The organism is Paenibacillus sp. FSL R5-0744 (assembly GCF_037972555.1).
In the GTDB taxonomy this organism is placed as follows: domain Bacteria; phylum Bacillota; class Bacilli; order Paenibacillales; family Paenibacillaceae; genus Paenibacillus_AQ.
This window is the reverse complement of sequence record NZ_CP150228.1, coordinates 57,672-115,342: the sequence shown is the minus strand read 5'-3', so window position 1 is coordinate 115,342 and position 57,671 is coordinate 57,672. Positions and strand designations below refer to the sequence as shown.

Annotated in this window: 53 protein-coding genes, 1 tRNA gene, 3 rRNA genes and 2 riboswitches (2 of these 59 cut by a window edge); of the genes, 8 read left to right on the top strand and 49 right to left on the bottom strand. The window is 45.5% G+C overall.

What is annotated here, in order from left to right; translation table 11 throughout:
* A riboswitch (cyclic di-AMP (ydaO/yuaA leader) is annotated at positions 1–84 on the top strand; it begins 55 nt to the left of the window's first position.
* Between the two features lie 53 nt (positions 85–137).
* The 4 genes from MKY19_RS00545 to MKY19_RS00530 all read left to right on the top strand — a co-directional run bounded on the left by MKY19_RS00545 (position 138) and on the right by MKY19_RS00530 (position 2,789).
* Complete coding sequence (locus MKY19_RS00545) at positions 138–566, top strand: C40 family peptidase (RefSeq protein WP_042193080.1); 429 nt, start codon at positions 138–140, stop codon at positions 564–566.
* Between the two features lie 359 nt (positions 567–925).
* A riboswitch (cyclic di-AMP (ydaO/yuaA leader) is annotated at positions 926–1,067 on the top strand.
* 5 nt (positions 1,068–1,072) lie between these two features.
* Positions 1,073–1,564: a C40 family peptidase gene (locus MKY19_RS00540; protein WP_042183954.1), complete on the top strand. Its 492-nt coding sequence runs from the start codon at positions 1,073–1,075 to the stop codon at positions 1,562–1,564.
* A 255-nt stretch (positions 1,565–1,819) separates the two neighbouring features.
* Positions 1,820–2,305, top strand: a complete 486-nt coding sequence (locus MKY19_RS00535) for a GNAT family N-acetyltransferase (protein ID WP_076301049.1) — start codon at positions 1,820–1,822, stop codon at positions 2,303–2,305.
* Between the two features lie 127 nt (positions 2,306–2,432).
* Entirely contained in the window at positions 2,433–2,789 is a 357-nt protein-coding gene (locus MKY19_RS00530) for a cytochrome c (protein WP_042183950.1), read from the top strand.
* A gap of 91 nt (positions 2,790–2,880) precedes the next feature.
* Here the strand turns inward: MKY19_RS00530 and MKY19_RS00525 are convergent, their stop codons facing one another.
* The gene (locus MKY19_RS00525) at positions 2,881–3,168 is read right to left on the bottom strand and encodes a 4a-hydroxytetrahydrobiopterin dehydratase (RefSeq protein ID WP_042123209.1); all 288 of its coding nucleotides are present in this window, start codon (positions 3,166–3,168) and stop codon (positions 2,881–2,883) included.
* A 228-nt stretch (positions 3,169–3,396) separates the two neighbouring features.
* The gene (locus MKY19_RS00520) at positions 3,397–3,690 is read right to left on the bottom strand and encodes a hypothetical protein (protein WP_042131745.1); all 294 of its coding nucleotides are present in this window, start codon (positions 3,688–3,690) and stop codon (positions 3,397–3,399) included.
* Between the two features lie 206 nt (positions 3,691–3,896).
* Here MKY19_RS00520 and motA point away from each other — a divergent pair, with 206 nt between their 5' ends.
* Together motA and motB are read left to right on the top strand one after the other, a co-directional pair.
* Positions 3,897–4,700, top strand: coding sequence for a flagellar motor stator protein MotA (gene motA / locus MKY19_RS00515; protein WP_076286892.1), 804 nt, complete (start codon positions 3,897–3,899; stop codon positions 4,698–4,700).
* Complete coding sequence (gene motB, locus MKY19_RS00510; RefSeq protein ID WP_042183946.1) at positions 4,684–5,502, top strand: flagellar motor protein MotB; 819 nt, start codon at positions 4,684–4,686, stop codon at positions 5,500–5,502. Before motA ends, motB begins: the two co-directional genes overlap by 17 nt.
* A 99-nt stretch (positions 5,503–5,601) precedes the next feature.
* Here motB and rluF read toward each other — a convergent pair whose 3' ends face one another.
* Together rluF and MKY19_RS00500 are read right to left on the bottom strand one after the other, a co-directional pair.
* Positions 5,602–6,303, bottom strand: a complete 702-nt coding sequence (rluF, locus tag MKY19_RS00505; protein ID WP_076286905.1) for a 23S rRNA pseudouridine(2604) synthase RluF — start codon at positions 6,301–6,303, stop codon at positions 5,602–5,604.
* On the bottom strand, positions 6,293–8,620 hold the full coding sequence (locus MKY19_RS00500; protein WP_339799647.1) for an ATP-binding protein: 2,328 nt from the start codon (positions 8,618–8,620) through the stop codon (positions 6,293–6,295). Before MKY19_RS00500 ends, rluF begins: the two co-directional genes overlap by 11 nt.
* Before the next feature lie 442 nt (positions 8,621–9,062).
* Between MKY19_RS00500 and tadA the strand changes: the two genes are divergently transcribed.
* Positions 9,063–9,536, top strand: coding sequence for a tRNA adenosine(34) deaminase TadA (gene tadA / locus MKY19_RS00495; protein WP_218641875.1), 474 nt, complete (start codon positions 9,063–9,065; stop codon positions 9,534–9,536).
* A 112-nt stretch (positions 9,537–9,648) separates the two neighbouring features.
* Positions 9,649–10,218: a GNAT family protein gene (locus tag MKY19_RS00490; protein ID WP_339799645.1), complete on the top strand. Its 570-nt coding sequence runs from the start codon at positions 9,649–9,651 to the stop codon at positions 10,216–10,218.
* A gap of 108 nt (positions 10,219–10,326) precedes the next feature.
* On the opposite strand, the gene MKY19_RS00485 is transcribed toward MKY19_RS00490, so the two are convergent.
* The 45 genes from MKY19_RS00485 to MKY19_RS00265 form a co-directional block, all read right to left on the bottom strand.
* Positions 10,327–11,418 carry a hypothetical protein gene (locus MKY19_RS00485; protein ID WP_076301053.1) on the bottom strand — a complete coding sequence of 364 codons (1,092 nt, stop codon included), beginning with the start codon at positions 11,416–11,418 and terminating at the stop codon, positions 10,327–10,329.
* Between the two features lie 102 nt (positions 11,419–11,520).
* Positions 11,521–11,673 carry a small acid-soluble spore protein P gene (locus MKY19_RS00480; RefSeq protein ID WP_042183936.1) on the bottom strand — a complete coding sequence of 51 codons (153 nt, stop codon included), beginning with the start codon at positions 11,671–11,673 and terminating at the stop codon, positions 11,521–11,523.
* Positions 11,674–11,685: 12 nt separating this feature from the next.
* Complete coding sequence (locus tag MKY19_RS00475) at positions 11,686–12,027, bottom strand: hypothetical protein (protein ID WP_042183934.1); 342 nt, start codon at positions 12,025–12,027, stop codon at positions 11,686–11,688.
* 173 nt (positions 12,028–12,200) lie between these two features.
* Positions 12,201–12,289: transfer RNA gene (locus tag MKY19_RS00470), tRNA-Ser, on the bottom strand.
* Positions 12,290–12,357: 68 nt separating this feature from the next.
* Positions 12,358–13,644, bottom strand: a complete 1,287-nt coding sequence (gene serS, locus MKY19_RS00465) for a serine--tRNA ligase (RefSeq protein ID WP_076301054.1) — start codon at positions 13,642–13,644, stop codon at positions 12,358–12,360.
* Between the two features lie 73 nt (positions 13,645–13,717).
* Entirely contained in the window at positions 13,718–14,314 is a 597-nt protein-coding gene (gene pdxT / locus MKY19_RS00460; protein ID WP_076286886.1) for a pyridoxal 5'-phosphate synthase glutaminase subunit PdxT, read from the bottom strand.
* A gap of 19 nt (positions 14,315–14,333) precedes the next feature.
* Complete coding sequence (pdxS, locus tag MKY19_RS00455) at positions 14,334–15,215, bottom strand: pyridoxal 5'-phosphate synthase lyase subunit PdxS (RefSeq protein WP_042123186.1); 882 nt, start codon at positions 15,213–15,215, stop codon at positions 14,334–14,336.
* A gap of 111 nt (positions 15,216–15,326) precedes the next feature.
* Positions 15,327–16,673 (bottom strand): D-alanyl-D-alanine carboxypeptidase family protein, encoded by a 1,347-nt coding sequence (locus tag MKY19_RS00450; RefSeq protein WP_042193075.1) that lies wholly within the window; start codon positions 16,671–16,673, stop codon positions 15,327–15,329.
* 161 nt (positions 16,674–16,834) lie between these two features.
* Positions 16,835–18,292 carry an IMP dehydrogenase gene (gene guaB / locus MKY19_RS00445; RefSeq protein ID WP_042183912.1) on the bottom strand — a complete coding sequence of 486 codons (1,458 nt, stop codon included), beginning with the start codon at positions 18,290–18,292 and terminating at the stop codon, positions 16,835–16,837.
* A gap of 529 nt (positions 18,293–18,821) precedes the next feature.
* Positions 18,822–18,938, bottom strand: a 5S ribosomal RNA gene (gene rrf, locus MKY19_RS00440).
* A 74-nt stretch (positions 18,939–19,012) separates the two neighbouring features.
* Positions 19,013–21,941: ribosomal RNA gene (locus tag MKY19_RS00435) — 23S ribosomal RNA — on the bottom strand.
* Positions 21,942–22,154: 213 nt separating this feature from the next.
* Positions 22,155–23,712 (bottom strand): 16S ribosomal RNA (locus MKY19_RS00430).
* The 16S, 23S and 5S rRNA genes sit together here, the layout of an rRNA operon.
* Positions 23,713–24,118: 406 nt before the next feature.
* Complete coding sequence (gene lysS, locus MKY19_RS00425; RefSeq protein ID WP_179085871.1) at positions 24,119–25,639, bottom strand: lysine--tRNA ligase; 1,521 nt, start codon at positions 25,637–25,639, stop codon at positions 24,119–24,121.
* 156 nt (positions 25,640–25,795) lie between these two features.
* Positions 25,796–26,275, bottom strand: coding sequence for a transcription elongation factor GreA (greA, locus tag MKY19_RS00420; RefSeq protein ID WP_042183910.1), 480 nt, complete (start codon positions 26,273–26,275; stop codon positions 25,796–25,798).
* Positions 26,276–26,478: 203 nt separating this feature from the next.
* Positions 26,479–27,495 (bottom strand): tRNA dihydrouridine synthase DusB, encoded by a 1,017-nt coding sequence (dusB, locus tag MKY19_RS00415; protein ID WP_076300985.1) that lies wholly within the window; start codon positions 27,493–27,495, stop codon positions 26,479–26,481.
* Positions 27,496–27,535: 40 nt separating this feature from the next.
* Positions 27,536–27,730 carry a helix-turn-helix transcriptional regulator gene (locus MKY19_RS00410; protein ID WP_234540301.1) on the bottom strand — a complete coding sequence of 65 codons (195 nt, stop codon included), beginning with the start codon at positions 27,728–27,730 and terminating at the stop codon, positions 27,536–27,538.
* Entirely contained in the window at positions 27,697–28,248 is a 552-nt protein-coding gene (gene folK, locus MKY19_RS00405; protein ID WP_339799640.1) for a 2-amino-4-hydroxy-6-hydroxymethyldihydropteridine diphosphokinase, read from the bottom strand. The genes MKY19_RS00410 and folK overlap by 34 nt, the downstream gene beginning before the upstream one ends.
* An 11-nt stretch (positions 28,249–28,259) precedes the next feature.
* Positions 28,260–28,622: a dihydroneopterin aldolase gene (gene folB / locus MKY19_RS00400; RefSeq protein ID WP_042183904.1), complete on the bottom strand. Its 363-nt coding sequence runs from the start codon at positions 28,620–28,622 to the stop codon at positions 28,260–28,262.
* 30 nt (positions 28,623–28,652) lie between these two features.
* Positions 28,653–29,510, bottom strand: a complete 858-nt coding sequence (gene folP, locus MKY19_RS00395; RefSeq protein WP_339799638.1) for a dihydropteroate synthase — start codon at positions 29,508–29,510, stop codon at positions 28,653–28,655.
* The gene (locus tag MKY19_RS00390) at positions 29,507–30,388 is read right to left on the bottom strand and encodes an aminotransferase class IV (protein WP_339799636.1); all 882 of its coding nucleotides are present in this window, start codon (positions 30,386–30,388) and stop codon (positions 29,507–29,509) included. Before MKY19_RS00390 ends, folP begins: the two co-directional genes overlap by 4 nt.
* On the bottom strand, positions 30,385–30,966 hold the full coding sequence (pabA, locus tag MKY19_RS00385) for an aminodeoxychorismate/anthranilate synthase component II (protein ID WP_042123170.1): 582 nt from the start codon (positions 30,964–30,966) through the stop codon (positions 30,385–30,387). Before pabA ends, MKY19_RS00390 begins: the two co-directional genes overlap by 4 nt.
* On the bottom strand, positions 30,963–32,507 hold the full coding sequence (locus MKY19_RS00380; RefSeq protein WP_339804078.1) for an anthranilate synthase component I family protein: 1,545 nt from the start codon (positions 32,505–32,507) through the stop codon (positions 30,963–30,965). The genes pabA and MKY19_RS00380 overlap by 4 nt, the downstream gene beginning before the upstream one ends.
* A gap of 417 nt (positions 32,508–32,924) precedes the next feature.
* Entirely contained in the window at positions 32,925–33,863 is a 939-nt protein-coding gene (cysK, locus tag MKY19_RS00375) for a cysteine synthase A (RefSeq protein ID WP_042123166.1), read from the bottom strand.
* Positions 33,864–34,037: 174 nt separating this feature from the next.
* Positions 34,038–34,982 (bottom strand): peptidylprolyl isomerase, encoded by a 945-nt coding sequence (locus MKY19_RS00370; protein ID WP_339799632.1) that lies wholly within the window; start codon positions 34,980–34,982, stop codon positions 34,038–34,040.
* Between the two features lie 8 nt (positions 34,983–34,990).
* The gene (gene hslO / locus MKY19_RS00365; protein ID WP_339799630.1) at positions 34,991–35,875 is read right to left on the bottom strand and encodes an Hsp33 family molecular chaperone HslO; all 885 of its coding nucleotides are present in this window, start codon (positions 35,873–35,875) and stop codon (positions 34,991–34,993) included.
* Positions 35,876–35,922: 47 nt separating this feature from the next.
* Positions 35,923–36,690 carry a type III pantothenate kinase gene (locus tag MKY19_RS00360; protein WP_042183892.1) on the bottom strand — a complete coding sequence of 256 codons (768 nt, stop codon included), beginning with the start codon at positions 36,688–36,690 and terminating at the stop codon, positions 35,923–35,925.
* Positions 36,687–37,562, bottom strand: coding sequence for a carboxylating nicotinate-nucleotide diphosphorylase (gene nadC, locus MKY19_RS00355; protein WP_042183890.1), 876 nt, complete (start codon positions 37,560–37,562; stop codon positions 36,687–36,689). The genes MKY19_RS00360 and nadC overlap by 4 nt, the downstream gene beginning before the upstream one ends.
* Positions 37,552–39,168 carry an L-aspartate oxidase gene (gene nadB / locus MKY19_RS00350; RefSeq protein WP_042183881.1) on the bottom strand — a complete coding sequence of 539 codons (1,617 nt, stop codon included), beginning with the start codon at positions 39,166–39,168 and terminating at the stop codon, positions 37,552–37,554. Before nadB ends, nadC begins: the two co-directional genes overlap by 11 nt.
* Positions 39,169–39,207: 39 nt before the next feature.
* Positions 39,208–40,146, bottom strand: coding sequence for a quinolinate synthase NadA (gene nadA, locus MKY19_RS00345; RefSeq protein ID WP_042183878.1), 939 nt, complete (start codon positions 40,144–40,146; stop codon positions 39,208–39,210).
* 257 nt (positions 40,147–40,403) lie between these two features.
* Positions 40,404–42,458 carry an ATP-dependent zinc metalloprotease FtsH gene (ftsH, locus tag MKY19_RS00340; protein ID WP_042183872.1) on the bottom strand — a complete coding sequence of 685 codons (2,055 nt, stop codon included), beginning with the start codon at positions 42,456–42,458 and terminating at the stop codon, positions 40,404–40,406.
* Between the two features lie 109 nt (positions 42,459–42,567).
* A complete protein-coding gene (gene hpt / locus MKY19_RS00335; RefSeq protein WP_042183870.1) occupies positions 42,568–43,107 on the bottom strand; it encodes a hypoxanthine phosphoribosyltransferase in 540 nt (179 codons plus the stop codon).
* Between the two features lie 46 nt (positions 43,108–43,153).
* Complete coding sequence (gene tilS / locus MKY19_RS00330) at positions 43,154–44,596, bottom strand: tRNA lysidine(34) synthetase TilS (protein ID WP_339799626.1); 1,443 nt, start codon at positions 44,594–44,596, stop codon at positions 43,154–43,156.
* A 36-nt stretch (positions 44,597–44,632) separates the two neighbouring features.
* Positions 44,633–45,571, bottom strand: coding sequence for a serine/threonine protein kinase (locus MKY19_RS00325; RefSeq protein WP_339799624.1), 939 nt, complete (start codon positions 45,569–45,571; stop codon positions 44,633–44,635).
* On the bottom strand, positions 45,561–46,307 hold the full coding sequence (locus MKY19_RS00320) for a VWA domain-containing protein (RefSeq protein ID WP_042183866.1): 747 nt from the start codon (positions 46,305–46,307) through the stop codon (positions 45,561–45,563). Before MKY19_RS00320 ends, MKY19_RS00325 begins: the two co-directional genes overlap by 11 nt.
* Positions 46,308–46,845: 538 nt before the next feature.
* Complete coding sequence (gene spoIIE, locus MKY19_RS00315) at positions 46,846–49,353, bottom strand: stage II sporulation protein E (protein WP_076300975.1); 2,508 nt, start codon at positions 49,351–49,353, stop codon at positions 46,846–46,848.
* A gap of 343 nt (positions 49,354–49,696) precedes the next feature.
* Complete coding sequence (locus tag MKY19_RS00310; RefSeq protein WP_036678766.1) at positions 49,697–50,197, bottom strand: S1 domain-containing RNA-binding protein; 501 nt, start codon at positions 50,195–50,197, stop codon at positions 49,697–49,699.
* 124 nt (positions 50,198–50,321) lie between these two features.
* On the bottom strand, positions 50,322–50,657 hold the full coding sequence (locus tag MKY19_RS00305) for a septum formation initiator family protein (RefSeq protein WP_042183861.1): 336 nt from the start codon (positions 50,655–50,657) through the stop codon (positions 50,322–50,324).
* Between the two features lie 23 nt (positions 50,658–50,680).
* Entirely contained in the window at positions 50,681–51,244 is a 564-nt protein-coding gene (yabQ, locus tag MKY19_RS00300) for a spore cortex biosynthesis protein YabQ (RefSeq protein ID WP_076286874.1), read from the bottom strand.
* Complete coding sequence (gene yabP / locus MKY19_RS00295; protein ID WP_042123140.1) at positions 51,241–51,525, bottom strand: sporulation protein YabP; 285 nt, start codon at positions 51,523–51,525, stop codon at positions 51,241–51,243. Before yabP ends, yabQ begins: the two co-directional genes overlap by 4 nt.
* A 144-nt stretch (positions 51,526–51,669) precedes the next feature.
* The gene (locus tag MKY19_RS00290; RefSeq protein WP_042183857.1) at positions 51,670–51,948 is read right to left on the bottom strand and encodes an RNA-binding S4 domain-containing protein; all 279 of its coding nucleotides are present in this window, start codon (positions 51,946–51,948) and stop codon (positions 51,670–51,672) included.
* Positions 51,948–52,220 (bottom strand): HU family DNA-binding protein, encoded by a 273-nt coding sequence (locus MKY19_RS00285; RefSeq protein ID WP_036678778.1) that lies wholly within the window; start codon positions 52,218–52,220, stop codon positions 51,948–51,950. Before MKY19_RS00285 ends, MKY19_RS00290 begins: the two co-directional genes overlap by 1 nt.
* A 287-nt stretch (positions 52,221–52,507) precedes the next feature.
* Complete coding sequence (gene mazG / locus MKY19_RS00280) at positions 52,508–54,007, bottom strand: nucleoside triphosphate pyrophosphohydrolase (RefSeq protein WP_339799620.1); 1,500 nt, start codon at positions 54,005–54,007, stop codon at positions 52,508–52,510.
* A gap of 66 nt (positions 54,008–54,073) precedes the next feature.
* Positions 54,074–55,756: a polysaccharide biosynthesis protein gene (locus tag MKY19_RS00275; protein ID WP_339799618.1), complete on the bottom strand. Its 1,683-nt coding sequence runs from the start codon at positions 55,754–55,756 to the stop codon at positions 54,074–54,076.
* A gap of 148 nt (positions 55,757–55,904) precedes the next feature.
* Positions 55,905–56,447, bottom strand: coding sequence for a stage V sporulation protein T (gene spoVT, locus MKY19_RS00270; protein WP_042123132.1), 543 nt, complete (start codon positions 56,445–56,447; stop codon positions 55,905–55,907).
* Positions 56,448–56,702: 255 nt separating this feature from the next.
* Positions 56,703–57,671, bottom strand: the 3' portion of a protein-coding gene (locus MKY19_RS00265) for a peptidylprolyl isomerase (RefSeq protein WP_042183851.1). 75 nt of this gene lie beyond the right edge of the window; only the last 969 of its 1,044 coding nucleotides appear in the window; its start codon lies off the right edge, out of view; it ends in the stop codon at positions 56,703–56,705.

The window sequence follows — 57,671 nt, the reverse complement described above, 5'->3', positions numbered from 1 at the left end:
GAATTGATCTCGCTTTGCAGTGATCATAGGGGAACCTTCTACCGAATCCTTAAGCTAACCTCACAGGCATTGGAAGGGGTACAATTTTTTTGAAGAATTTAAGAAAAGCATGCGTCGCTGCGGCGCTAGGACTTGTGATGGCGTTCTCTATTGGTGGAGGAAGTGCCTTTGCAGATTCTAAGATGGACAGTGTTATTTCAAAGACAATTGGAGTTGCCTATAAAACCGGAGGCACTAGCACTGCCGGGTTTGACTGTTCTGGATTTACTACGTATGTATTCAAGAAGGTGGGTCTTTCTTTGCCCCGTACTTCAAAAGCTCAATATAATGTCGGAACTCCTGTAGCCAAAAGTAAATTACGTTCAGGTGACCTAGTTTTCTTTAACACATTGGGCAACGGCGTATCCCATGTCGGCATTTATGTTGGAAACGGAAAATTCGCACAATCATCATCTTCATATGGCGTGACCATCACTTCACTTAGCCAGTCCTACTGGGCCAATCGCTACGTTGGTGCTAAAAGAGTAATGAGTACTTCCTCATATCAAGCTATAGCCTACGATTAATACTTCCCCACAACTATAACCTCACAATTACATTATATAGACCTGGGTTTGATTATTGACTTAATCGAATCCAGGTTTTCTTTTGCCTTATTATATTCTTTACACCTCTAGAACGGACTTTAAACACTTTTATTTGATAAAAATTTCAATAAATATAAAAATTAGTTTAATATTATCGCTTACATATGCATTTTGTCTTTAAAAAAACGAATTTTTCTGCATGATTATGTTAAAAACGATTGCCAAGCGGCACTCTGTTTGTTACAATAACTGCAGTAAGATTTTAGTAACATTTTTGTAATCATTAAGTTGTTATTTACAAAGGTTTTGTCATGTATTGATTACAAGCTATTCCTAATCAACAGTATCAGCCGAGTTTCCTAACTATTAGGAAAACGGGGGAACCAACTTTGGGTGAATTGACCTCCATTTTTAGAGGGGTCATAGGGGACCTTCAACCGAACCCTTAAGCTAACCTCGTAGGCATCCGGAAGGGGTATAAACTTTTGAAGAAGAAGCTAGCAGCAGCAGTACTTAGCTTTTCCATTATTTTCACCATCGGAGCAGGAAGCGCTTTCGCGGATTCCAAAATGGATAAAGTGATCGACAAGACCATCGGAACTAAGTACGTATCCGGCGGCATCTCCACAAATGGATTTGATTGCTCCGGATTTACAATGTATGTATTTGATAAAATTGGTATAAACCTACCACACCAATCAGGTTCCCAGTATCAAATGGGTACTGCTATCTCCCAAGATGATTTAAGATCTGGAGATCTTGTATTCTTCAATACAAGTGGTAAGGGTGTCTCCCATGTCGGTATTTATGTCGGTGAAGGCAAGTTTGCACACGCATCTTCCTCACGCGGTGTAACGATTAGCTCCCTGAGTGATAGCTACTACGTGAAACGCTACATCGGTGCTAAACGAATTATGAGCACGGATGCTTATCATTCTGTTGCTTCTGAGACAGAAGATAATGATGATGTTCAATAAGTAAATCGTACATAGGCTCTTTTCCAAGATGTTGATTCTTGGGGAAGAGCTTGTTTTTTGTCTTATTTAGTATTTACCCCTCTCAGAATTTGTAAAACAATAATCCTCATAAATTTCTGAGTCGACCATGCCTCTTTTTGTATATAATTAGTTACAAGCATAAACGCCTTCGATGTCCTTATAAGGACCATAAGTATTTTAAGCTACAAATATAAGACATTTAAAGTTCCCCCGTGAAAGGAGGTCCTTGACCTTATGATAAATCCCTCTGTTACTTTTCATGTAGCGCCTATGGAGACCAGTCACGCGGAAGAGGTTTGCAACTGGGATTACACTGCCCCTTATAATATTTACGGCTGGATGCCGTGGGAGCAAATGCAGGCTCTTGGAATCGAGTTCGGTGACCCGCAGCTACGGAATGAGCAATATGTCTCCATACTAAATGGGCAAGGGATTTTGTGTGGATTCGCGCAGTTGTTTCCAATGGAAGGTGTTGTTCGCTTGGGGATTGGTATGCGCCCTGATCTATGCGGTCAAGGTCTAGGGAAAATATTCATGGATGCAATCGTGCAAGCAGCCTTAATTCGTTATCCTGAGCGTGAGATTGATCTAGAGGTATTGACCTGGAACCAGCGGGCGATCCGAACTTACCAAAAGTGTGGATTTACGATTACCGATACGTATGAGCGCCTAACCCCCACAGGAAACAAACCTTTTTATTGCATGGTCTATGATAAATAATATTAAATTCCATATTTTTCAATGATTTGATGGCATTATCGTTCATTTTTTTGTCACAAACCCTATGATAACGCTTCACCTTGAGCTATAATGTAGGGAGCAGCTTACATAGAAGGGACGAACTGGGATGCAGAAATGGATCATGAGCGGTTTGTTTTTTGCCGCCTGTGCCTTTGCGGTAGTACTTATGTTTACACTTCCAGGTAAAGAAGAGGTAGCTGAACAGAATAAACCGACGATGCCGGAAGTCCAATTGGATGCGGCAAAGGCCGAAGCAACCGTGAAAGCCAGCTGTATCACCTGTCACGGCGATCAGCTTCAAGGTGGAGTTGGACCCAGTCTTCAAAATGAAGGCGGTCAGCATGATGCTGAAGAAATCTACAGTATCGTCACTAAAGGACGCGGTCAAATGCCTTCCTTTAAAGAAAAGCTAGCCCCTGAGGAGATTGCAAACGTCGCCCTCTGGCTCTCAGAGAAAAAGTAACAGTAACTACTACCTAAGCAACTAAAAACGCCCGTGCCAGAAGATAGTTCACTATCTGCGCACGGGCGTTTATTTATGAGTTTGGGTGACACTAACGATTTTTCTCAAAGGCTTCATTAAATTCATGTGCCTCTCGAATATCTAGAGCTGTAATACCGTCTTCCTCATTTGATTTCAGTCGTAAAGTCACTGTCTTATAATCAATCGTAATATGTGGATGGTGATCAAAGGCTTCTGAAATGGTGGCTACTTCATCAACGAAAGCAATACCCTTCATATATTGGCTGAACATATATTTTCGCACCATGGTATTCTCTTCCAGCTTCCAACCTTCCAGCTTGCTGATCTGCTCACGCAGTTCTTCTTCCGTAAATAACAATTCGTTTCCTCCCTTACTAAAAATTGCAGTAAAATCCGCAGGTCCCTTTACTCGTCATATTCGTTAAACAAAACATCCCTTAGCTTCTGAGGTCCAAGGGATGTGCCAGGATAAAGGCAATATTTTCGATTAAATGTATTCAAGAATCCCAGCGATTATAACTCGGCTACACCAATTTTAACACGGGCTACTAACTACGGGCAAATTACGCCCCGCCGCCCCCTCTTCTTAAATCAAAACAACAGAGGCTAAATCCTCTTCTCCGACTAAAATATTAATGCGGTGCGTGTCCTTATCGTAGATGATAACGCCGCTCCCCACCTCAATCATAGGTTCATTACCCAGCGCGAAGAAAAGATCCTCAGCCAGTGCCTCCCATACCTCCATCTTGGATTCCTGCGGCAATTCTTGCCACTCTTCTGGATCCATTTCAAAAAATAAGTACCCATCGGAAATTCTTCCGACAGCCTCAGTCAAATCCGTTAGGATTTCACCGTAATCTCTACCATGCTTTACGCCCACATGTATCACTCCGTTTTCTCCACAGATGAATAATTACTTACCTTATCCATTATAGCCGAAAAAATGACTTCACAAAAAACGGAATGATGTCGATAAATAAGAATATACGTTATTCGGTTTCGAACAGAGTGCCTTGCCGCTGTTTCAAGGATGATATACGCGGCTTTGTCGGAACACATCTTATAATCTCATGGACGAGGTGCATAATGGAAATTTCAACAATACTTGGTTTAATTTTTGGTCTAGTTGCAGTTATTTGGGGTATGATCCTCAAGCACGCTCCTCTTCACGCTTTAGCCACACCTGCTGCTTACGTTATTATCTTAGTGGGTACGGCAGCTTCCATCTTTATGGCCTTTCCGTTCTCGGAGGTCAAGAAGATTCCAAGTCTGTTTAAAATGATTTTTGTCAAAAAGAAATTAATCAGTAAATCCGAATTAATTACTATGTTCATGGAGTGGGCTTCTATTACACGGCGTGAAGGTCTGCTGGCTCTTGAGTCGAAAGTCGATGAAATAGAAGATAACTTCCTCAGAAATGGCATGCGGATGATTATTGATGGAAATGATCAGGATTTTGTCCGCGATGTTCTCATGGAGGACATCCACGCCACAGAGGATAGACATAAAGCAGGCGCACTCATTTTCTCACAAGCAGGTATGTATGCTCCTACACTTGGCGTACTCGGGGCCGTTATCGGACTTATCGCCGCTCTGGCTGATATGAGTGATATGAACAAATTGGCTGCAGCAATCGGGGCTGCCTTCATCGCAACACTACTCGGTATCTTTACAGGTTACGTATTATGGCATCCTATTGCCAATAAGCTGAAACGACTTTCCAAACGTGAAATTGAAGTTCGAATGATGATGGTCGAAGGTCTTTTGTCCATACAATCCGGTGTATCCACTATTGCCATCAATCAGAAGCTTGCTGTCTTCCTGACACCTTCGGAACGAGCTAAGTTAAATGATGAGAAGGAGAGTGGATCGGGTGAGCAAAAAGACTAGACGACACGAAGAGCATGAAGAACACGCCGATGAATCGTGGCTACTGCCTTATTCTGATCTTATGACCCTTCTGGTAGCCTTGTTCATCGTAATGTATTCTATGAGTGCAACGGATGCCAAAAAATTCGAAGAGATGAGTCAAGCCTTCAGTTCTGCTCTTAATGGCGGTACAGGTGTTCTTGAAGAGCGGGCGGCAATGCCATCTAAGAGTCAAGAGGATTTAGGAAAAAATGATCAAATGGATAAATCAGTAACCAAGAAAAATGAACAAACAGAAATGGCTAAGCTGCGGCAAAAGGAACAAGAGGATTTAGAGAAGCTTAAGAAGCAGTTTGATCAATATATCAGCAAGAACGGCCTTACCGATCTACTCAGCACTAAGCTCAATCAATCCCAGCTTATGATTACGATAAGTGATAACGCGTTGTTCGCATCCGGACAGGCAGTAGTTAAAGATGATTCTCGGCAATTAGCAAAGTCCATCTCAACCATGCTGCAGCAATTCCCGGATTATGATGTAGTCGTGCAAGGACATACCGATAATATCCCTATCTCTAATAGCGACTATTCTTCCAACTGGGACCTGAGCGCCGATCGCGCCCTTCAGTTCATGAAGATCTTGCTAACAAATACGAACCTGAATCCACGGAAATTTAGTGCGATTGGATACGGGGAATACCACCCCATTTCTGAAAATACAACAGCTGTTGGACGAAGTAAGAACCGCCGGGTTGAAGTATCCATTATTCGTAAATATCAAGAAACCAAAGAGTTCTCAGGTATTGCTCCTTCCGATGAATAATGGTTATCCTATTACAAACATAAAGAGCTGTCCCAAGGTCTTAGACCGATGGAACAGCTCTTTTTTTATACATTGTATTCAAATCTAGGCTTTTCTAAGTTATAGAAGTTCGTAGTTCAGTGTAGCTCCAAGTTCTTGCTTCTCTTCAGCAGACAGCTCACGCCATTCTCCTGTTTGTAATGCCCCTAGACGAATATTCATAATCCGAATGCGTTGAAGCTTTCTAACCTCGTAGCCAAAAGCGCTGCACATACGGCGGATCTGACGATTCTTACCCTCCGTCAAAATAATACGGAATACACGCTCTGTAATACGAGTGACCTCACAAGGTAGCGTCTTCTCACCTAATATCTTTACGCCGCTGGACATGCCGGTAATAAATGATGGCGTAATCGGTCTGTCTACAGTAACAACATACTCTTTTTCATGCCGACCTTCGGACCGTAAAATCTTGTTAACGATGTCCCCATCGTTGGTAAGCAAAATCAATCCTTCTGAATCCTTATCGAGTCGCCCAATCGGGAAGATTCGCTCATGATGACCTACAAAGTCAACAATATTCCCCTTAATATGCTGCTCTGTAGTTGAAGTGATACCCACTGGCTTGTTTAACGCAATGTAAACCGTCTGGCTTGATGTTTCAAGCGCAACACCATCTATTCTCACATCATCGCCTGGAACGGCCTGACTGCCAAGCACAGCAGGTTGTCCGTTGATCGTAACTCTACCACCTTCCACCAGCTTATCTGCTTCACGGCGTGAACAGTACCCTGTCTCACTGATGAATTTATTAATTCTCACGTTGTCCTTCACTCCGTTCATCCTTAATATTAAGCCAAGGGCTATCCGTACCAGCTGCAGGCAGCTTGATCATAACAGTTGTCCCTTGACCCACTTCACTTTGTATTTCCAAATGACCCTTATGAGCCTGAATAATACGTTGGCTAATCATTAGCCCTAAGCCTGTTCCCGACTCCTTATTGGTGAAGAAGGGCTCACCCAGCTTAGGCAGCATATCCTTAGGAATTCCTTCGCCTTGATCTGAAATAAGAATGAAGACCGAATCCAAGGTATTTCTTAACTCCATTGAAATCACACCACCATCAGGCATAGCTTCAATAGCATTTTTGACGATGTTAATAAACACCTGCTTTAGCTGGTTCACTTCACAATGTACGGTGGATGGATATTCAGAGAATGTCGCACTAAACTGAATCCCAAACAAATGAGCTTGACTGTCTAATAGAGAAACCACATCACCAAGGATATCCCGCACATCTTTTTCCTGGAAATGAACAGCTTGAGGCTTAGCCAAAATCAAAAATTCACTTACGATCAGATTAATCCGCTCGAGCTCGGACAACATCAGTTCAATATGGAGGGGAACCAAAATCTGCTTTTCTTGTTGAAGCTGCAGAAATCCTTTTAGCGTCGTAAGAGGATTACGAATCTCATGAGCTACTCCCGCGGCTAATTGGCCAACTGTAGTCAGCTTCTCAGAGCGTCTAAGCAGTTCCTCCATTCGGTTACGTTCTGTCATATCACGTGAGACGTGAATAAAGGAATGTGGGTACCCGTCTTCATCACGAATCACTGAGGTACTAACACTAACTTCAACAATTGTTCCATCACGTTTAAGTCTTACGGTTTCAATTGGTGGTAGAACCGCACCACTCTTTAACGCATCAAGCCGTTCTTCCTCCTGCTTAAGCGCTGTCGCAGGCACAAGGTAAGGCTTATTCCCTAGCACCTCTTTGGCACTCCATCCATACAGCTCTTCGAAGGCTCTGTTCGTACTAGTAATTCGGCCGTCCATATCGATGGTATGTATCGCATCAGAGGTTCCATTAATAACCGATTCCAAATGCTCCTTAACTGCTCGGTTCTCTTCCAGTGTCTGTTTGAGTCGATTAGTGCGCTGCATGAGATGAGCCGTCATAGCGTTGATTCGTATTGCCAGTTGCCCTAATTCATCCCGGCTAGTTACCTTAAGTGGAGGCTCGAATTTCCCTTTAGCTACATCGTTCACTTTGGCAAGTATCGCCTGAATAGGACGAGTAACAAATCCAGACAGTATGTAACTGCATAACAAGAATAATGTAAGTAATAACAGTGAAGTTGTCAGATTATTAATTAATTGTTCATGAACCACAGATGAAATCACGGAGTAATCCAAAACGACTCCAATCACATAAGCTTTCAGTCCAGGAGATTGGATAGGGATGAAGCTTTTGAGCACTCTTTTTCCAAGCACTTTCGTCTCCAGTGTAACCGGCTTCTGCTTCTCCTGAGCCAATAGAATCGCTGTTCTATCCTGCTCCACATTACCATAAGTATAGGTGCCGTACTTAATGGGACGGTTACCAAGATTCTTATTCAATGTGTCAGTTCCGTCAGCCTTCATACTTGCTGAACCAAATGTTACTGGGTTAAATCCTGTGAGTTCTAAGATCCCTGGATTAGCTTCTTTAGTCTGCGCTGCAATTTGATCGGGATTGGTAATCTTGACATAGTCGCTGGCTGCAGTATTGAGAATAACAGGATTTATGATGTAGTTGCTCTCTTCATCATGGTAATATCCCCACTTTTCAATGAAATCGAGATTGTAGGTTGAATAATCAAAAGGGCCTGACCAAAAATGGTCCATGGCCTGCCCCTGACCCACGGATACCTCCTGATTATCGAACAACTCCAAAAAGGCCAGATACCAGTACCCCCAGTCCTTTGTGGACACCCCAATATCACTAGGCACCGAAGACCTCGCTATTACAATATCGTTATCAGTCTTTACCAGAATTGAAATATTAGACACGCCCACCTTGGAAGTTAGGGCCTTAAGTTCTTCATTCGTCACATTCCTATAGTCGGGGTCCAGCTCTTCGGAGGCAAAGATTGCCGCCATCCTTAAATTATGCGCAATTTGATATTCTACATAGTTAGAGCTATAGTTACTTTGTTCTACAGAAACGGCCATTTGCATAGCGGTTAGTTGCATATTATTAATGCTTTCATTCCGTAGATTATTTTGGGCGGCATAAAGGTTAAATGTCAGGTTCAGTGCTAAAATTAGCAACACCGCCCCAAAAATAATAGCAGATAGTTTTGTCTTTATGGACAAACTGTTTGTTCACCTCTTATCCACTGGTAAATCCTTGCGGGGCCTACAATAAACATCATACCTTTTGCCCTCACATTTGAAAAGACATTTCAATGAAGCGTTCCAATTCAAGAAATATTGAAATTCAAAAGGTCTTTCTCTACAATATACAAGTATAAATGCCTTCGGCGTCCTTATACCGACGGGAAGCGTTTAAATGCGAAATATAAGGATAAAGTATAGCGTGAAACTTATACTTTTTTATATTTTAAGAAACCATCCACAGCTTATGCACATATAAACATTTTATTATAAAACGATGTGTACAAAAATGTGCATAAGTAGGCGGTTATCCACAGAGTTATGCACATTTTGTTAAGAACGAATATTTGTTCGTTGTACAATGGATATAAAGGAAGGGAAGATGATCTTGAATATTAAAGCAGGTGAATCGCTAGATGATATGCGAGCGGTTCATGAACACTGGATGAGGCAGGCGATAGCAGAAGCCCGCAAGGCTGAAGCATTAGGGGAGGTTCCCATTGGGGCGGTCATCGTACGGCATGGTGAAATTATCGGACGTGGATACAATTTAAGAGAAACTACAATGGATTCTACAGCTCACGCAGAAATGGTTGCCATTCGTGAGGCCAGCAATGTCATGAACTCATGGCGACTGCTGGATTGCCAGCTGTATGTTACTTTAGAGCCTTGTCCTATGTGTGCGGGAGCGATTGTACAATCAAGAGTACCCCTCACTGTATATGGCACTCCTGATCCTAAGGCTGGATGTGCTGGGACCCTCATGAATTTGCTTGAAGAACCGCGTTTTAACCATCGCACCGAAGTGATTCAGGGGATTTTACAAGAAGAATGTGCAGACCTACTGACCTCATTCTTTCGTCGTTTACGTCAAAAACCATCGAAACAAGCATAAACGCCTTCGGCGTCCTTATAAGGACGGTAAGCGTTTAAGCGAGAAATATAAAACATAAAGTATAGGTGCTAAACTTATACTTTCTTATATTTAAAAAAAGGAGAGACCTGAAATGACCCTTACTTTATATCATACCTCACATGGTATCTATATTTCTCCTCTAGAGCTAAAGGATACAGAGAAATTACTGGAGCTGCGTTTGAATAATCGGTTAACACATGAACCATTTGAACCAAAACGCGATGAGCAATTCTACAATTTGGAGAGTCAACAACGGATCATCAATCAGCGTCTGGTGGATGCTCAGGAGGACAAAGCCTATATGTTCGGTGTCTATCTGCTTGATGGACAACTAATAGGTCAAATCACGCTATCTAATGTCTCAAGAGGTGTAGCTCAGTATGCTGATTTAGGCTATTTAATGGATCATCGGATGCAGGCAAAAGGTTACATGACTGCTGCGGTCGGATTAGTTCTCGGCTACGCTTTTCGAGCCTTAGGTCTTCATAGGATTCAAGCAGCCATCTTATTGCATAACGAGGCTTCTCGGAGGGTGCTGGAGAAGAGCGGATTTAAACCTGAAGGTATCGCACGCCGGTATCTCAAAATAAACGGCCAGTGGCAGGATCATCAAACCTATGCAATATTAGCCGAAGATATGCTGCCGGATGAACACAAATAACTTTCTGCTGACTCGTTCAGGATTAAAAATCTTATTTTTCTAATAAAAAAAGACCCGCATGGGCGTATATCATACGCAACATGCGGGTCTTTCTCTCGTAACTTCTTATTAATAAGTCCCCAAGCTACCGAATTGCTCCTCTAGTTGATCCATTGTAATTACATCATCGCCCTGAGGAATGCCAATCTTGAACTCTGGCTTCTCGTTAATCTTGCCATATTGACCTGTTCCGTTTACAGAGAAGGCTACGTTCGTGCCATCTTCCGGATCATTTACTTTAATGTCCATCAATAAATCCTGATACACAGGGAATCCGTCTTTATTGATCGCTGTATTGTAGTGGAACTGATTAATTGTAAGATACTTATCAAGATCCGCCAAACTCTTATCGAATTCAGTTCTAGTTTCACTTGATGTGATCTCTTCTTTAGCCTTAGCCAGATCAGCATCATTAATCTGCAGCATATCCTTGTATTCTTCCTTGCTCACAATATCAATGATTTTAGGCAGGGCATTATTCACAAAGATGGTGATTGCTTCTTTAACATTATCGTTTGTCACTTGGAACTGAACGACTTGTTTAGCTTCAACACCTTCTGGTAAATTTGCTTCCTTTGGACTAAGCTCTTTGAAATACTTTCCTTCATCATATTCAGCTAGTACAGTGTCCATCACTTCATTAGAGAACTTTTGCATTTTCTGCGTATCCAGAGAGCTTGGATTAAACTCAGCACCCTCTTGCTCTGCCAACGCCTTCAGATCCACCTCTACAAACTTGTTAACGATTGTCTCCGGAATCGGGAAGAACGGAATCGATGGAATCTTAACATACAACTTCTCAGTGGTCATCACCATAGGGACATTGAAGCTCATGCTCATATCGCCCTTGAGATTCAGAACCATAGTTAGCTCTGTCTGCATTGGATCAGCCTGATAAACCCCGTCGACGGTAATATCAGCATTCTTGAGCATGCTGAGTACCTGTGTGGTCATTGCAGCAGATTCAGCATCAGCAGTCTCGATGGTTAGATCATTGATCGAGAATTTACTCTTCATCTCATATGAAGACATCGTAGTCGCTTTTGACGCGGCTGATTTTAAGGCCTCTTTTGGCGCCTCCTGTTTACTTGCACATCCTGGCAGAATTACTGCTGCTGTAAGCAACAGTGCCGCGGCCGATAAACCCCATTTTTTGTTCATTATTTTTCTCCTCTCCCATGTAAAAAAAATCTCCCCCACTTATCATAAACTATTTGTAAAAATCAAGAAACACTTCTTTATAATTCTTATTGTTTTTATTTGTTATCCTTGCGGATTATGATGGTCTACATGATTAGCCTGCTTCACCTTTTTAGAGCCAGAAAGTGGTTCTGGTGCAGAAGAATTATGCTCCTTTCTACGCTGGCCATCGTTGGGCTGTGCCCCGGGAACTGGAATACTTTTTGGCTTTGACATTGTTCATTCCTCCTAAGGATTAGTTATATTCTGTAGAGCCTGAGCACATTCGTGAATTTGCCGTGAATACTGCTGTGCTAATAGCTGTACTGCATCACTATGCTCATCAATATGAATTCCACTCTGCTCCACATCAAGCAGATCAACAGCGACCTCCCTGCTATCTACATACCTGCAACGAAAATCAAGTGAGTATCCTTGACGTCCTGCTGCATTAAAATGAATAAGCAGACTATTCGGATCACCATCATCCGCTAGTACATTGAAACTGTCCCCATCCTCCATTAACGCAGGCAGGCGTTCTTGCCAGGCCGAGACAAGATTATGCTGATCTACTTCCAATTGTCTGTCCATAATTATGATCATCCTCCTTCTCTAATACATTGCGGAGAAATCAATCTTTTTATTCTCAATGGAACTAGGTTCATCAAACAATAACTAAAACTGTACCAGTTCAAGCACAACAAAAAAACCGCCTCCAAAGGAGACGGTTTCTATCTGCTTATTTCTTAAAGTTCATAAAGGAATGGCGGAGAGGATGGGATTCGAACCCATGTGGGCTTGCACCCTAACGGTTTTCAAGACCGCCCCGTTATGACCGCTTCGGTACCTCTCCAAATGCATATAAATTTCACATGCATTAGTAATTGTACCATATGGTGCGAATAAAAAGCAACTATTTTCTTAAATAGTTTTAGGTTGGATCGATTTTACATTGCGCATATACGGTTGTAGACATTCTGGAATCAGAACACTACCATCCTCTTGCTGATAATTCTCAAGAATTGCTGCAACAGTACGCCCAACAGCCAAAGCAGATCCGTTCAGTGTATGAACAAATTCAGGTTTGGATTTCGGATCTTTACGGAAACGAATATTTGCCCGACGCGCTTGGAAGTCCTCCGTATTCGAGCAAGAAGAGATCTCACGGTACATTCCACTCTCAGGCAGCCATACTTCCAAATCGTACGTCTTAGCCGATGTGAAGCCCATATCAGCTGTACATAGCCCAAGTACGCGATAAGGCAATCCAAGAAGCTGCAGCACACGCTCAGCATCTGCTGTCATTTTTTCTAACTCCTCATAAGAGGATTCAGGAGTAGTAAGCTTCACCAGCTCTACCTTGTTGAATTGATGCTGACGGATCAGACCGCGAGTATCACGGCCAGCTGAACCCGCCTCAGAACGGAAACAAGAGCTGTAAGCTACATGATACTTAGGTAGATCTGCTGCTGTCAAAATCTCTTCGCGATAGTAGTTGGTTACAGGTACTTCCGCTGTAGGAATCAAATAGTATTCAGTATCACGTAACTTAAACAGATCTTCCTCAAACTTAGGAAGTTGCCCCGTTCCGTACAAACTGTCTTTATTCACAATGTATGGCGGCAGCATTTCTTCATAGTTATGCTCACCACTGTGCAGATCCATCATAAAGTTAATAAGCGCCCGCTCTAAACGTGCTCCCAGTCCTTTATAAAAAACAAACCGAGATCCCGTAACCTTCGCTGCAGCTTCAAAATCAATAATATCGAGCTGCTGCGCAAGCTCCCAATGTGATTTCGGAGTAAATCCGAATTCCTTTGGCTCCGACCAGCGACGCAATTCTACGTTATCATCCTCAGATTTACCAACTGGAACTGAATCATGAGGAATATTCGGAATACTCATAGTAAGTTCAGCAATCTGAACTTCCAATTCACGCACTTCGTCATCAAGCTCTTTAATTCGGTCAGATACCGTACGCATTTCTGCAATTAGGTCATCTGCTGGCTCACCATTCTTCTTCTTCTTCGCTACTTCACCAGAAACCGTATTACGACGGTTCTTAAGACCTTCTGTTTCTTGCAGTAATTCACGTCTGCGTAGATCAAGTTGTGGAAAATCAGCAATTAAATCCAGTGATTTACCCCGTTTCTCTAAGGCTTGTTCAACTCGAGCGTAATCACTGCGTAATACTTTTACGTCTAACACAAAGTTTCCCTCCTGAAAACAGCCTAAACTCTTTCAAATTGCTGCTTACAGCTTTGAAAGAGTCAGGATGTTCTTATATGCGATTCTGTTGTTGCACTTGCCTAGTAGCCTCTACCATATCAGCAAAATATTGATGCAGTCTGAAATCATCGGTCAATTCTGGATGAAAAGAAGACACCAGCAGGTTACCCTCCCGTGCAGTTACAATCTCATCATTATAGACTGTAAGCACTTCTACACCGGGGCCTACCTCGTTGATAAGCGGTGCACGTATAAAAACAGCACGAACCGGCTCATCAATTCCTTTAACCTCCAGATCACATTCAAAGCTTTCCCGTTGACGACCGAATGCATTCCGAGCCACCGTAATATCCATTAGCTCCAAATGCCCTGGTTCGCCGCCGGCAATTTGTTTGGCCAGAACAATCATACCCGCGCATGTTCCAAAAATCGGCTTGCCCTGATTGGAGAAATCACGTATGGCTTCGATGAAGCCATATTTTCGCATCAGTTTACCGATCGTTGTACTCTCACCACCAGGAATAATTAGGCCATCAACCTCCTCAAGCTGCTCTACTCGCTTGATAGGTACGCCCACTGCTCCGGTCTTCTCTATACTAACAATATGCTCCGTAACTGCGCCTTGAAGCGCCAGCACTCCTATTTTCATCCGGGCAACCTTCTCTCTATTAACGGCCACGCTCCGACATACGTTCAGCCGGGGTTAGAGTTGCAATATCAATCCCCTTCATTGGTGCGCCAAGGTTCTTAGATACTTCTGCAATCAGTTTGTAATCAGTATAGTGTGTAGTGGCTTCAACGATCGCACGGGCAAATTTCTCAGGGTTGTCCGATTTAAAAATACCTGAGCCTACAAACACACCATCCGCACCTAGATGCATCATCAGGGCAGCATCGGCAGGAGTTGCTACACCGCCAGCAGCAAAGTTAACAACCGGCAGCTTACCAAGCTCATGCACTTCAAGCAGTAGCTCGTAAGGAACTCCCAGGTTCTTAGCTTCATTATATAGCTCATCCTTGGACAAATTAGTTACTTTGCGGATTTGACTATTGATAAAGCGCATATGACGCACTGCTTCAACAATGTTGCCTGTTCCTGGTTCACCTTTCGTACGGATCATGGATGCACCTTCGTTAATACGTCTCAAGGCTTCACCCAAGTCTTTAGCTCCACATACGAACGGAACAGTGAACTCACGTTTATTAATATGGAAGACTTCATCAGCAGGAGTAAGAACTTCACTCTCATCCAAATAGTCAACACCCAAGGATTCCAGAACCTTTGCTTCTACGTAATGGCCAATACGAGCCTTAGCCATAACAGGGATACTTACCACTTTGATAACTTCTTCTACAATTGTAGGATCGGCCATCCGTGCTACACCGCCAGCTGCGCGAATATCAGAAGGCACGCGTTCCAATGCCATAACAGCTACTGCACCCGCAGCCTCAGCAATTTTTGCTTGTTCTGCATTCATGACGTCCATAATGACGCCGCCTTTTTGCATTTCTGCCATGCCTCTTTTAACTCGCGATGTTCCAGTTTCCATGTCCTAGCCCCCCGAATGATCTATCTTAATCTAACTTGTAATTTTACCCCAATGAAGGGAAATATACAATCCACTTACTCGGATTTAACGCAATTTTCGATGCTAAATTCATTAGAACAAGTTCTTGATCCCTGTAAATAAATCGCCGAAGAAATCTCCAATGGCTCTAAGGAATAAACTGAACCAACCGGCTTTCTCCGCTTCTTCAGCAGTAATCAGATTAACTGTCTTCTGCTGAACATCAGACATGCCTTCAACTTGGTAGGAATAAGTAACCTTACCCACTTTAGCAGATTGTTCTATAGGAGCAACTAAGGTTGCTGGATCATTTATTTCAACAGTTGTTTTAATTTGAGGGGAGGTTGTTCCCTTAGGGACGATAAACGAAACAGCTTCATCCGTAACTACAGACACCTTTTTATTTTTCCCTTTAAGAACTGGCACGGTTTCGTTGCCGGCTATCACTGCTTTAGGGGCCACAACCTGTTTGATTTCAAAATTATTAAATCCGAAATCAAGTACTTTCTTCGTCTCTGTAAAACGGTGTGGCTCTGTATTAGCCCCCATTACTACACTTATCAGACGCATGCCATCACGTACAGCTGTACCTGCAAAACAATATTTTGCTCTAGCGGTATGGCCTGTTTTCAAACCATCCAATCCCTCATAAGCATAAGCCTTAAAATTCTGGATACTCTTGTTAGCTTCCAACATCCAGTTAAAGTTAATCATTGGTGCGGTATCACGTTCACGGAACTTATACGACTGAACCGTTGTAAATCTATTAAAATCAGGATGATCAGTAACGATATATTTGGCAAGAATAGCAGCATCCATCGCTGACATTACGTTTTCTTTCTTATCAGTTGAGCGGAACTTCTTAGGCATGTCAGCTTTGTCTAATCCAGTAGAATTAACAAAATAGGCAGTTTTCATCCCCATCTTCTGGGCAGTCTGATTCATTAGCTCTACGAATTCCAATTCTGATCCGGAAACTAGTTCTGCCAAAGCTACTGTAGCATCATTTGCAGATCCGACAGCCATTGCTATATACAGCTCTTCAACCGTATGCTCGTCATTTTCCGCTAGAAAAATACGTGATCCAACCTGTTTAGACGCATTTTCTCCTACTATGACTTTTTGATCCCATGAAAGCTGTCCAGTCTTCACCGCTTCTGCTACAAGATACTCTGTCATCATCTTAGTCATACTAGCTGGAGGCAAAGCCTCATCTGCATTCATAGATAGAAGAATTTCACCTGTTGTTGGTTCTATTAGAACCGCTGATTTCAAATTTAGACCCAGTGATTCCACAGAAGGGATCTTTACTGCTTTCTGAGTTGTCTTAGTTGCAGTACCAGCCTGTATTGTCGTAGTCGTACCTTCCTCAGCGAATGCCGGAAGCGGAGTGGAAACTAACATATTTAAAAGTAGACCTACTGTGACTGTCTTAATCATAAATTGCTTACCGTTAAATTTCTGTTTGTGCTTCAATGATTACTACTCTCCTTTAAACCTCATATCAATAGCTTGTTCTATTCTAACACAGGGGTACACGCAAAAAAAGACAGACAGGACGAAATAGTCCTGTCTGTCCAAAAAATAGTCTTTCTAGTCCATTACACGGAATAGTTTGGCGCTTCTTTCGTAATTTGCACATCATGTGGATGGCTTTCGCGAAGTCCGGCACTTGTGATGCGAATGAAAGAAGTGTCATTCCGAAGTTCTTCGAGTGACTTGGTTCCACAGTAGCCCATACCCGAACGCAATCCGCCAATCAATTGATGAACGGTATCCGAAAGAGGCCCTTTAAAAGCGATACGACCCTCAATTCCTTCAGGAACAAGCTTCTTATCGTCATCCTGGAAATAACGATCCTTACTACCTTGTTTCATGGCACTCATACTGCCCATACCACGATATACTTTAAATTTACGGCCTTGATAAAGCTCTGATTCTCCTGGGCTTTCTTCTGTACCCGCAAACATACTTCCCATCATTACTGCATGAGCACCAGCGGCAATAGCCTTCGTGATTTCACCGGAGTACTTGATTCCACCGTCAGCGATGATAGGAACTCCGTACTCACGAGCAACCGTTGCACAATCATAAATGGCTGTAACCTGCGGAACACCGATACCAGCGATAACTCGTGTTGTACAGATAGATCCAGGTCCAATACCTACTTTAACTACAGAAGCTCCAGCTTCAATAAGTTCACGGGTTGCTTCACCTGTAGCCACGTTACCAGCAACAATCGTAAGATCAGGATACAACTCACGAATTTGGCGAACCGCTTCAATAATATTAATGTGGTGACCATGTGCAGAATCGACGACGATCAAATCCACACCTGATTTCACTAACGCTGCAGTACGCTCGAATGTATCTTTAGAGATACCAACAGCTGCTCCAACCAGTAAGCGACCCTGTGCATCTTTCGCTCCGTTAGGGAACTGAATCGCCTTCTCGATATCTTTAATTGTGATTAGGCCCTTAAGAACGTTATTCTCGTCCACCAGCGGCAATTTCTCAATTTTATGACGTTGTAAGATGCCTTCTGCTTCTTGAAGTGTCGTGCCTACAGCAGCAGTCACGAGATTCTCATGTGTCATAACTTCTTTGATTGGAATATTAAAGTCATGAATAAAACGTAAATCTCTATTAGTTAGAATACCGACCAGTTTGTTGTCATTGTCTACAATCGGTACTCCGGAAATACGATATTTACCCATCAGCAGTTCAGCATCGGATACCAGATGTTCTGCTGAAAGAGAGAATGGGTTAGTAATAACTCCGCTCTCGGAACGCTTTACACGATCCACTTCTTCCGCTTGCTGCTCTACAGGCATATTCTTGTGAATAATCCCGATACCACCCTCACGAGCAATAGCAATGGCCATAGCCGCTTCTGTGACTGTGTCCATACCTGCACTCATAAGCGGGATGTTCAACTTCACATTCTTACTTAGAACTGTAGTCAAATCTACTTCCTTCGGCAGTACCTCAGATTTACGCGGAACCAGCAGCACATCATCAAAAGTCAGACCTTCTTTACCAAACTTATCTTTCCACACCTGGGTCATTCCTCCTCGGTTGTTTTAAATTATACCCGCCTACAAACTTTACAAGCTAAAACGCCTTTGCCGTCCTTTTAAGGATGGTAAGCATTTATGCGAGAATTATAAGGATAAAGTATAGCGTGAAACTCATACCTTCTTATAATTTAAAAGAAGAACCTTCGACTTTAAGTCCATTCACGACAGACAACTCTGTACATCTGGAAGTTGAACAAGTTCATATCTTCAATTTAGGTTTGAGATGCTTATCCAAAAATATATTATTGCCATCTTAGCAAAGGGCATTTGGACTGTCAAGAACATTACATCATCAGAGTAGGTATTCAAAAAACGACTCACGCGTAAGCGAATTATTGGACTATTGTCCGCGCAGAGTGGACATTTAGTGGTGAAATTATACAATCCACCATACCCATCACCAATGCTTACACCTATCTCTAATGTAGTATCTCAAAATAAACCCTAATGAATTCTTCAATAATACAACAAAAAGACCACTGTCGATTACTCAACAGTGGTCTTGCGTGCTTGGCAACGTCCTACTCTCCCAGGACCCTTCGGTCCAAGTACCATCGGCGCTGGAGGGCTTAACGGTCGTGTTCGGGATGGGTACGCGTGGAACCCCTCCGCTATCGCCACCAAACGGGCATTTACAGCGTAAATGCTCAGACTTAATCGCCTGAAAACTGAATCCGAATTGAATTTGCGTTTTAAGTATAGGATAAGCCCTCGACCGATTAGTATTGGTCAGCTCCATGCATTACTGCACTTCCACCTCCAACCTATCTACCTCGTCGTCTTCAAGGGGTCTTACTAATTGGGAAATCTCATCTTGAGGGGGGCTTCACGCTTAGATGCTTTCAGCGCTTATCCCGTCCGTACGTAGCTACCCAGCCATGCTTCTGGCGAAACAACTGGTGCACCAGCGGTACGTCCATCCCGGTCCTCTCGTACTAAGGACAGCTCCTCTCAAATTTCCTGCGCCCACGACAGATAGGGACCGAACTGTCTCACGACGTTCTGAACCCAGCTCGCGTACCGCTTTAATGGGCGAACAGCCCAACCCTTGGGACCTACTTCAGCCCCAGGATGCGATGAGCCGACATCGAGGTGCCAAACCTCCCCGTCGATGTGGACTCTTGGGGGAGATAAGCCTGTTATCCCCAGGGTAGCTTTTATCCGTTGAGCGATGGCCCTTCCATGCGGTACCACCGGATCACTAAGTCCGACTTTCGTCCCTGCTCGACTTGTAGGTCTCGCAGTCAAGCTCCCTTATGCCTTTGCACTCTTCGAATGATTTCCAACCATTCTGAGGGAACCTTGGAACGCCTCCGTTACTCTTTAGGAGGCGACCGCCCCAGTCAAACTGCCCGCCTGACACGGTCCCCGTACCCGATTAGGGTACTAGGTTAGAACCTAGATACGATCAGGGTGGTATCCCAACGGCGCCTCCACCGAAGCTTGCGCTCCGATTTCTACGGCTCCCACCTATCCTGTACAGATCGTACCCAAATTCAATATCAAGCTGCAGTAAAGCTCCATGGGGTCTTTCCGTCTTGTCGCGGGTAACCTGCATCTTCACAGGTATTAAAATTTCACCGGATCTCTCGTTGAGACAGCGCCCAAGTCGTTACGCCATTCGTGCGGGTCAGAATTTACCTGACAAGGAATTTCGCTACCTTAGGACCGTTATAGTTACGGCCGCCGTTTACTGGGGCTTCGGTTCATAGCTTCGGGTTACCCCTAACCACTCCCCTTAACCTTCCAGCACCGGGCAGGCGTCAGCCCGTATACTTCGCCTTGCGGCTTCGCACAGACCTGTGTTTTTGCTAAACAGTCGCTTGGGCCTTTTCACTGCGGCCCCCTCGTGCTATTCACACTACCGGGGCACCCCTTCTCCCGAAGTTACGGGGTCATTTTGCCGAGTTCCTTAACGAGAGTTCTTCCGCGCGCCTTAGAATTCTCTTCTCGCCTACCTGTGTCGGTTTGCGGTACGGGCACCTTCTCCTGGCTAGAGGCTTTTCTTGGCAGTGTGAGATCATGACCTTCGCTACTGTAATTTTCGCTCCCCATCACAGCCCAGCCTTAACGATGTGCGGATTTGCCTACACATCAGCCTCACTGCTTAGACGGACATATCCATCAGTCCGCGTCACTACCCTCCTGCGTCACCCCATCGCTCATAGCGGATTACGGTGGTACAGTAATTTCAAACTGTTGTCCTTCGACTACGCCTTTCGGCCTCGCCTTAGGTCCCGACTTACCCTGAGCGGACGAGCCTTCCTCAGGAAACCTTGGGCTTTCGGCGGATCAGATTCTCACTGATCTTTTCGTTACTCATACCGGCATTCTCACTTGTATGCTGTCCAGCGCTCCTTACGGTACACCTTCAACCCACATACAACGCTCCCCTACCCCAGATACATACGTATCTAGCCATAGCTTCGGTGGTGTGTTTAGCCCCGTTACATTTTCGGCGCAGAGTCACTCGACCAGTGAGCTATTACGCACTCTTTCAATGGTGGCTGCTTCTAAGCCAACATCCTGGTTGTCTGTGCAACTCCACATCCTTTCCCACTTAACACACACTTGGGGACCTTAGCTGATGGTCTGGGCTGTTTCCCTTTTGACAATGGATCTTAGCACTCACTGTCTGACTCCCGGCAATAAGTATATGGCATTCGGAGTTTGACTGAGCTTGGTAATCCTTGCGGACCCCGCACCCAATCAGTGCTCTACCTCCACTACTCTTATACCGAGGCTAGCCCTAAAGCTATTTCGGGGAGAACCAGCTATCTCCGAGTTCGATTGGAATTTCTCCGCTACCCCCACCTCATCCCCGCATTTTTCAACATGCGTGGGTTCGGGCCTCCAGTGCGTGTTACCGCACCTTCACCCTGGACAGGGGTAGATCACACGGTTTCGGGTCTACGTCCACATACTAAGTCGCCCTATTCAGACTCGCTTTCGCTGCGGCTCCGTCTTCTCGACTTAACCTTGCATGTTAAACGTAACTCGCCGGTTCATTCTACAAAAGGCACGCCATCACCCATAAATAGGGCTCTGACTTTTTGTAAGCACACGGTTTCAGGTTCTATTTCACTCCCCTTCCGGGGTGCTTTTCACCTTTCCCTCACGGTACTGTTTCACTATCGGTCGCCAGGTAGTATTTAGCCTTAGCAGATGGTCCTGCTGGATTCATACGGGGTTTCACGTGCCCCGCACTACTCGGGATCCGTCTCGGAGAGAACACAGTTTAGGTTACAGGGCTTTTACCTCTATCGCGGGCCTTTCCAGACCTCTTCACCTACCATATTCCTTTGTAACTCCATGTGAGACGTCCCACAACCCCTAAGAGCAAGCTCTTAGGTTTAGGCTGTTCCGCGTTCGCTCGCCGCTACTGACGGAATCACTATTGTTTTCTCTTCCTCAGGGTACTTAGATGTTTCAGTTCCCCTGGTCTGCCTCTACATCTCCTATGTGTTCAGAGATGAGTAACTGCGAATTACCACAGCTGGGTTTCCCCATTCGGACACCCCCGGATCAAAGCTTGCTTACAGCTCCCCGAGGCAGTTTCGTTGTTCGCCACGTCCTTCGTCGGCTCCTGGCGCCTAGGCATCCTCCGTGTGCTCTTATTAGCTTAACCTTGATTTTTCCTAAGAAAAATCTCACTAATAACATTTACTTGTTTGCACAAGTTGCTAAAAGATGTTCTAAAACGCAAATTCGTTTCGGTATCCAGTTTTCAAGGATCAAGTCTTACTTGAGAGCTTAAACTCTCAAAACTGAGCAACGAGTGAGTTGTGGAAGCTTAGCTTCCGATTTGAATGTCTTCATTGCAGAAGACGATTCTCCATAGAAAGGAGGTGATCCAGCCGCACCTTCCGATACGGCTACCTTGTTACGACTTCACCCCAATCATCTACCCCACCTTCGGCGGCTGGCTCCCTTGCGGGTTACCCCACCGACTTCGGGTGTTGTAAACTCTCGTGGTGTGACGGGCGGTGTGTACAAGACCCGGGAACGTATTCACCGCGGCATGCTGATCCGCGATTACTAGCAATTCCGACTTCATGCAGGCGAGTTGCAGCCTGCAATCCGAACTGAGACCGGCTTTGATGGGATTGGCTTCACCTCGCGGTTTCGCTTCCCGTTGTACCGGCCATTGTAGTACGTGTGTAGCCCAGGTCATAAGGGGCATGATGATTTGACGTCATCCCCACCTTCCTCCGGTTTGTCACCGGCAGTCACTCTAGAGTGCCCAGCCTTACCTGCTGGCAACTAAAGTTAAGGGTTGCGCTCGTTGCGGGACTTAACCCAACATCTCACGACACGAGCTGACGACAACCATGCACCACCTGTCTCCTCTGTCCCGAAGGCCGCCACTATCTCTAGTGGATTCAGAGGGATGTCAAGACCTGGTAAGGTTCTTCGCGTTGCTTCGAATTAAACCACATACTCCACTGCTTGTGCGGGTCCCCGTCAATTCCTTTGAGTTTCAGTCTTGCGACCGTACTCCCCAGGCGGAGTGCTTACTGTGTTAACTTCGGCACCAAGGGTATCGAAACCCCTAACACCTAGCACTCATCGTTTACGGCGTGGACTACCAGGGTATCTAATCCTGTTTGCTCCCCACGCTTTCGCGCCTCAGCGTCAGTTACAGCCCAGAAAGTCGCCTTCGCCACTGGTGTTCCTCCACATATCTACGCATTTCACCGCTACACGTGGAATTCCACTTTCCTCTTCTGTACTCAAGTCACCCAGTTTCCAGTGCGACCTCAGGTTGAGCCCAAGGTTTAAACACCAGACTTAAATGACCGCCTGCGCGCGCTTTACGCCCAATAATTCCGGACAACGCTTGCCCCCTACGTATTACCGCGGCTGCTGGCACGTAGTTAGCCGGGGCTTTCTTCTCAGGTACCGTCACTCCGATAGCAGTTACTCTACCGGACGTTCTTCCCTGGCAACAGAGCTTTACGATCCGAAAACCTTCATCACTCACGCGGCGTTGCTCCGTCAGACTTTCGTCCATTGCGGAAGATTCCCTACTGCTGCCTCCCGTAGGAGTCTGGGCCGTGTCTCAGTCCCAGTGTGGCCGTTCACCCTCTCAGGTCGGCTACGCATCGTCGCCTTGGTGGGCCGTTACCCCACCAACTAGCTAATGCGCCGCAGGCCCATCCCTCAGTGACAGATTGCTCCGTCTTTCATTCTTCCTTCAGGAGAAAAAAGAAATTATCCGGTATTAGCTACCGTTTCCGGTAGTTATCCCAGTCTAAGGGGCAGGTTGCCTACGTGTTACTCACCCGTCCGCCGCTAAGTCATTTTGAAAGCAAGCTTTCAAAATGACTCCGCTCGACTTGCATGTATTAGGCACGCCGCCAGCGTTCGTCCTGAGCCAGGATCAAACTCTCCAATTAGTATTGAAAAGAGCGATATGCTCATTTTGAAACATCTGACGAGAAAATTAATTCTCTAATTTTGGATATCACTTTCGTGATTTCCTACTCACTCGTTGTTCAGTTTTCAAAGATCAAGTTCTCGTTGTCGCCGTTTAATGTCTCAGCAGCAACTCTTATACTATATCATGTTCAGCCGTTTAATGTCAAGCTCTTTTTTTACTTCTTTTTCGAGCTCGGCATGTGTGTTTCTCGGCCAGAAATAGAATATATCATGTATAGAGATTCATTGCAACACTTTTTTTCAAACAAATTAGTATTAAGCTATATATCCTCATAACGATACCAGAATCTTTACCTTCTGATCAACAGTAGCCAAGGAGAACCGCCGCTAGACAGCTCCCCTGTGCTCATTGTTGTATAAATACTATTCGTTTGTACGGTTACGCATATGCGGGAATAGCAGTACGTCACGAATAGATGCAGAATTGGTAAGCAACATGATCAAACGGTCTACACCGATTCCCAGTCCACCTGTAGGAGGCATACCATATTCCAAAGCACGGATAAAGTCATCGTCCATTTCATGAGCTTCGTCATTACCTTGCTCTTTCTCCTGGATTTGTGCTTCAAAGCGTTGACGCTGGTCGATCGGATCATTCAATTCACTAAATGCATTCGCATGTTCACGACCCACAATAAACAATTCAAAACGATCGGTGAAGCGTGGATCCTCATCGTTTTTCTTCGCCAGTGGTGAGATTTCAACCGGATGTCCCATTACAAAGGTAGGCTGAATCAGAGTTTCCTCCACAAATTGCTCGAAGAAAGCATTAAGGATATGACCGAAAGACATATGCTTCTCTACAGGTACACGATGCTCTTTTGCCAGAGCCTGTGCTTCCTCATCTGTCATATGAACACTGAAATCAACACCGGTTACTTCTTTAACGGCATCAACCATAGTTACACGACGCCATCCTGGTGACAGATCTACCGGCTTGCCTTGATAGTCGACCTGTTGAGTTCCTAATACCTCTTGGGCAATATGAGCGATCATATTCTCCGTAAGGTTCATGATGTCCTTGTAATCAGCATAAGCTTCATACAGCTCAATCATAGTAAACTCAGGATTGTGACGAGTCGAAATTCCTTCATTACGGTATACACGACCGATTTCGTATACTTTTTCCAGTCCACCAACAATAAGACGTTTCAAATGAAGCTCAATAGCAATACGCATATAAAGCTGCATTTCAAGCGTGTTGTGGTAAGTAATGAACGGACGCGCTGCAGCTCCACCGGCAATCGCATGAAGTGTAGGTGTCTCAACTTCAAGATAGCCAAGTGAATCCAAATAACGACGCATAGATTGAATGATTCTTGAACGAGCAATAAAGGTCTGTTGAACTTCCGGATTAATAATCAAATCAACATAGCGCTGACGGTAACGCAGCTCTACATCTTTAAGACCATGATATTTCTCAGGAAGCGGCAACAAGGACTTGGACAAGACTTCGAGATTATGCACTTTGATGGAGGTCTCGCCTGTTTTGGTTTTGAATACTGTTCCGCGAACGCCGATGATGTCTCCTAGATCGAGAACATTGAACGCTGCGTATTGCGTTTCAGGAATGCTGTCTTGACGAACATAAAGCTGAATTCTTCCACTGAGATCTTGGATATGCGCAAAACTGGCTTTACCCATAACACGTTTTGCCATAATGCGACCCGCTATGCTGACTTCAACAGATAGCTCGTCCAATTCTTCTTTAGAAAGTCCATCATACTTCGATACTAGGTCGCCAGCGTTAGCTGTACGCTCATACTTTTTGCCGAAAGGATCGATACCAAGTCCTCTTAGCTCGTCCAATTTGGCACGGCGGATTTGCAAAAGCTCACTAAGTTCGTTCTCTGCATTCTCCACATTATTCATTTCCTCGGTCATGCTATTCATCCCCTTGCAGATATAAATCCCTTATATTTTGAAAAAAAGCTTCCCTAAGGAAGCTTTCCCAAACAATGTTCCCTTATCTGCCTGCATACAAGAAAACTACTTATACATTCGGCAGCACATCTATTTACAGACTATAAGATCTGTACACTACTTCATTCTGATATCGAGAATTTTATATTGAATAACGCCTGCAGGTGTATTAACGTCAACAATCGTGCCTATTTTCTTGCCGATGATGGCTTTGCCTACTGGACTTTCGTTGGAGATCTTATTATTCAGTGGATCGGACTCCGCTGTACCTACGATCGTGTATTCCATAGTGTCACCATATTCCAAATCTTCAACACTTACAGTAACACCGATACTTACCACATCAGTAACGATCTCGTCGCTATTAATGATGCGCGCGTTGCGAAGCATCTTCTCCAAGGTGATAACGCGTCCTTCGATAAAAGCCTGCTCATTCTTCGCGTCTTCATACTCCGAGTTCTCACTGATATCTCCGTAGCCAATCGCTACCTTAATCCGTTCAGCAACCTCGCGGCGTTTCACAGATTTGAGGAATTCCAGCTCATCTTCCAGACGCTTTAGCCCGTCCGGCGTAAGGATGACTTCTTTATCGCTCATCTCAACCGATTCTCCTGTCGTATACATTTATTGAAAACACCATACTATATGCTAATCTAGGAGGATAAGAACCCTCCCTGCTGCATTGCTCTTACTGTAACGGCGATTTTATACTGTGAAATTATATTGGAACCGCTACAAAATGTCAATGACACCACATATAAAGTGGGATGTGTTCAAAAAGCGTAAGGAAAACAACGCGTTTATACTGCGGAAGCAGACATTTCATTACCCTTATTCTCTTCTTCATGCTTTAGCTGAACGACAAAATCATTCAAAATCTTCACCATTCCATCACGTTCTGTCTCTAACATGAGCACATCCTTCACTCGTGCAGCAGACTTCAGGCCTTTTAAATACCAAGCCATATGCTTACGCATCTCCCGAACGGCTACTGCTTCTCCCTTAAGTGCAACCAGCCGATCCATATGAAGAATGGCAACCTTAATCTTCTCATCCAATCCAGGTTCAGGCATCAGTTCCCCGGTGCTTAAATACTGAATCGTACGATACAGCATCCATGGGTTACCTAGCGCACCACGCCCGATCATCACGCCATCACAACCGGTCTGATCAAGCATAGCCCGAGCATCTTCAGGTGTATTCACATCACCATTGCCAATAACCGGAATGGAGACCGCTTCTTTTGCCATCTTGATATAATTCCAATCCGCGCGCCCCGTGTAGAGTTGCTCTCGTGTTCGTCCATGTACACTGACAGCCTTGCCACCGGCACGTTCTACTGCACGTGCATTATCTTCGACAAAAATATGCTCGCTATCCCAGCCAATCCGCATTTTCACGGTTACGGGTTTATCGACAACATCGACAACTGCAGAGACCATTTCATAGATTTTATCGGGATTCAAAAGCCAGCGGGCTCCCGCATCACATTTAGTTACTTTAGGCACTGGGCATCCCATATTGATATCGATAATATCAGCATTGGTTTCTTTATCAACCACTTTAGCTGCTTGCACCAGTGATTCTCTATCCCCGCCAAAAATCTGCAAACTAAGCGGTTTCTCCCGTTCATCCACGAACAACATTTCGCGAGTACGAGTATTTCCGTGAATAATAGCCTTGTCGCTCACCATTTCCGCACAGACTAAACCTGTTCCAAACTCTTTAGCGATTAGACGAAAGGCCGGATTGCACACCCCAGCCATAGGTGCCAGAACAACTTGATTTTTCATCTCAATGTCGCCAATCTTCAGCATTCGTATCACTTCCATTATTCCTATTTGAATTGCTTAAAAATTATGAGTCAGGGTTTACCAATTCTTCAGTTGTAACCCCTAGGACATTCGCAATTTTATCTAAAATTTGATCTTCCAAACGTCTATTGCCCCTCTCGACTGCGCCAAGCACAGCCAAGGAAATTCCAGTGAGATCCGCAAGTTCCTGTTGAGTATAGCCTTTTAGCTTGCGGAATGCCCTGACCCTCCGTCCCATACGCTTGTTGTCCACAACCGAATTCCTTCCTTCCCGTCTATGTCTTGAAGCGCTGCTGTAATCAACTTGCGGAGTCCGGAAGACTGTTCATTCTGTGGAACGATATCACTGAGCGGAAGCATTACAAATGCACGCTCAAACATACGCGGATGCGGTAACGTTAAATGCGGAGTATCAAGTGTCTGGCCCTCTACCCACAATAAATCTAGATCTACCGTTCTCGGTCCATAGCGAATATCCCGGATACGACCCAGTTGCGTTTCGATCCCCAGCATTACTTCCAGCAAGGTCTCTGGCGCAAGCGTCGTGCGCAAAGCTGCTGCCATATTAAGAAACTGCGGCTGATCTAAATAACCTACTGGCTCTGTCTCGTAGACTTTGGAGCAGCGAACTACCGATATTTCATCATGATTATTCAGTCTGTTCAAAGCCTCTGACAGCGTGCCCTCACGGTCGCCCAAATTAGCCCCTAAAGCAATATAAGCCTCTGATTCTTCAGAGGTGGAATGTATTTTCATGGACTTTGTTCTCACTTTCTAGTTCTGCGCAGCTCCACAGTCACTCCCTGAAAATGAATGTCGAATGGCGGATGCGGTTTAGTTACCTTTACCGTTACTGCATTGATAACAGTATAAGTGTCCAGTACGGAGGATGCAATATACTCTGCCAGAGCTTCAATTAACTTAAAGGACTTTATTTCGACAATGTTTTTGACCAGTTCATGCACTTCAGCATAGTTTACGGTTTGGTTCAAATCATCGTTCTGGCCCGCTCCCTGTAGATCGAGTTCCAGCTCCAAATCAATGTAAAAACGTTGGCCCAGCTTACGCTCTTCTTCAAACACACCATGATATCCGTAATATTCCATTCGATGCAGTGTCATTTTATCCATCTTTAAACCCGCCCTTTTTATAAAATATCTTTATTCACGCACCAATGGAGGTGCAGCATACAACATCGCATCACACATCTTGACCGTTCGTTTTATTAGGGATACATCATGCACTCGTACGATCTGGCAGCCCTGAGCAATACCAAAGGCTACTGTAGCTGCGGTACCTTCCACAACATCATCAGCGGGCAAATCAAGTACGGTCCGGATGAATTTTTTGCGTGAAGTCGCCAGTAACAGTGGATAGCCAAACTCAGTCAACCCGTCCAAAAGCATCATCGCCTGCAAATTTTCATTAAAATCCTTCGCAAAGCCGATCCCTGGATCCAAGATGATATTGGCTGGCTTCACTCCTGCGGCTAAAGCAAGATCAATACTTTCCTTAAGGTCTGCCGACATATCCGCACTTAGATTCGTATAATCACGGTCCTGCCGGTTATGCATCAAAATAATGGGACAGTCTGCAGCTGCTGCCACTACCGCCATTTCCGGATCAGCCTTACAGCCCCATATATCATTAATGATATGGGCACCAGCAGCAATAGCTTGGCGTGCCACTTCAGCTTTGTACGTATCTATAGATAACGGAATATGCGGTGCCGCTCGATGAATACTCTCGATGACAGGCAATACACGAGCTAATTCCTCTTCAAGCCCCACTGGTTTATGACCAGGACGGGTAGATTCTCCACCAATATCTATAATATCAGCACCGTCTGCGGCCATTTGTAGCGCATGCTCTACTGCTTTGTCCGGATCATCCCAAAGTCCTCCATCTGAAAAAGAATCCGGGGTTACATTCAGGATGCCCATAATCAGCGTTCGATTTCCCAATTCCAAATCAGTAATTCCACAGCGGTATGTCCGCTTGAATATGGCTGGTCTCATTTCGGTATTCCCATCCTTTCTCTATAGAATGAAATCAAATCCGAAGTCATTCTGCCGCAAAGGCCATCGCCTACGGTAAATTTTTTATCTTTTTCCCAAAGCGTTGTGACCGGGACAATTTCTTGTACGGAATTAGTAAGAAATACTTCGTCGGCTATTTTCAACTGCTCCCAATAATATGCGCCCTCTTCTACCCTAATTCCAGCACTGCGAGCCAGCTCCATTACCATTTCCCGGGTAATTCCCGGTAGAATCCCAGCTGAGATATCTGGAGTGTGGAGAATATTGTTTTTTATAAAAAAGATGTTGCTGACAATGCCCTCTGCTATGACCTCTTGTGCAGTTAACATCAATCCTTCAGCACCATTCGCCGCAGAGGCATAACCCCTAAGCTCACGCTTGGCTAAAATATTATTCATATAATGCAGAGACTTGAATCGCACTGCTCCCTCCGGAGTGTTACGCCGTAAGGACAACAGTTGCAGGTCTTTGCCTTCGCTATATATCTTTTCGGATACTTTCGGCAGCGCTTTGATGTACAGCAAATGATTGGGTTCGCAATAGTCGCCCGCAGGTAACCCGAGAATATCCTCACCAGCGGTCACGGTATAGCGTATATAAGCTTCTTTTAATTCATTTTTGTCCATAACACGCTGGATCCACTCCTGCAGCTGTTCAACATCCTGCGCAAATGGAATACCAAGCTCCTTGCACCCCTCTGCCATACGCTTCAAATGACGCTCCAGCAGAAAAGGCACTCCCCCATACGTCCGAAAGGTCTCGAACAATCCTATACCGTATAAAAAACCGTGATCCAGGGCGGAAACCACGGCTTGTCTTGCATCTATGACACCATTGTTAAATCCTATATATTTCATGCCGTTTCTCCGGCTCTCCGTTTCAAGAAATTACGCAGCATCGTATGACCATGATCCGTAATAATCGATTCCGGATGGAATTGCACACCTTCGATAGGGTATTCTTTATGGCGCAGTGCCATAATCTCCCCTTCTTCGGTCTCCGCTGTAATCTCCAGACAATCCGGCAGACTCTCGCGCTCTACAATCAAAGAATGATATCTTGTTGCCGTAAAAGGAGACTCCAGACCTTCAAAAACCGACGTGCCCTTATGATGAATCGGGGATGTTTTTCCATGCATCAAACGCTCTGCACGAATAACATTTCCACCAAATGCTTGGCCTATCGCCTGATGCCCAAGGCATACGCCGAAGATCGGAATAATACCTTTGAAATGATGTAACAATTCCAAACTGATCCCCGCTTCATTAGGTGTACATGGTCCTGGAGAAATTAAAATATGATCGGGAGCCATTTTTTCAATCTCTTCAATGGTAATTTCATCGTTGCGGTGTACTTTAACCTCTTCCCCAAGTTCACCCAAATACTGTACGAGGTTATACGTAAAGGAATCATAATTATCGATGACCAAGATCACAGTGTTTCTCCCCCTTCGGCGCCGCTGGTAGTTTGGGATTCCTGCTGTAACTCACTACAGAGTACTGCCTTCACTACCGCTTTGGCTTTATTATGGCATTCACGGTATTCACGGTAGGGATCAGAGTCGATCACGATGCCCGCACCTGTCTGAATATATCCGACTTCATCCTTTACAGCCAGTGTTCTAATAATAATATTTAATTCCATATTTCCGTTATAGTCAATAAAGCCCATGGATCCTGTGTACGGCCCACGCCGAACCGGCTCCAGCTCTTCAATGATTTCCATTGTTCTTACTTTGGGCGCGCCTGTAATCGTTCCCCCTGGGAACAATGCTGCGATTACAGCATAAGCATCCTTATCCGGTGCGACCTGGCCCTCTACCTGCGAAACGAGATGCATCACATGAGAGTAGCGCTCCACCGTCATCAGCTCAGGCACGCTGACGGATCCATATGCAGCGACACGCCCGATGTCGTTGCGCTCCAGATCGACAAGCATAATATGCTCGGCGATCTCTTTTTCGCTCCCGCGAAGCTCCGCCTCCATGGCGGCATCCTCCGCGGGAGTCAGGCCTCGGCGCCGGGTGCCGGCGATTGGCCGTGCGCTCACTTTGTCCCCGTGCAGCTTGACGAGCAGCTCCGGTGAAGCGCTGGATAGCGCGAAGCCGGGCGACCGCAAGAGCCCCATGTACGGGGACGGATTGAGCTTGCGCAGCCATTCGTAAACATCCTCCGGCGAGGACTTCAGCTGCGCCTCCTGGCGCAGCGAGAGGTTCACTTGAAATACATCGCCTTGGCGGATGTATTCCTGAACGTCCAGCACGGCCTGCTGGAACTTCTCAGGCGAGAAGGCCGAGGTCATACCCGGCCACTCTCCTGAGGAATCTGTGAGGGCCTCAATGCTACCGTTGAACTCTTCGTTCAACCCCGAAGCAGTGGATACCAACTGCCACTGCTCTACCATTCGTCCAGCCTGTTCTATAGCACCGAGATAAAGGTTCTGCAAATCCTCCATCCCACATTCTGCTGGAACCGGGACGTGAACAGCACAATAAAGCACATGCTCTTCGTGATCATAAATCCATACCTCATCCATCCTCATAAAGAGATAATCAGGAAAACCGGGATCATCTTGTGCGAGAGACGGTAAACGCTCCAATGAGCGAACCACATCGTACCCTATAAATCCAATACATCCACCGGTAAATGGAGGAATGCCCTGAACGTTTAGACTTGGCGAGGTGAAACCTGACATCCATTGCTGTAGCAGCTCTAGCGGCTGACCTAGCAGCGTTGTTGTCTCATGTGAACCCTCATCGGCTGTATGACCCAATGATTCGGGAGAAAGGCTAAACACCTCAGCGCCTTCTCCCTTGCCTTTTAATATTGATACAGGATTTAAACCTAAGTACGTATAGCGGCCACCCTTGCCACTCTCCAACACTACGGAGTATTCGGAAGCTAGTTCCCAGGCCTTCTTCCAGGATGCGGGCAATTCCCCCGAGCACTTGGGTGATTTTATAATCAAGGGGAACATGCTCCAGTCTTCAGCTGCCCATTGTTCCCACTCATTCCATGTCGTTATGATTTCCAAAGCCATCCTCCTAAAAGTTTTATGGAGCCATTACATCATAGACATCACTTCGCAATAAAACTTACTTCGTAAGCATTTGCTTAGTTTTATCTAGCAATTACTTATTATTAATCATCAGTAGTATATTGCCTGTCAGTATACTGTACTTAAGGCATTATTGAAAAGCCCCCAGCTATAGGAAATTAATATGGCTTTTGAGTCTTCGGTAAAAACCTTAGCATTTTTCAAAAATATAAAATTAACACGTCTAGGGTGTAGTATATCCACAGAACCTTTTGCCCATATAATCAACGAAAAGAGTCTCCATCACCACCAGAAAAGTGGTATGAAGACTCTTATAAATTACGTTATTGCAAACAATTACGCTTCGAAATTGTAAAGTGGTGTACTCAGGTAACGTTCACCATTACTTGGGATGATGACAACTACCTTCTTGCCAGGACCGAGGTCTTTAGCAACCTTAAGTGCTGCAAATACTGCTGCACCGGAAGAAATGCCAGACAAGACGCCTTCTTCTTTAGCTACACGGCGTGCAGTTTCGAATGCTTCATCGTTCTCAACATGGATGATCTCATCATAAATGTCCTGGTTCAGGATTTCAGGAATGAAGTTTGCTCCGATACCCTGAATTTTGTGAGGGCCTGGTTTGCCTCCTGCCAAGATTGGAGAAGCAGCAGGCTCCACAGCATAGATCTTCACGTCAGGATATTTGCTCTTCAGCACTTCACCTGCACCCGTGATCGTTCCACCTGTTCCGATACCTGCAATAAAAGCATCCAGTGGGCCTCCGATGGACTCAATAGCTTCAACGATTTCAGGTCCAGTGGTCTCACGGTGGATCTTCACGTTCGCTTTATTCTTGAATTGCTCCGATGGGAAATAGCTTGGGTTCTCTTTCAGAATTTCTTCCGCTTTCTTAACCGCACCATTCATGCCTTCCGATCCTGGAGTCAGAACCAATTCTGCTCCGTATGCACGAAGTAGATTACGGCGTTCCAAGCTCATGGTTTCCGGCATTACGATAACTGCCTTATAACCTTTAGCCGCAGCCACAAGTGCCAAGCCAATACCAGTGTTACCACTGGTTGCTTCTACAATTGTACCTCCAGGTTTCAGTAGACCTTCACGTTCAGCTTCTTCAACGATGCTGATTGCGATACGGTCTTTTACGCTTGATCCCGGATTCTGATATTCCAATTTCAAATAAATATCTGCGGAGCCTTCCTGTGCCAGACGATTCAAACGAACGAGCGGAGTACCTCCGATCAATTCTGTTACGTTGTTAACGACTTTAGCCATGAGCAAAAACCTCCTTAGAATGATAAATGCGATATAAGAACGTAAATTGTGACTTTACTCTTCTGTATGTGTGTCCCTATTATGCAATAATAACTGCTATAAAGGGGTATAGATATTGGACCACCGTTAGTTATTTCCGACTAAAACGGTAGGTTTTACGTTAATATCATATTATCAATCTTGCAGGCTGTTGTCAATATTTATTGCCACATCATATTTCGTGCGCAAATCACTCTCCACTTGTTGTAAAGGGGGTGCTTGCTCCAACGCCAGCTCTTGACGTATCAGCGCTCGAATTTCCTTTTGATCAGGAATATTTTGTGTGTGAATACTCTCTAGTCGAATGATAGCGAAGTCGTCCTCCGCCTGAATCGGCCCCGCTATATCACCCTCATCCAAACTAGCAGCGGTCTTAAGCAGTCCCTCAGGCCAAAAAGGATCGTCTTCCTCTACTTTGCCCAAACGGCCTCCTTGCAGCCGACTCTCTGCATCAATGGAAACTTCCCTAGCTAAATCAGCAAAATTCTCGCCCTGCTCCAAGCGATCCATTACTTGCTCGCCTTCGTCATAAGATGAAACCTTAATCATGGAGAGTTCCAATTCCCTTTTGGGAGTGAAACGCTCCGTGTTTTGGTCTAAATAAGTATCGATATCAGCTTCCTTAATCGTAATACCATCAGTGGCTATTGCTTGTAAGGTCAGACGATAAGCCGTTTCTGCGAACACTTCCTGACGAGATAACCCCAGCTGAGACTGCATTTGTGCATAATACTGTTCTTCCGATCCGTATCCAACCATAGTTCGTGCAAGTTCTTGCTCAACCTCATCGTCGGTCACGGTAATCCCCAGAGCCTTTGCTTCCTTCTTCACAACAATATGATTGATCATTCCAACCAGCACTTCGTGGCCATGCTTTTTTTTGAGCTCATCCATCCACTGCTTATCTGTTATCGGTAATCCGCCTGCAGTCGCTGCATCCGGTGTTTCGTTTTCTGTTGTATCCCCTTTTAGAAGAGCCATGGCGCGTAAGCTCCAGAACAATAGGCCCCCGAGCATTAAAGTTGCGACAGCCAGAATAACAACCGTATTGCGAAGTGCACGTTCCTGTCTCGTCATCATCCCATGCCCTACGATTTCGCTTGTTCTAAAATGACCTGTAATTCGTCCTTATTAAAAACATAAGCCTCGTTGCAAAAATGACATACAACTTCAGCCTGCTCATCTTCTGCAATTAATCTCTCCAGTTCATCTTGCCCTAAGCTAACCAATGTCTGCTCTACCCGCTCACGCGAACATTGACAAGCAAAGTTAATATCCAGTTCATCCATAACTAAGGCATCCGGCAAAAGAAAACGCAGCATTTCTTCTGGCTCAAGACCCTGATCAAGAAGTGTTGTCACGGAAGGCATAGCCCCTAGAGCTTTTTCGATCTCCGTAATCTCCGCATCCGTCAGTCCTGGAAGAAGCTGCACGATAAACCCTCCGGCTACAATCACTGACTCATCGGTATCCACTAATACACCTAAGCCAACTGCAGCTGGGGTTTGTTCAGAAACAGCGAAATAATAAGTGAAATCTTCCGCAAGTTCTCCGGAGATGATAGGAATACTACCTCGATAAGGTTCCTTCAAACCTAAATCCTTTATAATATCAATGAACCCTTCAGTTCCTACGGCTCCAGCAACATCCAATTTACCCATACTATTGCTAGGTAAGTGAATGTGAGGATGGTGTACATAACCGCACACTTCTCCCAACGCATTGGACTCCGCAACGATTTGCCCGATCGGTCCATCCCCTTTGACCATGATACATAGCTTCTCTCTTCCTTTAAGCATAGCGCCCATCATGGCTGCAGCGGTAACTGTACGTCCAAGTGCGGCTGTAGCCGTTGGATACGTATCATGTCTGCGACGCAATTCCTCGACCAATTCTGTTGTGCGGACAGCAAACGCTCTCACTTTACCATTCATAGCCGTTCCACGGATAAGTCGATCCTTCTTTTTTTCCATTGGGTGCATAGCCCTCCTATCTCTTCGCCCTTTAGGCTTCTTTATCTTTATTGGTTACGGTCATAAATAATTCGTAATCCTTCTAGTGTTAACATAGGATTTACTTCGTCGATACAATCCGTCTCCCCCGCAATTAGCGAAGCGAGGCCTCCAGTAGAAATAACCTTCAGTTCCGGAGCGTTCATCTCGATTTTGATACGCTTTACAATCCCCTCGACTTGGCCTGCATACCCAAAAATAATACCAGCCTGCATAGCGTGAACTGTATTACGTCCGATAACCTTTTTAGGCTTCTCCAACTCAATTCGTGGCAGTTTCGACGCCCGCTGGTATAAGGCCTCTGTAGAAATAACAAGACCCGGAACAATCGCTCCTCCAAGATAATTAGCCCCTGCATCGATACAGTCGAAGGTCGTAGCCGTACCAAAATCAACAACAACAAGCGGACATTTATATTGTTCAATCGCAGCCACAGCATTAACAATCCGGTCTGCGCCAATCTCACGCGGATTCTCATAGCGAAGATTAAGTCCCGTTTTTATCCCTGGTCCTACGAGTAACGGATCTTTGCCTATATACTTTATACACATATCCACGATAGTCTTAACCAGAGGTGGAACTACCGAGGATATAATTACACCTTCCACATCTTTGACAGAGATCCCTGACATCTGAAAAAGATTGTGTATCAGCACTCCATATTCGTCCACGGTGGATTGGCGCGCAGTACTTAGCCGAAAATGATGTAACAATTCGCGCTTTCTGTATACACCGAGAACAATATTGGTATTACCGACATCGACAGCAAGCATCATGATGAGGACCCTTCCTTCTTGGCATTAAGGTCTAGACTAATATCCAGACTGGAAAAGGAGTACGTAAGGCGTCCTACAGAAATCACATCCACACCTGTTTCTGCGATCCCACGAACCGTTTCTAACGATACATTGCCGGAGGCCTCTGTCTTGACATGTGGAGCTTTAGCTTTAATCCTAGCCACCGCTTGCTTCATCATCTCGTTAGACATATTATCAAGCATAATAATATCAGCACCTGCTGCCAGCGCCTCTTCGACTTGCTCTAAGTTCTCAGTCTCTACTTCAATGCTCATCGTATGTGGAATGTTCTTCCGCGCACGACCTACTGCCTGCCTAATACCACCTGCACCTTTGATATGATTGTCCTTGATCATAACCGCATCATATAGACCAAAACGATGATTAAAGCCTCCACCAACACGAACTGCATATTTTTCCAGCATACGATGTCCTGGTGTAGTCTTACGTGTATCTACTAGACGAGTCGGTAATCCATCGAGCACCTGTACGAAAGATGACGTACGTGATGCTACACCGGAAAGACGCTGCATCAAGTTGAGTGCAAGCCGTTCACCCGTAAGAATTGCATGTGTGCTTCCCTCTACCTCAATAATTACAGTCCCTTTTGTCACTGCTTGACCTTCTTCTACAAGGGCTGTAAAGCTAAGCGTAGGATCAACAATTTCAAAAACCAACTCTGCAATCGGGATACCACAAATTACGCCATCTTCTTTAGCATGAATAATCCCTTTAGATTCATGGCCAACAGGTATTGTCATTTGTGTTGTTACATCACCGGAACCAACATCTTCCCGCAGCCAAGCCTTAATGGATTGTACTAGTTCTTCATTGTAACCATTAAACATCATCGCTTAATTCCTCCACTATTCCCAGATCGCGAATTTGAAGCAGGTGCTTGCGCCACTGATCATCACTTCGCTGCGGGTAATCCTCACGGTAATGTGCCCCGCGACTCTCTTCCCGTGCTAGAGCAGACTCTGTCACGAGCAAACAGCAGGTCAGCATATTAGCGAACTCGTATTCCTCGCGTTTAGTCAATACGGATCCAAAGATGGGTAGCTGCCGTTTCAATTCTTCTATTCCCTTAGACAAGGTCTCTTCATTACGTCGTAATCCAGCATATCGAACCATTACCTTTTGTAGCTTCAAACGGCGTTCCACAATAGCTTGAGTTGGCGAATCAACACGCCCTTCGTTGCTACTAACTGATGTTACATCACATCCAAGCGGAGATAATTGGCGAATCCGCTCAATAATACGATGTCCAAAAACAACTGCTTCCGATAATGAATTGCTTGCTAATCGATTAGCCCCATGTACGCCTGTGGAAGAAACCTCCCCGCAAGCAAACAAGCGAGGAATCGTACTCTCCCCATTCAGATCGGTCTTAATGCCCCCCATCATATAATGCGCAGCTGGAGCCACTGGAATCCAATCACTTGTAATATCCAGTCCATAGCCCATACAGGTCTCATGTATTGTAGGGAAACGATGCTTCACCATTTCTGGGGATTCATGCGTAATATCCAAATAGACAAACGTTGACTTTGTAAGCTCCATTTCACTTACAATAGCCCGAGCTACAATATCTCGTGGGGCTAGCTCAAGCAACTCATGATATCGTTTCATGAACCGCTCTCCATTAATATTGCGCAATACTGCTCCTTCCCCACGAACTGCTTCGGAGATTAGGAATCTAGGAGCTCCAGGATAACTCAATGCTGTAGGATGAAATTGAATAAATTCCATATCTCGTATATGAGCCCCGGCACGATAAGCAATGGCTACCCCGTCGCCTGTAGCTACTTCAGGGTTGGTAGTGTATCTAAATAATTGTCCTGCACCGCCAGAGCACAAAATAGTCGCATCCCCTTGCAGGAATAACCGTCCGCCGCCGGGACGCTGCAACAATGCGCCTACACATTCTCCACCTTCAGTGATGAGATCAATGACATAATGATCATCCCACACCTCAATGTTCTCATGTTCAGCTACCTGTTCAGCCAAGGCACGAACGATCTCATACCCTGTAGCATCTCCATTAGCATGCAAAATACGACGGTGACTATGCGCTCCTTCCTGCGTCAAAGCCAGTACCCCATCTTCCTTATCAAAAAGAGTACCTAAACGAATTAGCTCATGAACTCTATCTGGTCCTTCATTAACAAGTGCATCGACAGCTGTGGATGAGCACAGACCTGCTCCCGCCATTAATGTATCCTGCCGGTGGTAAGCAGGGGAATCGTCCTCAGCGATTACAGCTGCGATCCCCCCCTGTGCATAGCGAGTATTACTCTCCATTACTGATTTCTTTGTGATCATAATGACACGCCGATCTTCACTAGCTTTAATAGCTGTGAACAATCCGGCAATCCCTGAACCGATAACAATACAATCTGTCTTTACTTTAGGAATATCCCGAAGATCAAAATCAACCAAATATTGTGGAATCATGACCGCGTTTCACCTGTTTCAACGAAAGAGTAGCGCATACTACCGGACTTGTAGCATGCGCTCTAGGGAAGTTCTGGCTTTGTCGGCGACAGCAGGCGGTACATAGATTTGTGGCTTCATCGTCTCCAGGCATTTCACCAGTTTTTTTAGATTGTTAACTTTCATATTAGGACAAACAAGAAATTTTGTAGCAAAATGGAATTCTTTATCCGGACTATCTTTACGAAGCTGATACCCTGTACCATCCTCAGTTCCAACGATAAATTGCTTACGGTCAGATTTCCGGCAATACTCGAGAATGGATGTAGTACTACCTACATAATCACCCATGGCCACTACTTCCGGACGACATTCTGGATGAACTACAAATTCTGCTTCTGGGTATTTCGCTCTCATTTCTACTACATCTTTAACAGTCAACATATCATGAGTGTTGCAATAGCCTTCCCAGATAATCAGTTTTTTGCCGGTCTGATCTTGTACGTATTGACCAAGATTCTTATCGGGTACCCAGATAATTTCTTCAGCATCGAGGGATTCGATTACTTTCACGGCATTGGCAGAGGTACAACAGATATCAGTTTCCGCTTTAATCTCTGCAGACGAGTTGATATAAGTCACCACTTTAGCATTTGGATGTTGCGCTTTAAGCTTACGCAAACCGTCTACATTGACCATATCAGCCATTGGGCAGCCTGCACGTTCATCAGGAATAAGGACGGTTTTGTTTGGAGCCAGAATTTTAGCACTTTCCCCCATGAAATGAACACCGCAGAATACAATAACCTCTGCATCAGTCTCTGCAGCCTTCTGAGCGAGTAAAAAAGAGTCTCCCCGGAAATCGGCAACCTCCTGAATTTCATCACGTTGATAATAATGAGCTAAAATGATTGCGTTTCTTTCCTTCTTAAGCTGTTCAAGACGTATACGAAGTTCTCGATTCTGTTCCTGCTTACGCTCAAGTGCCAGAGCTTCCACCGATTGTTCTCCCCCTTAAATCTTCGCGGCTTTACGCCGGTGCGATGTTATCAAATGGCATGAGCCATCATCCGAAAAAATGAATAAGCTGATGTTAATAGTAAGTAATATTAATCACTAATGTACACAACGTTCCAGCCCCTGTCAATGTGACTAGACAGGCTTCCAAGCATGAAATTACCTAAAAATTAAAATAAAAAATCCGGAGACAATTACGCTCTCCGGATTAATTTACATCTTATGAATAGTGATCCTGCTTAGGTAAGGCTAGTTCCGCCGCCTTTATTGTCATCATCAGATCCGTCATTACCCTCAGATTCAGGTTTGTTCGGGATTTCCTTTGATAGGTTCGGAGGCGTGGAATCAGTATCTTCAGACTTGCCTTGAATGCGGACACGCACATCACCGATATTATCAATGACAGGTTCGCCAACTTCAAGCGCAACGCCTTCGCCACCCTCAGCCTTACCATCTTCAGAAAGGAATCCTTGTTCAATCAGCTCTTTAATCTGATCAAGCTCAAGTGTTTCCTTCTCAAGTAACGTATTGGCAATCAGGTGCATTTCTTTAGAGTATTTGAGCAACAGTTCTTTACAACGTTCGTAGCTCGAAGTAATAAAGTTCTGCATTTCTTGATCAATCTCATAAGCGATGGAATCACTATAATTCTGTTCATGCCCAATATCACGACCCAAGAATACTTGGCCTTGAGACGAGCCGAACTGCATAGGTCCAAGCTTATCGCTCATACCGTACTCCATGATCATGGCACGCACGATGCGCGTAGCCTGTTGGAAGTCACTGTATGCGCCCGTACCGATCTCACCAATAAACAATTCTTCGGCAACACGTCCACCAAGTAATCCAGTAACCTTATCCAAAAGCTCCTGCTTGGTAACGATCATCCGATCTTCCTTCGGAAGCATAATAACATATCCGCCGGCACGTCCGCGTGGGATAATTGTAACTTTATGCACCATATCAGCATGCTCAAGGAAATAACCAGCTATAGTATGGCCTGCTTCATGGTAAGCAACAATGCGTTTCTCACGGTCACTGATAACCCGACTACGTTTCTCAGTACCCACGATAACACGGTCAATGGCTTCATCCACTTCAATCATGGAAATATCTTTGCGGTTACGACGTGCAGCTAGCAATGCTGCTTCATTTAGCAGATTCTCTAGATCAGCACCCGTGAATCCAGTTGTGCGTTTAGCGACAACATCCAGTCTTACATCTTTCGTAAGCGGCTTGTTACGAGCGTGAACCTTAAGTACAGCTTCACGGCCTTTTACGTCAGGGCGGTCAACCGTAATTTGACGGTCAAAACGTCCTGGACGAAGTAATGCAGGATCAAGTATATCAGCGCGGTTAGTTGCCGCAACAATAATAATGCCTTCGTTACCACCGAATCCATCCATCTCAACCAGCAATTGGTTAAGTGTTTGCTCGCGCTCGTCATGTCCGCCGCCGAGTCCGGCGCCGCGTTGACGACCCACAGCATCAATTTCATCAATGAAGATAATACATGGCGCGTTCTTCTTAGCGTTCTCGAACAAATCACGTACCCGAGAAGCACCGACACCCACGAACATTTCTACAAAATCGGAACCGGAAATACTAAAGAAAGGAACACCGGCTTCACCTGCTACTGCACGTGCAAGCAATGTTTTACCTGTTCCCGGAGGGCCTACAAGCAGTACGCCTTTAGGGATACGTGCACCGACAGCTGCAAATTTGCGCGGATCTTTCAGGAACTCAACGACTTCGACAAGCTCTTGCTTCTCTTCGTCCGCCCCTGCAACATCCTCGAAGCTGATTTTCTTCTTCTCTTCATTATATAACCGAGCCTTGCTCTTGCCGAAATTCATGACTTTACCGCCGCCACCTTGCGCCTGGTTAAACAGGAAGAAGAACAAGATGAACATAATGACTAGCGGGATAATAGAAGAAAGGAATGTCAGCCAAATGCTGGTACCTTCCATTTTCTTCTGAGTTAATTCAATCCCATTAACATCACTGGCTTGAATCAGTTCATTAATAGCAGCATCTGTTGGAGGAATATATGTGGAGAAGCTTTTCGATTTAGTATCGGCAGGCAACTCTCTATATTCGCCTGTAACTAAAAAGGCATTACCCTCAAACTGAACCGTCAAATCCTTCACATTGTTGCTCTTGATCTCCTGCCGTAACTCGTCGTATCTAGGGAAATCGGCGGCTTCATTTCCATTGCTCACAAACTGGACAATACCCACCACGACTAAAAATAAAATCAAATAAAAACCAGAATTCCGGATGAACCGATTCATCCCCTACCTCCTCTCGCAACACTCAAGTTATTGTACCATAGCCTCTTGGGACACCTCAAATAAAGGAAGCCAAGGGTGCCCGATCCGTATGATCAAGGCAATCAATAGTTCAATTGGAATAAATCTCAGGCTTCAGTACTCCAACATATGGGAGGTTCCGATACCGCTCGGCATAATCCAATCCGTAGCCTACTACAAATTCGTCTGGCAACACGAAGCCTGTATAGCTGGCTTCTAGATTAACCGTACGACCTGAGGGCTTATCAAACAAGGTAACCACATTGATAGAAGCAGCATTGCGGTTGCGGAGTAGCTCAATCAAATAGCTGAGCGTAAGGCCACTGTCAATAATATCTTCAACGATCAAGATATCGCGGCCTTCTACCGATACATCTAAATCCTTAATAATTTTGACAACACCAGAGGACTTGGTGGATGCTCCATAGCTAGATACTGCCATGAAATCCATCTCAACAGGTACTGTAATGGCTTTAACCAGATCTGCCATAAATATAAACGCGCCTTTTAGTACACAAATGACTAAAGGGGTACGTCCTGCGTATTCTTCGCTCAGTGTTCGACCGAGCTCCTTAATTTTCTGCTGAAGTTCCTCTTCGGTGATCAAGACTTCTTGAATATCATTTTGCAACTTGCGAAACCTCCTAAGTTATACTATGAAAGACTTACATCGACCATTACGTTTCTTCACGGTCATCCAGCTCTGCTAGAGACAATAGAAGTACCGAGGTCGTTTGCCGCCCTACTGCGGCATGCATCGAGCGTCTTACGCCCGGAATCCAGACAATATTGCCCAAACCATCACAAACGAGGGGGATCATTGAGCGTTCAGCAGCAGGTATTTTATCATCAATATAAATATCTTTTACCTTTTTGCTTCCGTTTAATCCCATGACTCTTATGGTATCTCCAGGCAATCGGGAACGTATCGTTAGTGGAAAGACCAGTTCATCACGGTCAAACCAAGCCGACATCTTCCCATAATCCTCCCCCTGTACAAAAAAGTTTTCTCTCTCCAGCACCGCCATCGACATCACCTTACCTATTTCCTCCAGCTTAAGCTCGGAATCCGGTAAAAACAGACGATATGTATAGCTTGCCTGTTGCTGCGCGGGCTTGGACGAGAACAAGATGATATCATATTGCCGCACACAAGTCAGGCCTCCACCTAAATCCAAACTCCAGGTGGTGGGATAGCTCTGCAGCGTTCCCCGACGTACAGATTCAATCTTGGAGAAATCAAGGGCAGATAGATCCGCCGACAGATAATTTAATATTAGTTTAATCAAACGCCGTTGTAAAGCGGAGGGTATGGCCGCAAATGAAGCTCTGTTAAAGGTATATTTCCCTTCCCCTTCCGAAACCAGCTCCTCAAAGCATTTTACCGCAGATGCCTCCATATATTCATCCTCAGCTCCTGCAATTTCCGCAAGCTGCACAAGTGACTGTCTCACTCTGCCGTTATATCTTTCCAGAAAAGGAAGAACTTCCAATCGAACAGCATTCCGCTTGTATTTCGTCAGCAGATTAGTTGCATCCTCGGCATAGGTGAAACCTTCATTCTGACATAACCCAAGAAGAGCCGTTTTGTTAATACGTAGGAATGGACGAATGAGTTCCACCTTTTTTTCTGTTCTTTTCCACTTGATACCGGACAGCCCCGATAAACCGCTTCCTCGCAATAGACGCATAATCACCGTTTCTGCCTGATCATCCGCATGATGAGCCAGAGCAACAGAGCGCGCCCCATAACGGTGTGCGGTATCAATCAGAAATTCGTATCGCTTCTCGCGTGCTGTCCCCTCAGGGCCGAGTCCACTCTCTTTAGCCAAAGAGGGAATATCGAATTCTGCCAACTCAAAGGGCAGTCCCAATTGTTCAGCCATACCATGTACTAGCTCTGCCTCTTCCTTAGACTCCGCTCTAAATCCGTGATTCACATGAGCGCATATTAAGGTAAGTGGCATAACGTTTAAAGCTATTTCATGCAAAACATGCAAAAGAGCCACAGAATCCGGGCCGCCGGAAACTGCGACTACAATGGTGTCATGGGGCGCCCACAGCTCGTGCTCGGCTGCTGACTCCAATACTGACTCCACCAGTCCATTCATTTGCTCCATATGCGGCCCCCCTTCTCTCTAACTATATGTATAAGTTCAAAACCGAAATACCCAATAAATTGTAAAGGCAAGCACAAACAAGGATACCCCAAAAGCATTTTTGAGCCAGCGAGGTGTGTCCATACTATCAGGACGCTTTCTACGCGAATTGTAAATATGGCTTCGCCAGAGCTCTGTAGCATCAGCGGAACCGGAGAAACCTCCTTTTAACGCCAAACAAATCCAAGAGGATAGTTTCTTGTCGGGTAGATTTCTAGCCAGCTTAAACAGCTCATCTACACTTCTTGTCTGCGGCAGCTGTAGCGCAGCTTTCTTGAGCCCCTCTTCATTCAAAAGACGGAGGCACAGTACAGCAAAAGCGAATAGATCATAACCCTCATCACTCGTGCGGCTGCCTGCATTCCAAAAACCACGGTCATGCCATTCGGTAAACTGCTTCACACTGCGACCAATAGGACTTGTGCCCCCAAAGTCGATCAGCTCCACTTCGCCGTACTTTGATACCATGACGTTCTCCGGCTTCAAATCCCCGAACACAAAACCGCATTCATGCAGCGTGCGCAGCTTATCAAGCAGACCAAGACCTACCAGGCCTAACCAGTCGGGACCGTTTTTCGATAAAAAATGATGCAGAGGTTTGCCTTCAACATACCTCATTACATAGAAGGGGACATTATCCCCATTCGCAAAATCATCCGCTTCCAAAAAATAAGAAGACAATGGATTCTCACGACGAGCACGATGCTCATTCCGCTTTCGCCGTGATTGCAGCGAGGTTAGTACATTGATCTCCGATTGAAGTTCAAGTGTATCGTATCCGATTTTTAGCGCGTACCTTTCCCGTCTGCCTTCTCTTTGCACAAGATATACGGTTCCGTTCGCGCCCCTTCCCAGCATCCGCTCAACGACATAACGGTTACCCCGCCATTTGCCGTTAATTAAGGTACCAGTAGGATAGGACGGATTAGACGACATACCCACCAATCATCCCTTCTCTTTCGTCGTGGTCATCACTTAGTCGGCGTCCACGATGTTCATCCAGTGTATCATAACGATAATGTTCAAGCACCTTGAAAATAGCTGGACCCGTCGGTGTCGCGCCTCTCATGTGTAATTTAGAGAATAACGTACGAATACCTGACATGTCATGGGTCCAATCTAGATCAAGCTTGGCATCTTCGCTGCTGTTATTTCCAGGATAATGGAACACAGCAATCTCACTCTTACCTTCCCGTGCTTCCAAACTGAGCGCCAAATCGCGGATAGCATCTTCCACAGCACCCAGTTTAGGTTTCATACTAGCACTGGCATCGATAAGAAGTGCAATGCGCAACGGTGTTGTTTCTGTCAGTTCATCTACAACTGTAACAACCTGTGAACGTTGAACAGGAGGTAACTGATCCAATGAGCCATCGCCTAGTATCTTTTTTACCTCTTTATTAACCGCCTGCTGGATCGTCTGAACCACGGTCTTGCGTGTCATCATCTGAATCGTCTGCGCCAGTTGTGGCGTTCCGACTATTCGGCTAAGGCCTCCCCCGGCCTTGGCAATGTCGGCAATCTCCCGGCTTCCGAGCTCGCCGATCGTACCATAATCAACTACACCAACCACATTTACGGTGATTCCCTCCTGCAGGGCATGCGCCGCTGCCAACACCGGACTTTCTCCTACATTCGAACAACCGTCAGTAATGAGCATAATTTGCTTCATAACCCTCAACTCCCCCTTTGTTTGAACCTCTGTTTCTAGCATATCCAGAAATGAGAGATTTCAAACGGTCGCTTTTGTTGGGGAAATTTGTGATCTGAACTAAGGGGATAGTGAATAGGGGAACTGCGAGAAATGTTTGGGCTTTCGATCGCTGTTATTATTTGATTTCTCTATTAAAACCGCCTTCTGCGGTTGAAATCAAATAATAAAGGCGAACGCTCCGCTTCTACAGCTCCAAACTTTCTCTCCGTTCCGTACCTTCACTAGTAAACAGTTTAGATCTAAAAAATTACGCTCCAAAGTCAGCGAACCTTTGAAACGTAATGGTAGAGGCCGGCGAGTTACACATCACAGACTCGCCCCGACTTCCAAGCACGCACGACGCTTCGCGCGTACTTAAACCTCCTATAGCAGCACGGCGCATTGCGCGCACTGCAAATATATAGGCAACACGACACTTCGTGCGTGCTTAAACACACAAGCAATACGGCCCTTCCGCGTACTAAACATAAAACCTAAGCCTAAACCGAGAAAATTCCTAACTCACCGTACGCGGACGCTCCATTCGGCCAACACCAGGCATATGCAGGCTGGACCATTCCGGATGGAAATGATCCACACGACTGACGACAATTGTCATGTCATCATGGATCTCATTGCCCTGATAACGGATTACCTTATCTAACAGGCTATCCGCCAAATCTTGAGGATCATCCCCCTCAAGCTCTTGGATCAACCGTTTCATCCATATCTCCTTATTAACGGCATATCCTGGCGCATCATAAATACCATCCGTCATCATAATCAAAATATCACCGGCCCGAAGCTGCATGCTGATCAGATCCACATCGATATCTTTAATGATTCCTATAGGCAGATTGCTAGAGGTTATTGGAATGACCTCACTACCCCTCCGGATAAAGCTCGGTGCGGAAGCAATCTTCATAAAAGTTGTCTGTGCGGAATACTGATCGATCAAAGCCATGTCAACGGTAGCGTAGAACTCGTCAGGAGAACGTAATAAGAGAATAGAGTTTACCGACTTTACAGCCAGCTTCTCATCCATACCGGATTGCAGTAGCTTTTCTAACATACCGAGGGCGGCACTACTCTCCATTCTCGCCCGCTCACCATTTCCCATTCCGTCGCTAATGGATACTGCAAAGGTGCCGTTTCCAAGCTCCACGGTACTGAAGCTATCGCCAGATAACATATCTCCTCCTTTAGAAACAACGGCCACTCCTGTGTTTATCTCAAAGGCTTTGGCTGAACCGAAGGTAACCATCGACAATCCTTCCCGAGGATGGACTGCCGTCTCGCTCATGACAGCAATATTCTCATCTAGTATGTCGGAAAGGAGTGGAGCGATCATTTTACGGCATTCATCAAAACCACGAGTATAGGCATGCACCACCTCTATTTCTACACGCCCAGGATCTAAACTTAGGATTTCGATACTATGAATAGACAGCCCTAATTTCTCCAATGTCTCACGGATTTGAGCTTCCTGACGATACATAGCCTGTCCCTCACGTTTTATTTCACGCGCCAGGTCCTCCATAACCTGTGACACGCCCGATAACTGCTCGGCAACAAATTGACGACTATCGTATATTTGTCTTTTCCATCGCATATCATGTTGGTAAAGATCATATTGTCCTTTCATGACTTCAAGTACTTCACCAGTTTTACCGCAAATCCGGCTCCATTCCGGAGGCAGCTGAGCTGCCGTAATATCAGGGCATTCCTCAACAGTAGTCATCATATCTGTCATATATCTATACGTCTGATAGAATTTTGCATCCCAGCAGTGGGAACGCCGAATGCATCCTGCACAGGCACCCTCTGTCACCGTACTCATGAAATCCTCCATCTCACGGTCTGACTTCCCTACTTCTCCGGCACGTGGAATCTGACCAAAGCTGCTCGACAGCTGCTGGAATACCTGTGAGAATTGCGTCACCCGTTCTGCCGTTAAATCCCTGACCCTTCGCGCATATTCGTGTTGAGATCGGCTATGATCTGACGTGCCAGGAACATATTTAGCAATGGCAGATATCATCGCCTTAGGCGTTATAAGAAATAGCACTACCGCTACGCAGGTTTCCCATGTTGAGGCCATCATATCACCTGGACCCGTAAAATAGACGGAAAGGATCGTGGATCCTAGCAACATCCCGATAGATACTGCACCTTTTCGACCACCCTGCATCATTCCCGCTAGCATTCCAGAAAAAGCAAGCAGGCTCATTTGATAGATAGCACTAATATCCGCCAAACTGAGAATCAATCCGGTCACCACCCCAACAGCAGCCCCAAGAGGAGCCCCCCCTGCCATGGCGAAGAGTAGAATCAAATATCGTGACAATATATGCTCCAAAGACAAACCATTAAGGGTCCAGCCCACAAGGCCCGTCATTACTGAGGCAAGTAAGATAATAAGGCACAGAATCTCCTCGTTCCTGAGCGCTCTACTCTTTTGCTTATAGGTTAGTAAAGGCAGCGCTTGAATGAACACCAGTGTAAGTACAAAACCTAGTAAAGCATCTAGTGTTGTCATCATAAGCGGATACCAAGAAAGAGAAGGTCCAATAACAATCTGGAACAAGCCAACCATAAACGAAGACACGAACACCATAAGTGGTGCATAGGATAAATCTATTCGTTCATAACTTTCCAAGCCTTTATAAACTAAAAAGAAAATAATCAGCTCAGCAGTAGTAACCAAAGCTCCAGGGAATGGAGTAAAGAGACTTCCAGCTATAATGGCTGCAGCTACAGGTAGAATAGAGTCGCGACGCATAAACACAATGACGGCAAAGTATGCGACAGCAAAAGGGGATAGTTCGTCCAGAATCATGGCTCTACCCAGCAGAAACCCCATGAAACTAAGCAATAGCATCCATTTCTTCGCTGCTATTAGCTGAATATACCGTTGTTTCTGACCCCAAGCTGTAATACGCGTGCGCAATGCTTGTCTCTGCTTCTTATCTTCACTTCCCACTCTTGTCCACTCTGGCAAATTTACCACGTTGCTTTTACTCATTCCCCTACACCACCCGTTTAAGAATTTATGGTACTCATTATATAACCGGGGAATTGAGAAAGTTTGTCAGAAATGGAGGGACACACACAAGAAATTTCCGACAAAAAAGCCTTCATTCATGATCTGTAAAAAAGCGGTTCTATCCCTTGCGGGACGGTAGGTTGATTGGTTTCAAGATTGTTTACAACGTAATTTCACGCGCTGACGCGGCGGTCTTTCGTCAGCGATTGCCCTAGAGTTATGTGAGAATGACATGGATGCTGTCGGCAATTTTATATGACATGACAAAAAAACCGCAAGGGCGAAATGCCCCTGCGGTTATTTATGATGTACAGGTATTGGATTACACGCGTTTAGCTCCACGGCCTCCGCGCTTTCCTTCTGTGTTCTTCTTAATCGAAGATATCCGTTCTTCGCTGTCTTTCAGGAATCGCGACATTTTATCCTCGAATGAAGGTTTACCGGCTGCAGGCTTAAATGGACGCCCACCCCGTTCACGATTGAATCCACCGCCGCCTCCACCACTGCCGCCTCCACCGCCGAAACGGTCTCCGCCGCTAGGACGTTCTGGTCTTGGAGCTCTAGGCGGACGTACTTCCGATGCTGGCTTGTCAACAGCCTGCTTAATGGAAAGTCCGATCTTGCCGTCCTTATCGACGTTGATCACCTTGACTGTTACTACATCACTAATCTTCAGATGATCGTTAACATCCTTGACATAATTATCGGCGATTTCCGAGATGTGAACGAGACCTGTGACACCTCCTGACAGATCCACAAATGCTCCGAAATGCGTGATGCCTGTCACTTTGCCTTCTAACTTGGTGCCCACTTCAATTGCCATAGAATAAAATGATCCTCCCTTAAAAATATACAGACGAATATTAAGGTCATCCTGTCTGCGGTGATTTGATTATACAGTAAAGAGCAAAGCAAGGCAACAGAGTAAAAGCCTCTTTTCGCCGCTATTATTGCTCTGATTGCTCTGTTCGAATAGGAGTTTCCCCTTGAGGATAGATATTGTACCATTTACGTGCTAATTGGCCAATATACTCGTCATCATTAAGTCTGGATAATTCATATTTTAATTGAGTTAAAGATGCCATGACATCCTCACTAGTCTCCTGTTTCTTTGCAAGTTCCTCACCCTTGTCCGCAATGACCGCACTTTGAGCGAAGTAAGTATAACCCGCCCAACCAAAAAATACTGCCACAAAGACAATCCACATAAATCTTCTTCTCTTCGCGCCTGCGGCCGAATTTTTGCTATGATTACTTTTCTCTTCCGCAGTAAATCTGTTCATGCAACGTACCCCCTAATTCAAGGTCAGCGTTTCCGCCATTTGGTAATCCATTCAGTGATCTTCACAATCCAGGCGCTATGTGTCAGCCGCGATAACTGTGGAGAGATCCACCTAACAGGTAATACCCAAATTGGTTTGGTCAGACGCAGCAGAAGCTTAAAGATGAACCGCAGAATACGACCTAGTAGCTTTAGCAGCCCTAAAATAAATCGCCAAAGCCAGAGAAGAGGTGTACCTATCAGGATCTCCACAAGTCTCCACAGCAACCTGCACATATACTGAACCGATTGAATTAACCTTAACACAAAACGCCGCACCGTAACACTGAAGATTAAAAAATAGATCCATACTCCTAGAAACAAACCTAGAAAGACATAAAACCGCAATTGTCCTTGATTTCCGGCATACAGCATACGAAAAACGAGCAAGGCGGCCCAAAGCCAATACAGTAGATCTAGCATGGCATTCAGCCATTTGGGAAAATTGAACTTCAGCGACAGCACCCGGTAGCTGTCATAGGCCAGTCCCATTGCCAGCCCGGCCATGATCATGTAGAACAGCGTCACCCACTGGACTGCAGGATTCATTTAAATAGCTTACCGAGCAGACCTTTATTTTTGCCCTGCGATCCGGGATCGAGATAAATCAGGGAATGTACATTGCCCTCTAGGGACAACATTCCGTTCTCCAGACTTAAATTTTTGATATGTAAATGATTCCCGCGAATGGTGAGATGGCCGAGTTCTGTACGAAGCAAAAATTCCTCGCTGTCGAAGCTCTCCACATTTTGCACGCCCGTCAACTCCAGCTGCTTCCGACTGCGCATGTGCAGATCATGCTGTTTGTTTACCTTTCCTGGCTCGATCATAGCATGTACCCCTCCTTCTTACCTCTAATCTATGGCAGAGGCAGAAGTTATAGAACATCCCGTCCCACTAAAAATAATAGAAACAAAAAGAAAAAAGAAGGCACAACTCTACAAAATGTAAAGTTATGCCTTCTTCTATTACTCTTACCAGTCCAGTCCGCTGCTTTTGGCAACAGGCTCTTCCCGAACTAGAGTATACATACCAGCGGCCTCGTCCTTGCGAGTCGTTTCGACCAGCTTTTCTACTTTGACCGTTACAAGCTTTTGTCCAAATTGTACAGTAATCTCGTCACCGATCTTAACTGCACTACTAGGTTTAGATTCCCGCCCGTTAATTAGTACCCGGCCTTGTTCGGACACATCCTTGGCCACTGTACGGCGCTTAATTAAACGGGACACTTTCAGGAATTTGTCAAGACGCATTAGTTAACGGCTTCTTTAAGCTTGTTACCAGCTTTGAAAGCCGGTACAGTCGATTCTGGAATTTCAATCGTTGTGCCCGTTTGCGGGTTGCGACCAGTGCGTCCTGCACGTTTGCGAGTTTCAAAAGTTCCGAAACCGATCAGTTGGACTTTATCACCTTTTGCCAAAGCTTCTGTAATCTCACCCAAGAATCCGTTCAATACTGCTTCTACATCTTTTTTTGCCAATCCGTTTTTCTCGGAAATGTTGTTTACCAAATCTGTCTTGTTCATAATTTAAAGTTCCTCCTAGGATACGAAAAAATAAATGAAACGAGAATCACCACCATAATATGGGGCGAATCGCATTTCGTCTTTATGTTATTCTTGATGTCACCTTAAAATCCTGCCACGATTCGTCGTTTTTTAAAAAAAGAAGCAGTTATTTCTCAGAAATCGTCGCAGAATCTATTCTATAGCACTATTAAACTACTGACCACATTCTAAATCAGAAAATAAAAGCTACATCCACAGCATTGCCCCATTTTTGAGTCCATATACCGTAAAGAGGCTGTGAATTACTAGACTTTTCGCTCCTCAGCCTTAGCCTCTTGCCATAGTTCTTCCATCTCTTCCAAACTACTATCCTTTACGCTCGTTCCCTTGCGCTGCAAGCTTTGCTCAATATATTGAAACCGGCGCACAAATTTGCGGTTAGTCCGGGTTAATGCCTCTTCCGGATCTGCACCGATAAAACGAGCGACATTCGTAACTGCAAACAACAAATCCCCAAGCTCCAGAATTTGATCATCTGTTGCAGCATCTGTGTCAATCGCCTCCTGCAGCTCATCGATCTCCTCACGAATCTTGGCTATGCAATCCGTAGCGTTGTCCCAGTCAAACCCCACCTTGGATGCTTTTTTCTGAAGCTTGTATGCCTTCATAAGAGCAGGCAGGTCACGCGGAACACCACTAAGAACGGATAATTCCTCTGGCTTCACACCTTTACGCCGCTTCTCTTCTGCCTTCATGCCCTCCCAGTTCTTCAGCGCTTCTTCGGCATCATTCGCATTGGTATCCCCAAATACGTGAGGGTGACGGAAGATAAGCTTATCATTCAGCCCTTCAATGACGTCATACACGTTGAACATGCCAAGCTCCTCCTCCATTTGAGAGTGAAGCATAATTTGCAGCAAAAGGTCGCCCAGCTCCTCTTTCATATGATCGGGGTCATCCTCATCAATCGTTTCAAGGACTTCATAGGTTTCTTCGATTAAATTTTTGCGCAGGGATTCATGTGTCTGCTCCCGATCCCATGGACAACCTTCCGGGCTTCGAAGAATATCGACAATCTCATGCAGACGGGAAAAGGTACGATTTCTTAGATTCTCGTCACGATTCGCAGGTACATAAACTAACGACAGGTTGCCATAACCGTCGAGTCGATCCAATTCGTACAGTGGGACTCTTACAATACTTTCTTCGTTCTCGACACCGAGTGCATGCCCCACAACAACTTCATATTCAGGCGGGTACAGCTCCATCAAACATAATTTTGTCTCCGAGGCTGTAAAGCTATCGTACACCTGACCAATCAGAGTATGTAGTTCAGGCTGAAGCTGAGCACTGCGAATGCCTGAAGCATCTAGTAACTGAAACCCTTCAATGGGGTCAAACCCCAGTCGAACAAACGCCTCGTCGAGAAAGCTCTCCCCACCCAATATTTGCAGTTCAATGCCTTGCTCAGGACACCGCTCGCGCAGCTGCGAAACCGCTGATTCCGCAACCATAGGATGACCCGGAACCGCGTAAACAATATCTGTACCGTCTGCTGCTGCTTGAGCCTCTTCAATCAGTTTTGAAGTAATCGCTGCATACACCTCTGGAAACGAGGATAAAGATTCATACAATCCATCAAAGGACTGGGAAGTTATTTCAAGCTCGGAGAGGGCAGCCATGACTGGATGCTCTTTTGTGCGGACATAGACAACGGATGCTGCCTTCAGCTTCTTTATAATTCCTAGTGTCAATCGATCAGGGTTGCCTGAACCCAGACCGACGACCGTTAATGTTGCACTCATGTCTGTTCCTCCTCTTAAGCGGCTGTCTCAGCAGACCGCATTTTTATATTGTGATGTAAACGTTGATTAAGGGAATAAGCGCAGCTTCTTCAGCTTGTCCGCCAGGGACTGGCCGAAGCCTGGAAGCTGGCGAAGCTCGCTCTCGCTAAGGAGCCGAAGGACTATAGCCCCTACGGCAAAGACAGCGCAGCCTGCGAGCACCCCGAGCAGGCTCTGCGCCAAGCTGGCAGTGCGCCCGCCGCCGATGCCAGCGGCCGTAGCCGCAGCGTCCACGCCCCAGCTGGTGGCTGCAGCGGCAAGAGCCAGGCCCGCTGTGAGCAGCGCGGGCCGTGCCAGGGCATCTGCGAGGCGAAGCCGCAGATGGCCCTGGCGGTAGAGCAGCAGCACGTTGAGCGCTGCTGCGAACGAATGCGCGGCCACGCCAGCGATGGCTGCGCCGGTAATGCCCTGCTGCGGAACCAGCAGCAGGTTCAGGGCCGCCTTGAGCAGCGCGGCGGCCAAAAGGTGCAGGGCCGGGGCGCGCACGTAGCCGAGGCCCTGCAGGAGTGCAGCCGAGATGATGCTGACCGTACCGCCAACAGCGGTTAAGGCCAGCCAAGTCATAGTGCTGCTGCCGGCGGTGTCGCCATAAAGAGCCATATTAATCGGCTCAGCAAGCACTGCAAGGCCCGCTGACGCTGCCAGCCCTAGCAGCCAGAACCAACGCAGTGACAAGCTGCAACGGTTCTCGATCAGCTTCATGTCTCCCTTGTACTTCGCCTCTGCTAAGGCTGGTATGAACACGACAGACAAAGAAGTGGCAATCATCGTTACAATCTGCACTAGTGGCAAACCACGATTGTATACACCAAACTGTGTCATTGCCTCCACTTCGCTTCCTACAGAGGATAGCAAGCGAGGTACAGTGAATACATCTACAAGACCGATAAGAGGCATTGCGAGCGCACCAAGCATCACGGGAATTCCATAAGCCAGCAAGGCCCCTGCTTTAACGCCCATAATCCGTTGATTTGAACGCCCCTCATTATCTGCATTGGGCAGTTTTAAACCCTGACTTTCGACAGAAGCGGCAGCATCTAAAGGGGCCCCTTGTCTTAACACCCGCCGATGACGTCGCAAAAATAGCAGCATAATCACAAGCCCTGCTGCCCCTCCCCCGGCTGAGCCAAGCAATGCGCCAGCAGCAATGCTCTCAGCGCCTGCACCCAGTGAGGTCAGGTATAAGAGCAGTACAATCATTACTGTAACACGTACGGACTGCTCTACAATTTGTGACACAGCCGTCGGAACCATATTATGAAGACCCTGAAAGTAACCCCGAAGAGCTGACATGATTGGAACAACCGCAAGTCCCCACGCACTTGCCCGCAAAGCGGGCATCACATGCGAGTTGCCGACCCACCCAGCTATAATCGGCGCACCTGCATAGGTGATTGCTCCGATAACCAAACCGCTTATGGCTGTTATAACCGCAGATAACCGCAGAATCCGCCGACCCTCGTCATCCCGCCTTCCTGCAGAGGCTTCAGCGACAAATTTGGATATGGCCGCTGGCAGACCCAGCATCGCTACCGTCAACAACATCGTGTACAAAGGATAAACCGTGTTGTATATACCAAATACCGCATCTCCGCCTAGATTTTGCAGCGGGATTTTTTGGAGTGTACCTATAAGCTTTGAAATAATCGCTGCTGCACTTAGAATAAATGCCCCTTGCAGCAATCGTGATGTTTGTGAGTTCGATTTCATAAAGTACCTGCTTCTACAACTTTAATGGGATGAATTTCTATATTATAACGTATGTATACCCACAAGTAGAAACGGTTTTGTAAGAACGACAAAACCCCGTTTGCCCTTTGTATATCTTACCAAAAGGAAAGCGGGGTCTACATTACGGTTATTGCTCCATTTGCTTGCCAAGGAATGCGGCGGCGGTTTCGGCCATTTTCACTTCCATTGACGACATTTTCGCTGAATCATCCTTACTTACCATCACTACACAACCAATAGGATCTCCACCGGAAATGATCGGTGAGGCTACATATGAGGACACCAAATCCGGATGATCTTTAGCGATTTCATAACTGCCTTCGTTGGTTTCCAGTACAGTCTTACGACTATCCATGACCTTCTCCAAAAGAATTCCTACTTGTTTTTCCAAATAGTCTTTCTTGGAGCCACCAGCCAGTGCAATAAAGGTATCACGATCAGCAATCATCGTAATATGCCCAGTACCTTCGAACAAGGACTCCGCGTACTCTTTTGCAAAGTCACCAAGCTCGCCAATCGGGGAATATTTCTTGAGTATGACTTCACCGTCCCGATCGACGAAAATTTCCAGTGGGTCGCCTTCTCTAATCCGTAGAGTACGTCTAATTTCTTTGGGAATAACCACTCGTCCGAGATCATCAATACGCCGAACAATTCCAGTAGCTTTCATTTCACATGTGCCCCGCTTTCTTAAGAAGTATGGTCTTACTACTGTCCATTATGGGAAAGGATAATCCCAGTGATTTATCGTAATATCTGACCATAGTATTCATCTCTTCCCAGATCCTTATACATAAGCTGACATGTATTAATATCTGCATCAAGATAAAGGCCGTTCTGAAGATGTTTCTTCGAAATAAAAAGCCATCTTCACATTAAGTGAGGATGGCTTTTCTAAGGTAAGCTTGTCCATTTTTACCGATGTTTATTCAGCAGCTTTTGTAGCACTTGGGGATGCGCTTGGCGCTGTAGTGGCTTCTGTTCCGCTATTTTTTGTTCCGGATTCATCTGCGGCAGCAGAGCTCTTCGGCAGATTGATGCTCTCAATAATGCCTTCCAGATCTTTCTCCATGAACGCTTCTAGGTTCTTGGACACAATGGAGCTCTTAATGCCTTCTTTTTGTTCATCCGTTAACTGATCAAAGGTTTTGTCGGTACGGGACTCCACTTTGATAATGTGGTAACCATAAGAAGTCTCTACAGGATCACTAATGGTATTCAAAGGCAAGGTTTGCGCAGCCTTCTTAAACTCGTCTACATACGTTCCTACAGCTTTATCTTTATATTCTCCGCCTGTTTCCTTAGAGCTTGTATCGTCAGTGTATTCCTTAGCGATTGCTGCAAAATCAGCTCCGCCGTCCAGCTTTGCCTTAACTTCCTTCGCGATTTTCAGTGCTTCTTCGCTAGTGCGCTCTTTGTTGTTAGCATCTGTCAGACCGATTAGCACATGGCGCAAAGTCGCTACCGTAAAGTCACCTTTTGTAGCTTCAAATTCTTTGACAACCTGATCATCTGTCACTTTAAGCAGCATATCCTGATAAACCGTCAGCACACGCTCCATATAACTATGGATATCGCCCTCTGTAACGTCTGCGTCTTTAAGTGTTTTCTTATAAGTGTCGCCCAGAGCTTTCTTCAAGTCAGCGATTTGGCTATCAGCCTCTTTCTTCGCCTGCTTCTTCGCTTCATCCGTTGCTTTGGAAGCCAAATATTCAAAGCCCACTTCCTGCTTCAAAATAGATTCCTTAAACGCCTCAATCTCTAAATATTGCGCTTGCTGTGGGGAGAGGAATTTCATGATTTTTTGATCCATAGCAAATTCCTTCTCTGTGATTGTTCCACCTTTATAAGTCGCAACTGCCTTGCTATCATCAGCACTACTACCGCATGCTGC

Coding starts and splice junctions, on each gene's coding strand:
- MKY19_RS00545 (WP_042193080.1), top strand. CDS start 138: ATGGCGTTCTCTATTGGTGGAGGAAGTGCCTTTGCAGATTCTAAGATG.
- MKY19_RS00535 (WP_076301049.1), top strand. CDS start 1,820: ATGATAAATCCCTCTGTTACTTTTCATGTAGCGCCTATGGAGACCAGT.
- MKY19_RS00530 (WP_042183950.1), top strand. CDS start 2,433: ATGCAGAAATGGATCATGAGCGGTTTGTTTTTTGCCGCCTGTGCCTTT.
- motA (WP_076286892.1), top strand. CDS start 3,897: ATGGAAATTTCAACAATACTTGGTTTAATTTTTGGTCTAGTTGCAGTT.
- tadA (WP_218641875.1), top strand. CDS start 9,063: ATGCGAGCGGTTCATGAACACTGGATGAGGCAGGCGATAGCAGAAGCC.
- MKY19_RS00490 (WP_339799645.1), top strand. CDS start 9,649: ATGACCCTTACTTTATATCATACCTCACATGGTATCTATATTTCTCCT.
- MKY19_RS00485 (WP_076301053.1), bottom strand. CDS start 11,418: ATGAACAAAAAATGGGGTTTATCGGCCGCGGCACTGTTGCTTACAGCA.
- MKY19_RS00480 (WP_042183936.1), bottom strand. CDS start 11,673: ATGTCAAAGCCAAAAAGTATTCCAGTTCCCGGGGCACAGCCCAACGAT.
- MKY19_RS00475 (WP_042183934.1), bottom strand. CDS start 12,027: ATGGACAGACAATTGGAAGTAGATCAGCATAATCTTGTCTCGGCCTGG.
- pdxT (WP_076286886.1), bottom strand. CDS start 14,314: ATGAAAATAGGAGTGCTGGCGCTTCAAGGCGCAGTTACGGAGCATATT.
- pdxS (WP_042123186.1), bottom strand. CDS start 15,215: ATGGAAACTGGAACATCGCGAGTTAAAAGAGGCATGGCAGAAATGCAA.
- MKY19_RS00450 (WP_042193075.1), bottom strand. CDS start 16,673: ATGATTAAGACAGTCACAGTAGGTCTACTTTTAAATATGTTAGTTTCC.
- lysS (WP_179085871.1), bottom strand. CDS start 25,639: ATGACCGAGGAAATGAATAATGTGGAGAATGCAGAGAACGAACTTAGT.
- greA (WP_042183910.1), bottom strand. CDS start 26,275: ATGAGCGATAAAGAAGTCATCCTTACGCCGGACGGGCTAAAGCGTCTG.
- dusB (WP_076300985.1), bottom strand. CDS start 27,495: ATGCTGAAGATTGGCGACATTGAGATGAAAAATCAAGTTGTTCTGGCA.
- MKY19_RS00410 (WP_234540301.1), bottom strand. CDS start 27,730: ATGGGACGGAGGGTCAGGGCATTCCGCAAGCTAAAAGGCTATACTCAA.
- folK (WP_339799640.1), bottom strand. CDS start 28,248: ATGAAAATACATTCCACCTCTGAAGAATCAGAGGCTTATATTGCTTTA.
- folB (WP_042183904.1), bottom strand. CDS start 28,622: ATGGATAAAATGACACTGCATCGAATGGAATATTACGGATATCATGGT.
- folP (WP_339799638.1), bottom strand. CDS start 29,510: ATGAGACCAGCCATATTCAAGCGGACATACCGCTGTGGAATTACTGAT.
- MKY19_RS00390 (WP_339799636.1), bottom strand. CDS start 30,388: ATGAAATATATAGGATTTAACAATGGTGTCATAGATGCAAGACAAGCC.
- MKY19_RS00380 (WP_339804078.1), bottom strand. CDS start 32,507: ATGTTCCCCTTGATTATAAAATCACCCAAGTGCTCGGGGGAATTGCCC.
- cysK (WP_042123166.1), bottom strand. CDS start 33,863: ATGGCTAAAGTCGTTAACAACGTAACAGAATTGATCGGAGGTACTCCG.
- MKY19_RS00370 (WP_339799632.1), bottom strand. CDS start 34,982: ATGATGACGAGACAGGAACGTGCACTTCGCAATACGGTTGTTATTCTG.
- hslO (WP_339799630.1), bottom strand. CDS start 35,875: ATGGAAAAAAAGAAGGATCGACTTATCCGTGGAACGGCTATGAATGGT.
- MKY19_RS00360 (WP_042183892.1), bottom strand. CDS start 36,690: ATGATGCTTGCTGTCGATGTCGGTAATACCAATATTGTTCTCGGTGTA.
- nadC (WP_042183890.1), bottom strand. CDS start 37,562: ATGATGTTTAATGGTTACAATGAAGAACTAGTACAATCCATTAAGGCT.
- nadB (WP_042183881.1), bottom strand. CDS start 39,168: ATGATTCCACAATATTTGGTTGATTTTGATCTTCGGGATATTCCTAAA.
- ftsH (WP_042183872.1), bottom strand. CDS start 42,458: ATGAATCGGTTCATCCGGAATTCTGGTTTTTATTTGATTTTATTTTTA.
- tilS (WP_339799626.1), bottom strand. CDS start 44,596: ATGGAGCAAATGAATGGACTGGTGGAGTCAGTATTGGAGTCAGCAGCC.
- MKY19_RS00325 (WP_339799624.1), bottom strand. CDS start 45,571: ATGTCGTCTAATCCGTCCTATCCTACTGGTACCTTAATTAACGGCAAA.
- MKY19_RS00320 (WP_042183866.1), bottom strand. CDS start 46,307: ATGAAGCAAATTATGCTCATTACTGACGGTTGTTCGAATGTAGGAGAA.
- spoIIE (WP_076300975.1), bottom strand. CDS start 49,353: ATGAGTAAAAGCAACGTGGTAAATTTGCCAGAGTGGACAAGAGTGGGA.
- MKY19_RS00310 (WP_036678766.1), bottom strand. CDS start 50,197: ATGGCAATTGAAGTGGGCACCAAGTTAGAAGGCAAAGTGACAGGCATC.
- MKY19_RS00305 (WP_042183861.1), bottom strand. CDS start 50,657: ATGAACAGATTTACTGCGGAAGAGAAAAGTAATCATAGCAAAAATTCG.
- yabQ (WP_076286874.1), bottom strand. CDS start 51,244: ATGAATCCTGCAGTCCAGTGGGTGACGCTGTTCTACATGATCATGGCC.
- yabP (WP_042123140.1), bottom strand. CDS start 51,525: ATGATCGAGCCAGGAAAGGTAAACAAACAGCATGATCTGCACATGCGC.
- MKY19_RS00290 (WP_042183857.1), bottom strand. CDS start 51,948: ATGCGTCTTGACAAATTCCTGAAAGTGTCCCGTTTAATTAAGCGCCGT.
- MKY19_RS00285 (WP_036678778.1), bottom strand. CDS start 52,220: ATGAACAAGACAGATTTGGTAAACAACATTTCCGAGAAAAACGGATTG.
- mazG (WP_339799620.1), bottom strand. CDS start 54,007: ATGAGTGCAACATTAACGGTCGTCGGTCTGGGTTCAGGCAACCCTGAT.
- MKY19_RS00275 (WP_339799618.1), bottom strand. CDS start 55,756: ATGAAATCGAACTCACAAACATCACGATTGCTGCAAGGGGCATTTATT.
- spoVT (WP_042123132.1), bottom strand. CDS start 56,447: ATGAAAGCTACTGGAATTGTTCGGCGTATTGATGATCTCGGACGAGTG.